The organism is Streptomyces sp. NPDC002835 (assembly GCF_053591995.1).
Map to the genome: position 1 here is coordinate 1 of NZ_JBSFUW010000005.1, position 56,626 is coordinate 56,626.

Annotated in this window: 48 protein-coding genes (1 of these 48 cut by a window edge); 28 read left to right on the forward strand and 20 right to left on the reverse strand. The window is 73.2% G+C overall.

Annotated elements, in window-relative coordinates; translation table 11 throughout:
• Positions 1–134: 134 nt before the first annotated feature.
• Positions 135–1,172, reverse strand: a complete 1,038-nt coding sequence (locus ACWD01_RS06935) for an NAD-dependent epimerase/dehydratase family protein (protein ID WP_451158882.1) — start codon at positions 1,170–1,172, stop codon at positions 135–137.
• Between the two features lie 160 nt (positions 1,173–1,332).
• Here ACWD01_RS06935 and ACWD01_RS06940 point away from each other — a divergent pair, with 160 nt between their 5' ends.
• From ACWD01_RS06940 to ACWD01_RS06960, 5 genes are all read left to right on the forward strand, one after another.
• Positions 1,333–2,016, forward strand: coding sequence for a HemK2/MTQ2 family protein methyltransferase (locus ACWD01_RS06940; protein ID WP_451158884.1), 684 nt, complete (start codon positions 1,333–1,335; stop codon positions 2,014–2,016).
• Between the two features lie 52 nt (positions 2,017–2,068).
• Complete coding sequence (locus tag ACWD01_RS06945) at positions 2,069–2,215, forward strand: CDGSH iron-sulfur domain-containing protein (RefSeq protein WP_451159379.1); 147 nt, start codon at positions 2,069–2,071, stop codon at positions 2,213–2,215.
• A gap of 3 nt (positions 2,216–2,218) precedes the next feature.
• Entirely contained in the window at positions 2,219–3,232 is a 1,014-nt protein-coding gene (locus tag ACWD01_RS06950) for an iron-containing redox enzyme family protein (protein ID WP_451158886.1), read from the forward strand.
• A 174-nt stretch (positions 3,233–3,406) separates the two neighbouring features.
• Positions 3,407–3,655 carry a DUF5133 domain-containing protein gene (locus ACWD01_RS06955; protein ID WP_356896143.1) on the forward strand — a complete coding sequence of 83 codons (249 nt, stop codon included), beginning with the start codon at positions 3,407–3,409 and terminating at the stop codon, positions 3,653–3,655.
• Between the two features lie 57 nt (positions 3,656–3,712).
• Entirely contained in the window at positions 3,713–4,948 is a 1,236-nt protein-coding gene (locus ACWD01_RS06960; protein WP_451158889.1) for an FUSC family protein, read from the forward strand.
• A 178-nt stretch (positions 4,949–5,126) separates the two neighbouring features.
• On the opposite strand, the gene ACWD01_RS06965 is transcribed toward ACWD01_RS06960, so the two are convergent.
• On the reverse strand, positions 5,127–6,377 hold the full coding sequence (locus ACWD01_RS06965) for a cytochrome P450 (RefSeq protein ID WP_451158891.1): 1,251 nt from the start codon (positions 6,375–6,377) through the stop codon (positions 5,127–5,129).
• A gap of 54 nt (positions 6,378–6,431) precedes the next feature.
• Entirely contained in the window at positions 6,432–7,124 is a 693-nt protein-coding gene (locus ACWD01_RS06970; RefSeq protein WP_451158893.1) for an ANTAR domain-containing response regulator, read from the reverse strand.
• Between the two features lie 98 nt (positions 7,125–7,222).
• Here ACWD01_RS06970 and ACWD01_RS06975 point away from each other — a divergent pair, with 98 nt between their 5' ends.
• Positions 7,223–8,428, forward strand: coding sequence for a PAS domain-containing protein (locus ACWD01_RS06975; protein WP_451158895.1), 1,206 nt, complete (start codon positions 7,223–7,225; stop codon positions 8,426–8,428).
• On the opposite strand, the gene ACWD01_RS06980 is transcribed toward ACWD01_RS06975, so the two are convergent.
• The 4 genes from ACWD01_RS06980 to ACWD01_RS06995 all read right to left on the reverse strand — a co-directional run bounded on the left by ACWD01_RS06980 (position 8,409) and on the right by ACWD01_RS06995 (position 11,121).
• Positions 8,409–9,230, reverse strand: a complete 822-nt coding sequence (locus tag ACWD01_RS06980) for a SigB/SigF/SigG family RNA polymerase sigma factor (RefSeq protein ID WP_451158897.1) — start codon at positions 9,228–9,230, stop codon at positions 8,409–8,411. The two genes, ACWD01_RS06975 and ACWD01_RS06980, sit on opposite strands and share 20 nt — an antisense overlap.
• A 160-nt stretch (positions 9,231–9,390) precedes the next feature.
• Positions 9,391–10,143, reverse strand: a complete 753-nt coding sequence (locus ACWD01_RS06985; RefSeq protein WP_451158899.1) for a metallophosphoesterase family protein — start codon at positions 10,141–10,143, stop codon at positions 9,391–9,393.
• On the reverse strand, positions 10,140–10,394 hold the full coding sequence (locus tag ACWD01_RS06990; protein WP_451158901.1) for a BON domain-containing protein: 255 nt from the start codon (positions 10,392–10,394) through the stop codon (positions 10,140–10,142). Before ACWD01_RS06990 ends, ACWD01_RS06985 begins: the two co-directional genes overlap by 4 nt.
• Positions 10,381–11,121 (reverse strand): nucleotidyltransferase family protein, encoded by a 741-nt coding sequence (locus ACWD01_RS06995; protein ID WP_451158903.1) that lies wholly within the window; start codon positions 11,119–11,121, stop codon positions 10,381–10,383. Before ACWD01_RS06995 ends, ACWD01_RS06990 begins: the two co-directional genes overlap by 14 nt.
• Positions 11,122–11,483: 362 nt before the next feature.
• On the opposite strand from ACWD01_RS06995, the gene ACWD01_RS07000 reads away from it, so the two are divergent.
• Both ACWD01_RS07000 and ACWD01_RS07005 read left to right on the forward strand, forming a co-directional pair.
• The gene (locus ACWD01_RS07000) at positions 11,484–11,882 is read left to right on the forward strand and encodes an STAS domain-containing protein (protein ID WP_451158905.1); all 399 of its coding nucleotides are present in this window, start codon (positions 11,484–11,486) and stop codon (positions 11,880–11,882) included.
• A gap of 14 nt (positions 11,883–11,896) precedes the next feature.
• Positions 11,897–12,340, forward strand: coding sequence for an ATP-binding protein (locus ACWD01_RS07005; RefSeq protein ID WP_451158907.1), 444 nt, complete (start codon positions 11,897–11,899; stop codon positions 12,338–12,340).
• Here the strand turns inward: ACWD01_RS07005 and ACWD01_RS07010 are convergent.
• The gene (locus ACWD01_RS07010; protein WP_451159381.1) at positions 12,303–13,280 is read right to left on the reverse strand and encodes a SigB/SigF/SigG family RNA polymerase sigma factor; all 978 of its coding nucleotides are present in this window, start codon (positions 13,278–13,280) and stop codon (positions 12,303–12,305) included. The genes ACWD01_RS07005 and ACWD01_RS07010 overlap by 38 nt on opposite strands.
• A gap of 151 nt (positions 13,281–13,431) precedes the next feature.
• Here ACWD01_RS07010 and ACWD01_RS07015 point away from each other — a divergent pair, with 151 nt between their 5' ends.
• Both ACWD01_RS07015 and ACWD01_RS07020 read left to right on the forward strand, forming a co-directional pair.
• On the forward strand, positions 13,432–13,920 hold the full coding sequence (locus ACWD01_RS07015; protein WP_451158909.1) for an ATP-binding protein: 489 nt from the start codon (positions 13,432–13,434) through the stop codon (positions 13,918–13,920).
• A 95-nt stretch (positions 13,921–14,015) separates the two neighbouring features.
• The gene (locus tag ACWD01_RS07020; protein WP_451158911.1) at positions 14,016–16,958 is read left to right on the forward strand and encodes a HAMP domain-containing protein; all 2,943 of its coding nucleotides are present in this window, start codon (positions 14,016–14,018) and stop codon (positions 16,956–16,958) included.
• Between the two features lie 24 nt (positions 16,959–16,982).
• Here ACWD01_RS07020 and ACWD01_RS07025 read toward each other — a convergent pair whose 3' ends face one another.
• The 3 genes from ACWD01_RS07025 to ACWD01_RS07035 all read right to left on the reverse strand — a co-directional run bounded on the left by ACWD01_RS07025 (position 16,983) and on the right by ACWD01_RS07035 (position 21,193).
• Positions 16,983–19,277 carry a SpoIIE family protein phosphatase gene (locus tag ACWD01_RS07025; protein WP_451158913.1) on the reverse strand — a complete coding sequence of 765 codons (2,295 nt, stop codon included), beginning with the start codon at positions 19,275–19,277 and terminating at the stop codon, positions 16,983–16,985.
• Between the two features lie 126 nt (positions 19,278–19,403).
• Entirely contained in the window at positions 19,404–20,075 is a 672-nt protein-coding gene (locus ACWD01_RS07030) for an endonuclease (RefSeq protein ID WP_451158915.1), read from the reverse strand.
• On the reverse strand, positions 20,072–21,193 hold the full coding sequence (locus ACWD01_RS07035) for a baeRF2 domain-containing protein (RefSeq protein WP_451158917.1): 1,122 nt from the start codon (positions 21,191–21,193) through the stop codon (positions 20,072–20,074). The genes ACWD01_RS07030 and ACWD01_RS07035 overlap by 4 nt, the downstream gene beginning before the upstream one ends.
• A gap of 68 nt (positions 21,194–21,261) precedes the next feature.
• On the opposite strand from ACWD01_RS07035, the gene ACWD01_RS07040 reads away from it, so the two are divergent.
• Positions 21,262–21,558 carry a DUF6158 family protein gene (locus ACWD01_RS07040; RefSeq protein ID WP_451158919.1) on the forward strand — a complete coding sequence of 99 codons (297 nt, stop codon included), beginning with the start codon at positions 21,262–21,264 and terminating at the stop codon, positions 21,556–21,558.
• 138 nt (positions 21,559–21,696) lie between these two features.
• Here ACWD01_RS07040 and ACWD01_RS07045 read toward each other — a convergent pair whose 3' ends face one another.
• The 5 genes from ACWD01_RS07045 to ACWD01_RS07065 all read right to left on the reverse strand — a co-directional run bounded on the left by ACWD01_RS07045 (position 21,697) and on the right by ACWD01_RS07065 (position 28,019).
• Complete coding sequence (locus ACWD01_RS07045; RefSeq protein WP_451158921.1) at positions 21,697–22,266, reverse strand: type 1 glutamine amidotransferase domain-containing protein; 570 nt, start codon at positions 22,264–22,266, stop codon at positions 21,697–21,699.
• Between the two features lie 2 nt (positions 22,267–22,268).
• Positions 22,269–22,697, reverse strand: a complete 429-nt coding sequence (locus ACWD01_RS07050; RefSeq protein WP_451158923.1) for a CBS domain-containing protein — start codon at positions 22,695–22,697, stop codon at positions 22,269–22,271.
• Positions 22,698–22,937: 240 nt separating this feature from the next.
• On the reverse strand, positions 22,938–23,924 hold the full coding sequence (gene meaB / locus ACWD01_RS07055; RefSeq protein WP_451158925.1) for a methylmalonyl Co-A mutase-associated GTPase MeaB: 987 nt from the start codon (positions 23,922–23,924) through the stop codon (positions 22,938–22,940).
• Between the two features lie 4 nt (positions 23,925–23,928).
• Positions 23,929–26,136: a methylmalonyl-CoA mutase gene (gene scpA / locus ACWD01_RS07060; RefSeq protein ID WP_451158927.1), complete on the reverse strand. Its 2,208-nt coding sequence runs from the start codon at positions 26,134–26,136 to the stop codon at positions 23,929–23,931.
• Positions 26,136–28,019 (reverse strand): methylmalonyl-CoA mutase family protein, encoded by a 1,884-nt coding sequence (locus ACWD01_RS07065; RefSeq protein WP_451158929.1) that lies wholly within the window; start codon positions 28,017–28,019, stop codon positions 26,136–26,138. The genes scpA and ACWD01_RS07065 overlap by 1 nt, the downstream gene beginning before the upstream one ends.
• A 205-nt stretch (positions 28,020–28,224) precedes the next feature.
• Between ACWD01_RS07065 and ACWD01_RS07070 the strand changes: the two genes are divergently transcribed.
• From ACWD01_RS07070 to ligD, 4 genes are all read left to right on the forward strand, one after another.
• Positions 28,225–28,449: a DUF6458 family protein gene (locus ACWD01_RS07070; RefSeq protein WP_356896187.1), complete on the forward strand. Its 225-nt coding sequence runs from the start codon at positions 28,225–28,227 to the stop codon at positions 28,447–28,449.
• Between the two features lie 110 nt (positions 28,450–28,559).
• The gene (locus ACWD01_RS07075; RefSeq protein ID WP_451158932.1) at positions 28,560–29,888 is read left to right on the forward strand and encodes an NAD(P)/FAD-dependent oxidoreductase; all 1,329 of its coding nucleotides are present in this window, start codon (positions 28,560–28,562) and stop codon (positions 29,886–29,888) included.
• Between the two features lies 1 nt (position 29,889).
• A complete protein-coding gene (locus ACWD01_RS07080) occupies positions 29,890–31,737 on the forward strand; it encodes a transketolase (RefSeq protein ID WP_451158934.1) in 1,848 nt (615 codons plus the stop codon).
• Positions 31,738–31,805: 68 nt separating this feature from the next.
• A complete protein-coding gene (gene ligD, locus ACWD01_RS07085; RefSeq protein WP_451158936.1) occupies positions 31,806–32,759 on the forward strand; it encodes a non-homologous end-joining DNA ligase in 954 nt (317 codons plus the stop codon).
• 21 nt (positions 32,760–32,780) lie between these two features.
• On the opposite strand, the gene ACWD01_RS07090 is transcribed toward ligD, so the two are convergent.
• Positions 32,781–32,951, reverse strand: a complete 171-nt coding sequence (locus ACWD01_RS07090; RefSeq protein ID WP_451158938.1) for a hydrophobic protein — start codon at positions 32,949–32,951, stop codon at positions 32,781–32,783.
• A 76-nt stretch (positions 32,952–33,027) separates the two neighbouring features.
• Between ACWD01_RS07090 and ACWD01_RS07095 the strand changes: the two genes are divergently transcribed.
• The 4 genes from ACWD01_RS07095 to ACWD01_RS07110 all read left to right on the forward strand — a co-directional run bounded on the left by ACWD01_RS07095 (position 33,028) and on the right by ACWD01_RS07110 (position 40,748).
• Positions 33,028–33,540: a DUF6328 family protein gene (locus tag ACWD01_RS07095; protein ID WP_451158940.1), complete on the forward strand. Its 513-nt coding sequence runs from the start codon at positions 33,028–33,030 to the stop codon at positions 33,538–33,540.
• A 116-nt stretch (positions 33,541–33,656) separates the two neighbouring features.
• Positions 33,657–34,289 carry an LAETG motif-containing sortase-dependent surface protein gene (locus tag ACWD01_RS07100; protein ID WP_451158942.1) on the forward strand — a complete coding sequence of 211 codons (633 nt, stop codon included), beginning with the start codon at positions 33,657–33,659 and terminating at the stop codon, positions 34,287–34,289.
• Between the two features lie 351 nt (positions 34,290–34,640).
• Positions 34,641–38,117, forward strand: coding sequence for a phosphodiester glycosidase family protein (locus ACWD01_RS07105; RefSeq protein WP_451158944.1), 3,477 nt, complete (start codon positions 34,641–34,643; stop codon positions 38,115–38,117).
• Between the two features lie 555 nt (positions 38,118–38,672).
• Positions 38,673–40,748, forward strand: a complete 2,076-nt coding sequence (locus tag ACWD01_RS07110) for a SpoIIE family protein phosphatase (protein ID WP_451159383.1) — start codon at positions 38,673–38,675, stop codon at positions 40,746–40,748.
• Between the two features lie 16 nt (positions 40,749–40,764).
• Here ACWD01_RS07110 and ACWD01_RS07115 read toward each other — a convergent pair whose 3' ends face one another.
• Entirely contained in the window at positions 40,765–41,835 is a 1,071-nt protein-coding gene (locus tag ACWD01_RS07115; protein ID WP_451158946.1) for an enoyl-CoA hydratase/isomerase family protein, read from the reverse strand.
• Positions 41,836–41,966: 131 nt separating this feature from the next.
• Between ACWD01_RS07115 and ACWD01_RS07120 the strand changes: the two genes are divergently transcribed.
• From ACWD01_RS07120 to ACWD01_RS07140, 5 genes are all read left to right on the forward strand, one after another.
• Complete coding sequence (locus tag ACWD01_RS07120; protein WP_451158948.1) at positions 41,967–43,133, forward strand: serine hydrolase domain-containing protein; 1,167 nt, start codon at positions 41,967–41,969, stop codon at positions 43,131–43,133.
• Positions 43,134–43,245: 112 nt separating this feature from the next.
• On the forward strand, positions 43,246–44,424 hold the full coding sequence (locus ACWD01_RS07125; RefSeq protein ID WP_451158950.1) for an acyl-CoA dehydrogenase family protein: 1,179 nt from the start codon (positions 43,246–43,248) through the stop codon (positions 44,422–44,424).
• Between the two features lies 1 nt (position 44,425).
• Positions 44,426–45,364, forward strand: coding sequence for an oxygenase MpaB family protein (locus ACWD01_RS07130; protein WP_451158952.1), 939 nt, complete (start codon positions 44,426–44,428; stop codon positions 45,362–45,364).
• On the forward strand, positions 45,346–47,592 hold the full coding sequence (locus ACWD01_RS07135; protein ID WP_451158954.1) for a tetratricopeptide repeat protein: 2,247 nt from the start codon (positions 45,346–45,348) through the stop codon (positions 47,590–47,592). Before ACWD01_RS07130 ends, ACWD01_RS07135 begins: the two co-directional genes overlap by 19 nt.
• A 171-nt stretch (positions 47,593–47,763) precedes the next feature.
• Positions 47,764–49,299 carry a phytoene desaturase family protein gene (locus ACWD01_RS07140; RefSeq protein ID WP_451158956.1) on the forward strand — a complete coding sequence of 512 codons (1,536 nt, stop codon included), beginning with the start codon at positions 47,764–47,766 and terminating at the stop codon, positions 49,297–49,299.
• 99 nt (positions 49,300–49,398) lie between these two features.
• Here the strand turns inward: ACWD01_RS07140 and ACWD01_RS07145 are convergent, their stop codons facing one another.
• Entirely contained in the window at positions 49,399–51,249 is a 1,851-nt protein-coding gene (locus ACWD01_RS07145; protein WP_451158958.1) for a serine hydrolase, read from the reverse strand.
• 160 nt (positions 51,250–51,409) lie between these two features.
• Between ACWD01_RS07145 and ACWD01_RS07150 the strand changes: the two genes are divergently transcribed.
• The 4 genes from ACWD01_RS07150 (at position 51,410) to ACWD01_RS07165 (ending at position 56,291) form a co-directional block, all read left to right on the forward strand.
• Positions 51,410–52,519, forward strand: a complete 1,110-nt coding sequence (locus ACWD01_RS07150; protein WP_451158960.1) for an NAD(P)H-dependent flavin oxidoreductase — start codon at positions 51,410–51,412, stop codon at positions 52,517–52,519.
• A complete protein-coding gene (locus ACWD01_RS07155; RefSeq protein WP_451158962.1) occupies positions 52,516–54,081 on the forward strand; it encodes an acyl-CoA synthetase in 1,566 nt (521 codons plus the stop codon). Before ACWD01_RS07150 ends, ACWD01_RS07155 begins: the two co-directional genes overlap by 4 nt.
• 96 nt (positions 54,082–54,177) lie before the next feature.
• Positions 54,178–55,035 carry a hypothetical protein gene (locus tag ACWD01_RS07160; protein ID WP_451158964.1) on the forward strand — a complete coding sequence of 286 codons (858 nt, stop codon included), beginning with the start codon at positions 54,178–54,180 and terminating at the stop codon, positions 55,033–55,035.
• 881 nt (positions 55,036–55,916) lie between these two features.
• A complete protein-coding gene (locus tag ACWD01_RS07165) occupies positions 55,917–56,291 on the forward strand; it encodes a zinc-binding dehydrogenase (protein ID WP_451159385.1) in 375 nt (124 codons plus the stop codon).
• Between the two features lie 145 nt (positions 56,292–56,436).
• Here the strand turns inward: ACWD01_RS07165 and ACWD01_RS07170 are convergent, their stop codons facing one another.
• Positions 56,437–56,626 carry the 3' portion of a MarR family winged helix-turn-helix transcriptional regulator gene (locus ACWD01_RS07170; protein WP_451158966.1) on the reverse strand. It continues 314 nt past the right edge of the window, so the window shows 190 of its 504 coding nt (coding positions 315–504); its start codon lies beyond the right edge, outside the window — the gene reads right to left on this strand; it ends in the stop codon at positions 56,437–56,439.

Below are 56,626 nucleotides of genomic sequence, written 5' to 3' on the forward strand. Positions count from 1 at the left end.
CCCACTCGGCATCACTCAGATCACCCCGCCCCATGTCCACATCAACGGCCCCGGCACGGAGTAGTCACGTGATCGACCGGACAAGTCCTAGCCGGACAGGCCGAAGTCACGGGGCATGGTTACGGCAGCACGGCTCAGTGCGCGCGGTGGCCCGCCAGCGGGGCCGTCCGTTCTCCGGCGCCCTTGCGGACCCCGCGCAGGAACTCCTCGATGGCCTCCGTCGAGCTGTGCCGCGGCTGCCACTCCAGCTCCTCCCTGGCCCGGGCGGTGCTCATCACCGGCATCCGGAGCATGGCGTCGAACAGATGCGGCGACGCCGGGACCGCACGCAGGTTCCAGGCGGCCGACAGCGCGGCGTGCACGGCCCGCTGCGGGACCCGGATCACCTTGGCCCCCAACAGCTCCCCGAGCGCCGACGCGTCGATCACCGGCTCGGCGGCCAGGTTGAACGCCCCGCGCGCGTCGAGGAGGACCGCCATGAGATACGCCTGGGCGGTGTCGTCGGTGTGCAGCACCTGGAAGCGCAGCCCTTCCAGGTCCGGGACGAACGGGAGCAGTGCCGGATTCAGCAGCGGGCCCGGCAGGAACCGGCCCGCGAAGATCCGGCGCTGTTCGCTAGCCGAGGTCTCCTTGAACATGAAGCCGGGGCGGATCCGTGCCACTCGTATCTCGGGGTGCCGCAGCTCATAGGTGTCGAGCACCCGCTCCACGTACGCCTTCTCCCGGCAGTAGGCCGCGTCCGGCCAGCCGTTCGTCGGCCACGACTCGTCGACGCCCGGACCGGTCTTGGGGCCCGGCGAGTAGGCGCCGACCGACGAGGCGTGCACCAGGACCGGTACCCGCGCCGCTGCGACGGCCTCGAAGAGCCGCATCGACCCCAGGACGTTCGTCTGCCAGGTGGTGACGGGGGAGTGCGTCGGCTGGAACTGCCAGGCGAGGTGGATCACGGCGTCCGCGCCGTCCAGTTGCCGTACGAGCGTCTCGCCGGCGTCCTCGCGCGACAGGTCCACGGACGCCCACTCCGTGCGCGAGATGTTCAGATCGGGGACCCGGCGCGCCAGACCGAGGACCGACGCGATCCGCGAGTCCGCGGCGAGCGCCCCGACCACACTGGTGCCGACGTTTCCGGTGGCTCCCGTGACCACCACTCGCAGTCCTGTGTTCGCGCTCATCTGCGACTCCGTGGGTTCCTGGGAAGCGGACCGGCCGCTTTCCGGGTCCCCGGGCGGGCCGGACCGAAACGGATGAAACCGGCGGCAGTGGGCACCCGGGGATCAAGAACCCGCCGGGCGGCGTCACAGGCCGCCCGCACGTCGGCCGAGGGAGCCGCGGATGACCAGTGTGCTGGGAGTCGACCGGAGCGCGGACGCGCTCGTGCTCGCGCCGGGGGTCTACGCCCCGCAGAGCGACACGTTTCTGCTGGCGGACGCGCTCGGACGCGAACCGCTGAAGCCCGGCGCCGAGGTGCTCGACGTCGGAACCGGCACTGGAGCCCTGGCGCTGGCGGCCGCCCGCCGCGGCGCCCGGGTCACCGCCGTCGACAGGTCCTGGCGTGCTGTCGCGGCCACCAGGCTCAACGCGGCGCTGGCCCGCCGGCAGGTGCGGGTGCTGCGCGGCGATCTGCTGGACCCGGCGGCGGACCGGCGCTTCGACCTGATCGTGTGCAACCCGCCGTACGTGCCCGCGCCGCGCCCCGGGGTGCCGCGCCGCGGCGCGGCGGTCGCCTGGGACGCGGGGCACGACGGCAGGGCGGTGCTGGACCGGATCTGCGACGGTGCGGCCGGCCTGCTGCATCCGTCGGGCGCCCTGCTGCTGGTGCACTCGGCGCTGAGCGGCGTGGAGGCCACCCTGGACCGGCTGCACGGCGCCGGACTCGACGCCGCCGTCGTGGAGCGCCATGTCGTCCCCTTCGGGCCCGTGCTGCGTTCCCGTGCCGACTGGCTGGAGCGCCGGGGGCTGGTCGCTCCCGGCGAGGACAAGGAAGAGCTGGTGATCATCCGTGCCGAGCGACCCTGAGGAAGGAACCGCCCCCGCGCCCTGCCGGGTGACCGTGACCCGGGAGGGGCCGATGCTCGTGGAGGGCCCGGTGGAGGTGGTGCTCGAGGACGGGAGCACCGTACGGTCCGACCGGTTCATGGTGGCGCTGTGCACCTGCCGGCGGAGCCGGACGTACCCCTGGTGCGACACCAGCCACCGCCGGCGCGGCAGGAGGTGACCGATGGCGGACCGCACCCCCGAACCGGGGACCGGCCCGGAGGGCGAACTGCCGGGTGCACGTGGCGAGCTGTCGCAGGGAGTCCTCACCGCCCTGCGCGGCCCCGCCGGCGACCCCGTACCGCATCCTCGCGGCGCCCGGGCCGCCGACCCCTTCGGCGACGACCTGCAGCTGGCCCTCTACCTCTGCTACGAGCTCCACTACCGGGGCTTTCGCGGGGTCGACCCGGCCTGGGAGTGGGAGCCCGGGCTGCTCGGCCTGCGCGCGGCGATGGAGGGCCGCTTCCTGGCGGCGCTCCGCGAACGGACCGCCGATCACCCCGACCTCGACGAGGCCCTGGACGAACTGCTCGTGGAGCCCGTCGACGGAGCCGGGGTGTCCCACTTCCTCATGGACAAGGGAGAGCTGTGGCAGCTGCGCGAGTACGCGGCCCAGCGCTCGCTCTACCACCTCAAGGAGGCCGATCCGCACGCCTGGGTGATCCCGCGGCTGCGCGGGCGGGCCAAGGCCGCCTTCGTGGCGGTGGAGTTCGACGAGTTCGGCGCCGGCCGCGCGGAGCGAGTGCACGCCCGGCTGTTCGCGGACCTGATGGCGGACCTCGGGCTCGACACCGCCTACGGCCGGTACCTCGGCGCCGCCCCGGCCGAGATGCTCGCGACGGTCAACCTGATGTCGCTCCTCGGACTGCACCGGGCCCACCGAGGCGCCCTGGTGGGGCACTTCGCCACCGTGGAGGTGACGTCCTCGCCGGGTTCGCGGCGGCTCGCGGAGGCGATGCGCCGCACCGGGGCCGGCCCGGCCGCCGAGCACTTCTACGCGGAACACGTGACGGCGGACGCCGTGCACGAGCAGATCGTGCGCCGCGACGTCATCGGCGGGCTGCTGGCCGACGAGCCGTCGCTCGCCCCCGACATGGCCTTCGGGATCGCGGCCACGACCTGGCTGGAGGACCGGCTCGCCGAGCGGCTCCTGACCGCCTGGCGGAACGGTTCCACCAGCCTGCGGGCCCCGCTGTGAACCCCGCGACACGCCCTGAGAGCGGGGATTGCGGCGCGCCGTGATACGTCCCCGTACCGACGACTACCTACAGTAGCCAGCTGTGTGGCGGACGGGACCGCTCCGGTTCACAATGAGGCACCGGACGGACCTCGCTCCGCCGTTTCAGGGGGCCGCATAAACCGGGAGACCACGATGCTGATGCCCGACACGAGTGTGATCACCAGGCTGATTGCCCGCTACCGGGCGCAGGAACATTACGTCCTCGCCGCTCCCCACGACGACTCCGCCCGGAGACGGTTCGAGGACACGGCCTACACGCTGTGCGTGCTCATGTGCGAGCGCACGGCCCGCGAGGCGCTGCTCGCGGCGGAGACGTATGTGGGCCGCATCCGGCAGGGCGCCCAGACCGTGGGTGAGGGCGCGGCATCCGGCGGGCGCTGAGGGGGGTCGGACACGACGGCGCACGGCGTCCGGGCGAGGGAGCGGGGAAGGACCGAGGTGTCTGAGGTTGGCTCGAGGCTACGCACACCGGTGGCCGGCATCGTCAGCCGGCGCAAGGAGCCGGCCGTCGTGCAGACGCTGCGGTCGGCCGCGGCGGCGACCATCTCCTATGTGGTCGCCCTGCAGGTGGTGGACAGTCAGGTCCCCCCGCTCACCGCGCCGCTGACCGCGCTCCTCGTCGTCCAGGTCACCCTCTACGCCACGCTCACCACCGGCGTGCGCCGGGTGAACTCCGTCGTCGTCGGCGTGCTCATCGCCATCGGCTTCAGCGCACTGGTCGGACTGTCGTGGTGGAGCCTCGGACTGATCATCCTGGCCTCCCTGATCGTCGGCAGATTCGTGCGCGTCGACGAGTTCGTCCCCGAGGTCGCGATCAGCGCCATGCTCGTGCTCGGCGTGACACAGGTGGGCGACGCCGCCTGGGACCGGGTGCTGGAGACCCTCGTCGGCGCCGTCGTGGGGCTTCTGTTCAACATCCTGCTGGTGCCCCCGGTCTGGGTCGAGGCCGCCGGGGGATCGATCGAGGACCTCGGGCGGCGCATGCGCCGGCTGCTGCTGCACATCGGCGAGGAACTGACCATCCACACCCCGGTCGAGCGGGCGGCCGCCCGGCTCCACGAGGCGCGCAGGCTCGACAACGACATCGCCGAGGTCGACGCGGCCCTGCGGCAGGCCGAGGACAGCCTCCGCTTCAACCCGCGCGTCAAAGAGGGCCTGTTGCACCGCATCGTGCTGCGCACCGGCCTCGACACGCTGGAGATCTGCGCCGTCGTGCTGCGGGTGCTCGCCCGCACCATCACCGACCTGGCCAAGGAACGCCGCGACGAGGACCTGTTCGGCCACGAGGTCGGCGTCGCCCTCGAGGAGCTCCTCTCCCATGTCGCCGACACGCTGGTGAGCTTCGCCGTCCTGGTCACCACCCAGACCAGCGAGAGCGCCGACGCGGCGGAGGAACGGCTCACCGGGGAGCTCGCCGCGGCCCGCAGCAGCCGCGACAACGCCGCGGAGTTGCTGCTCCAGGGGGTCCAGCAGCAGCCGCGCCAATGGCAGCTGCACGGGGCGCTGCTCACGGAGATCGACCGCATCCTCGACGAGCTGGACATGGACCACCGCTCCCGGCGCCTCATGGAGGAACTCGACCGCCACACCCGGGAACGCCGGGAGAAGCGCCCGCGGTTGTCGGCGCTGCGCGACTGGCTGTGGGGCCGGACGACGCTGACTCCGCGCCGCTGACGGGGGCTTACCGGGGGCGCTGCCCCCGGGCTCCTGCGCCTCGACCGCCGGCGGGGCTGGAGCTTGCCGGTCCCGTCGGGGCTCCGCCCCGAGCCCCGCGCCTCAAACGCCGGCGGGGCTGACAGAGTCAGCCCGGCCCGCCCACCCAGCGGCACCAGCCCTGGGCGGATCCGCCGCGTCAGCCGGCGGTCGGCGGTTGCGGGGCGAGCAGGAAGCCGTCCGCCGGGCGGGTCGGGATGCGGCTCAGCGGGATGGACAGGTCCTGGGGCGGGACCCCGTAGTCCAGACGGGCCAGCCGCACCGAGAGGACCTTCAGCAGGGCCACGGTGATGTCCTCCCCGGGACAGCGGTGCCCCGTCGCCGCGTCGCCGCCGCCCTGCGGGATCAGCAGCTCGCTCCCCGCCGGCCCGCCGTCCTCGAAGCGCGCGGGGTCGAAGACGTACGGATCGGGCCACAGATCCGGATCGTGGTGGTGGCCGTACACGTCCAGCAGGACGAGCGTGTCCTCGTCGATCCGCTCGTCCCGCCAGCGGAGATCCTTCGCCGCGAGCCCGCCGAGGAACGGCACGAACGGATAGAAGCGGCGCAGCTCGTGGGCGAACGCCTCCGCGTACCGCGGGCCGCCGGTGCGCAGCAGTTCGCGATGGTGCGGCCACCGGTGCAGCGCGTGGGCGGCGAACGTCACGTACCAGGCCACGGCCGCGGTCGGCCGGATGACGTTGAGCACCTCGACCGCCGTGGTGTGCGGGTCCAGGAGGCTGCCGTCCGCGTCGCGGTGCACCGCCACCGCGTGCAGCGCCGAGTCCGCCGGCACCGGCCCGTCCGAGCGGATGTGCTCGGCCAGGGCGCCCAGCCGTTCCTCCTGGCGGGCGCGGGCCCTGCGGGCGCACAGGTGCCGCGGGCCCGCCGTGGCGAACCCGTCGACCATCGCCACCAGATCGCGGGCCGTCGCCCGGCCGTCGTCCTCGTACTGCACGCCCGCCCAGTCGCAGACCGCGCGGGTGATCACCACGCCCGCCCCCGTGAACAGCTCGATCCGCGGCTCGTGCGCCCACTGCGCGGCGGCCTCGTCCCATCGGGCGCCGGCGCGTTCCGCGAGGTCGTCCACCGACGCCGGGTCCTTCAGGAGCGAGACGAAGAGCGCTTTGCGCGCCCGGTGCCGCTGCCCGTCGAGGGTGTGGACCGCACCCCGGCCGAAGAGGGTGTCCAGGACGGGCCCGGGCAGCGCGGAGCGGCGCCGGACGTGCTTCTCGTCGTAGAAGAAGCGGACCGCCTCCGGGCCGTGCAGGACGACGGCCGGACGTCCCATCAGACGGGTGCGGACGACCGGACCGTCGCCGCTGCGCCGCCGCAGGCCGGGCAGCCAGGCGTATCCCTGGGCGAGGGCGGGGAGGGTGGCGTCCGGGCGCAGCATCTCGCGTAGTTCCATGCCGGACAGCTTCCCCGTCACGGCTGCGGAATGCACCGATTCACGCCGGTATAGTCACTCTGTGTGCCGGGGCTCCCGCAGGCTGCGGCCCCTGCTGCGGACGACCTCCTCGGCCACGACGCTCAGCTTGCGGTTGCTCCGCTGCGAGAACCGCCGCAGGACGTCGAACGCGTCCGCGGGCCCGCAGCCGAGGGCGTGCATCAGGATGCCGCTGGCCTGGTCGATCACGGCACGCGAGTCGAGTGCCGTCTCGAGCTGGTTCACCTGGGCGAGCGCGGCCCGGTAGTGGTGGTCACGTACCAGTTGCTGGGCGAACTGCTCGCCCAGCACGACGACCGGCTGGAGCGCCAGGTGTTCGAACGCTCCCGGCCGGAAGCTGTAGAGACTCAGCGTCAGCTCCACCTCGCTGCGGCGGAACGGCATTGTGACACTGGACCGGATGCCCGAGTCCAGGGCCGCGGCGCGGTAGACGGGCCAGCGCTCCTCGTCGAGCAGGTCGGCGGCGGCGACGGGTTCGCCGGCGTCCAGGGCGCTCGACGTGGGCCCCTGGCCCGAGTCGAACTCGACCGAGAGCAGACTGGTCAGATCGGGGTGCGTGGCCGCGGCACGGCGTTCGGACGCGCCGTCGGCGACCGTGGTGGCGGCACCGCAGCAGGTGTCCACGCAGCGCATCGCCGCTTCACTGAAGTCCGAGAGGTCGCGTGCGGTGGCCGCGGGATCCACGACAGGGTCCGGCGGGGTCAGCATGTGCATTCTCCTTCCCGCCGGTGCGGCTGCCCGCCTCGATCCCGGACAAACCCCTGGCCGGGGCCGTGCGGAGGATCGGCGTCGGATAACTTGCTCCCATGGCGGAGATCGATGAGTTCGGTGACGACCTTGAGGACTTCGTCCGCCGGGTGGGTGAGCTCCGGGCCGCGCGCGGGCTCCCCCCGGAGGAGCAGCAGACGCTGCTGGACGCCACCCTCTTCGAGCTCCAGCATGTCGCCGAGACGCTGTGGCCCAAGTACGAGCAGCTCGCCGGCCAGGGCCCGGCGCGGGCGGCGGCGGACCGTACCGAGCTCCAGCTGCTGCGCGCGCTCTTCCAGCGGCTTCCGCTGCCCGTGGTCCTCATGGGCGGTGACACGGTCGTCAGGCGGATGAACCTCGCCGCCACCGACCTCACCGGAGTGCGCGCCGGGTTCGCCGCCGGCCGGCCGCTCTCCGGACTGCTCAGACCCGGTGACCGGGGCGCGCTCCGGTCGCAGGCGGCGGCCGTCGCCCGGGGCGAGGGACCGCGCAGCCTGCGGCTGCACCTGCAGCACCGGCCGGACGAGACGCTGCGCGCCACGCTCACCGCCCTGCGCCCGCCGAACGAGCCGCAGCCGGCCGTGCTGATGGTCCTTCAGTCGGTCCTTCAGTCCGACACGGCCGTCGCCCCGGCCGCCGCCGCCGCCGGCGCCGGCGCAGCCGCCCCGGCCCCCGGGACCCGGCTGCGCCGCGCCACCGCCCCCGACCTCGCGGAGGCGGCCGGCCACGCCGCCCAGATGGACCTGCTCGACGCGATGACCACCGCCCTGCTGCGGGCGCCGGCCGGTGATCCGGAGGCCGCCCTCGCCGCGGCGGCGGCCGTCCTCGCCGCCCATGGCGCAGACTGGGTCGTCGCCGATCTCGTGACCGGCGGCGCCCTGCGCCGTACGGCCGTGCTCGGGCCGGCCGGCGAGGAGGCGGCCGCCGTCGCGGCGCGGATCTCCGACCAGGACCCCGCCGGCTGCCCGATCGCCGTCGAGTGCGCCGCCGAGGGTTGGCCCGTACTCCAGGTCAGGCCGGACGACCTCGACTCGTTCGGACGGGACCGGGGCGGCGACTCGGTGCTCGTCCAGGCCGACGTCACCTCGCTGATGTGCGTGCCGCTCAGGGAGCCCGGCGGCGACGCGGACGGCGCGGCCGGGCCCGTGCTCGGCGTGCTGTCGCTGTTCCGCAGCGGCAGCACGCCGGCCTTCTCGATGGCGCAGGCACGGGCCTTCGACGTCGTCTCGCGGCATGTGGCGCTCGCTATGCGGCGCTCCGCATGACCTGTTCGGGCGGCGCGGTCTCGTCGCGCATGACCTCGTTCCGCAGCTGATCGCAACTCCGGCTGATCAGCCGGGAGACGTGCATCTGGGAGATCCCCAGTGTGTGGGCGATGCTGCTCTGGGTCATGTCGCGGAAGAAGCGCATGTAGAGGATGTTCTGCTCCCGCTCCGGGAGCTTGCGCAGACCGGGCTTGACCGCCTCCCGGTCGACGAGCACGTCGAGGGCGGGGTCGGCGGAGCCGAGGGTGTCGCTCAGCGAGTAGCCGTCGTCGGCGCCCGGCAGCTCTGCGTCGAGGGAGAGCGCGGTGAAGCTCTCCAGCGCCTCCAGGCCGACCAGTGCGTCCTCCTCGCAGACTCCGGCACGCTCGGCGATCTCCGCCACCGTCGGGGCGCGGCCCGAGATGGTCTGGACGAGGTCCTGGCGGGCGAACCGGACGCGGTTGCGCAGGTCCTGCACGCGGCGGGGCACGTGCAGGGCCCACATGTGGTCGCGGAAGTGCCGCTTGACCTCGCCGACGACGGTGGGCACCGCGAAACTCTCGAAGGCGCCGCGGGAGGGGTCGTACCGGTCGACGGCCTTCACGAGGCCCAGCGCGGCGACCTGCTGGAGGTCCTCGAGCGACTCGCCCCGGTTGCGGAACCGGCCGGCGATCCGCTGGGCCATCGGCAGCCAGGCGGACACGATCTCCTGGCGCAGTTCCTGCCGCTCCGGTCCGTCGTCGAGTTCGGCCAGCCTGCGGAAGGCCTCGGCGGTGTCGGGAGCGTCGGAATGAGAGTGCTTGGTGTGTGCGAACGTGGGCATGATGTCGCGACTCCCTGGGATCTGGGGGTAGCTGTGCCGGAATCACTCACCCGGGGAAACGGACAGGGGCCTGACGCACCCGGAGCATCCGCTCCCACGGGGCGTGCCTCCTGTCCGAAGCACAATCCGCACCTGCCCGGGCGGCTGGGGGCGAAACCTCTCACCCCACGGCAGGGACGTCGATCCGGGCCTCCACCGGCAGGTGGTAGACGGCGAACGCGTGGCCGATGACCGGCTGGGCGACGTTGCGCACCTTCACACCCCCGGCGGTCATCCCGTGCTCGGTCCCCAGATGGGCGTGGCCGTGCACGGCGAGGTCCGCCTCCGCCTCGTCGACCGCCTCCGCGAGCAGATAGCTCCCCAGGAACGGGTAGATCTCGGGCGGTTCCCCGGCGAGGGTGTCGGGCACCGGCGAGAAGTGCGTGAGCGCGATCCGCACGTCGCACCTCTGCTCCTGGAGCTCCAGCAGGGAACGGGCCAGATCGGCCGCGCAGCGGCGGCTGTAGCGGACGAACGCCTTCATCTCCGGCTCGCCGAACTCCCCGGCGCTGCGGCCCGCGAACCCGCCCCCGAACCCCTTCGTGCCGGCGATGCCGACCTTGGCGCCGTCGACGTCGAGCACCGTGCTCCCGCCTTCGAGGACGGTGACGCCGGCGCGCTCCAGCACGCCCGCCACCTCGTCCTGGAGGTCGCTCTGGTAGTCGTGGTTGCCCAGTACGGCGACGACCGGCACGGGCAGGTCCGCGACCTCGGCGGCCACCACCTCGGCCTCCTCGACGGTGCCGTGCCGGGTCAGGTCCCCGGCCAGCAGCAGCATGTCGGCGCGGTCGCCGAGCGTCTCCCACGCGGGGCGCAGCAGCCCCCGGCTGTCGGGCCCCAGATGGATGTCTCCCACGGCGGCTACACGGATCACTCGAGCTCCTCGGGCCGTTCGGGGGCCGTCGCGCAGGCGACCGTGAGGTCGGCCCGCACCGGCAGCCCGCCGAGTTCGGTCTCTGCGATGCGCAGGATCTCGGTCCTGCACGCGGCGGTGGAGACGGTGCCCCAGAGGTGCACGTAGCCGCCGCGCATGTCGATCTGGACCCCCAGTTCGGAGATCTCGTCGCCGGCGAGACGGTCGCGCAGCCGCTCGATCCGGTACTCGGATGCCTCAGGTTGTTTCATCGGGCGCCTCCTCGGACGTCCTGTGCTCCCGCGGTCCGTGCGCCGGCCCCGCCTCCCGCGGCGGGATGACGTCCAGCCGCTCCAGCAGATAGAGGAACGCGTCGGGCATCGGCGAGGCCGAGTGGTCGCGGCGCAGCCGGTCCCAGTCGACGCGTTCGCGCAGCGCCCTGGCGACGGGGAGCAGCGCGCCGAAGTCGCAGTGGTGCTCGGACAGTGCGGTGAGCCGGCTCTCCAGCAGGTCGGAGGGGGCGAGCACCGGCATGTGTACGGAGTCGACGGGGAGGATCTCGGCCCGGTCGAGCATCTCCTTGGTGACCGGACGGTGGGCCAGTTCGAAGATCAGGTCGATCTCCTCGCCGCCGGCCCTCGCCTTCACCAGCCAGTCCTCCGGCGGGGAGACGACCTGGATGCCGCCCTCGATGAGGGTCTTCACCACGCCTTCCGCGTCCTGCCTGCGCAGACAGAAGTCGGAGTCGTGCTGCAGCCGGGTCGGGACACCGTGTGCGTAGGCGGCCACGCTGCCCACCAGCGCGAACGGGTAGCCCGACGCCTTGAGCAGTGCGCCCACCTGTTTCGTCGCCTGCAGGATGGCCTGGGTGTGGTCCTGCGGCAGCTCTTCGGGGGCGCTCGCGGCCACCGGTTCGGTCACCGCCGCACCGAGGCCTTCGTACGACCCGGAGGCCGGGGGCAGAGTTTCCGGCCGGGCCGTGTCCTGGGTGTGGTTCATCGCCGGTGCTCCGTCCTCGTTCCGTCGGAGATACTCGTGAAGTCGCTGCCCCACGTATGTCGCTGCCCCGCATATGCCGTGGGGCAGGTCGTGAGGACACGACACGTACCCCGTTGACGGCGATTGATCCGTGTTCGGGGGCTTGCGCTCTGCCGGGCGGGACTCGCGGCGGGCCGTACGGTGCGGGGCGGTGTGGCGCCGCGTGTGGCGGGTACCCGCAGGGCCCCGGGCCGTCGCGGTCGCCGCCGCGCGGCAGCCGGGTCGTCATGCACCAGTCGTCATGCGTCGTCATGAGTCGGGTCAGCAGTCGTCCTGCCGGTGGTCGTGAACGCCGGCAACGAGCGTCGAGGAGGCGGAGGCCCATGGTCTCGGGAGCGACCAGGCAGTCGGGGGAGGAGTCGGCCTCCGGCGGTGAGCGGTTCGGCGTCGTCACGAGGCAGCGGGGCGGCACGGTCGTACTGTCCCTCAGCGGGGAGTTGGACCACGACACCGCGGAACCGCTGCGCAGAGCCCTCGCGCAGCAGGTGCGGCTGGGCGCCCGGCGGATTCTCGTCGACTGCGGCGGTCTGGAGTTCTGTGACTCCACGGGGCTGAACGTCCTGCTGCACGGGCGGCTGGACGCCCGGGAGGTGGACGGGCGCGTCGACCTGGCCGCGCTGAGACCACCCGTCGCCCGCATGTTCGAGATCACCGGGGCGCACGCGGTGTTCCAGGTGTACGCCGGCGTGGAGGAAGCGCTGGCCGACGAGCGGTCCCTCTGAGCAGGGGAGGCCTGATGAGCACGGGCCATGCCCAGACCCGCCGACTCGCGCTGTTCGGCACGCGGGGCGTGGTGAGCCGGTGCCGTGACTTCACCGAGCAGGCGCTGGCCGACTGGGGATGGCGTGCGACCGGCCCGGAGGAGCAGTACGACGTCGTCGAGGACGTCCTGCTGCTCGTCTCCGAGCTGGTCACCAACGCGTGCCTGCACGCGGGAGGGCCCGAGGAACTGACGCTCAGCCACGTCGGGGACCGGCTGCGCATCGAGGTGGCCGACGCCGACCCCCGCCCGCCCGCACCCAGGCCGCAGAGCGACCTCGCACAGCCGGGCGGCCACGGCCTGATCATCCTGGAGCGGCTCGCGCAGCGCTGGGGTTCACAGGCCCGTGGCACCGGCAAAGTGGTCTGGCTCGAGGTGTGGCTCAGTCCTGTGCCGGGAGGGCCGGGCCGTCGTCCATGATTCCGGCGCGCAGCCTCTGGAGGATGCGTGCGAGCAGGCGCGACACATGCATCTGCGAGATGCCCAGCCGCTCGCCGATCTCGGACTGCGTCAGCTCCTCGCGGAAGCGCAGCGAAAGGATCAGCCGGTCACGCTCGTCCAGGCCCGCGATCAGCGGCTTGAGCGCCTCCAGGGAGTCGACGATGTCGAAGGCCGGGTCCTCCATACCGAGGCGCCGGGTGACGGCGTTCGTCGCGTCCTCGTCGTTCACCGTGGCGTCGAGGGACTGGGCCGTGTAGCCGTTGGCCGCGCACTCGCCCTCGAGCACCTCCTCCTCGCTGACGTGCAGATACTCGGACAGCTCCGCGGTCGTCGGCCTGCGCCCCAACCGCTGTTCCAGCAGGTCGAGTGCCTTGGCGAGGTCGATCCGCAGCTCCTGGAGGCGGCGCGGGACCCGGACGGACCAGCTCGAGTCCCGGAAGAAGCGCTTGATCTCGCCGACCACGGTCGGCAGCGCGAACGAGGCGAACTCCACCTCGCGTCCGATCTCGAACCGGTTGATCGCCTTGATCAGCCCGATCGTGCCGACCTGGATGATGTCCTCCATCGGCTCCGCCCGGCCCCCGAACCGGAGCGCCGCGAACTTCACGAGGCTCAGATTCAGCTCGACGAGCGTGTTGCGGACGTAGGAGTACTCCGGAGTGCCCTCTTCGAGGACCGCCAGCCGTTCAAACAGCGCCGTCGACAGTGCGCGGGCGTCCATCGGGCTGACGGAGCGCGGGTCGGGGATCTCCGGGAGGCCGGCCGGCACGGCGCGCCCGGGCGGGCCGGGGCGGGGAGGCCCGGTGGTGGTGGCCGCCGGGACCGCTGTGGGGTCCGGGACGTCTGTGCGGCGCGGCGGCTCTGCCGTACCCGGGGCCGCCGCACGGACGGATGGCTGGGTTTGCGTCGAGCTGGACATCATCGAGGCTCCTTCGACGGGGGCGGAGGCCGGCGCTGTCGGCTGCAGCGGGACCGTCGGTCGAGCTCCTTTACGTACCGATGATTCCCCTTTGCGGTTGTTTGAAGCAATAGGTCTGCTTTGAAGCGGTTCAGTGGGGCACCGGTCCGGTATGGGGCAGGCACCGGAGCAGTCGCGGCTCTTCCGCACCCGCCGCTTCGCGCTGGACGGCGGACAGGGCGTGGTGGGCCGGTGCCGCGACCTGACCCGGCAGGTGCTGGACGAGTGGTTCGTCCCCGCCGGGCCCCAGGGGCGCGTCATGCTCGACGACGTACTGCTGCTCGTGTCCGAAGTGGTCACCAATTCGTGTACGCACGGTGGCGTTCCGTCCGAGCTGAGGATCGACCGGGGCCCCGGCCGGATCTGGGTCCAGGTCAGCGACACCAGCACCGCCCGCCCGCGCCCGCACGGCCCGCACCGCCCGGCCCGCGCCTCCGGGCACGGCCTCTACCTGCTGGAACGCCTCTCCGACGAGTGGGGATGGGCACGGCACGGGGACGGGAAGGCCGTCTGGTTCGCCGTCTCCGTCCCGCGTGACGTGGTCCCGCGCCGGGCGGCCCACCGCAGCCGCCGGACGGACGGGGCCGCCGGAGTGTCGTGACGGTGCCCGCGTGCCACAGTGGAGAAGGCCGCGGGCGACGCCGCTTCGGCGGCGGCGGCCGCGGCGCCGTACGTCACGACAGCGCGAGGTCTGCGATGGACGCGTCCAGCGGTACCCCCGAGCCTGCACGGGCCCGCCCTCCCGCTGAGCTGAGCGAGGAGGGGCTCAGGAAACTGCTGACCGGGCTCACGGCCGTGCGCGACGGGGATCTCTCCGTCCGGCTGCCCTACGAATCCGGGCTGCTCGGCGAGATCGCCGCGATCTACAACGGCATGGTCGACGAACTCTCCCTCGTCACGTCAGAGGTCACCCGGGTGGCCGGGGAGGTGGGCGGGCAGGGCCTGCTCGGCGGCAAGGCCAGGGACCCCCGGGCCGGCGGGGTGTGGCGGGAGCTCACCTCCGGCGTCAACACCATGGCGGACAACCTCACCTCCCAGGTCCGTGCCATCGCCCAGGTCGCGACCGCCGTGGCCCGCGGCGACCTCACCCAGAAGATCCGGGTCGACGCACGGGGCGAGATCCTGGAGCTGAAGGAGACCATCAACACGATGGTGGACCAGCTCTCGTCGTTCGCGGAGGAGGTCTCCCGCGTCGCCCGCGAGGTCGGCACCGACGGCAACCTCGGCGGCCAGGCCAACGTCCGCGGGGTCTCCGGGACCTGGAAGGACCTCACCGACAACGTCAACGGCATGGCGAACAACCTCACCAACCAGGTCCGCAACATCGCCCAGGTCACCACGGCGGTCGCCCGCGGCGACCTCACCCGCAGGATCGACGTCGACGCCCGCGGCGAGATCCTGGAGCTCAAGACCACCATCAACACCATGGTCGACCAGCTCTCCTCGTTCGCCGCCGAGGTCACCAGGGTGGCCCGGGAGGTCGGCAGCGAAGGGCGGCTCGGCGGCCAGGCCGAGGTGGAGGGCGTCTCCGGCACCTGGAAACGGCTCACCGAGAACGTGAACGAACTCGCCGGCAACCTCACCCGCCAGGTCCGTGCCATCGCCGAGGTGACCAGCGCCGTGGCGGAGGGCGACCTCACCCGCTCCATCACCGTCGAGGCCCCCGGCGAGGTCGGTGACCTCAAGGACAACATCAACGCCATGGTCGAGTCGCTGCGGGCGACCATCCGCGCCAACGAGGAGCAGGACTGGCTCAAGACCAATCTGGCCCGGGTCTCCGGCCTCATGCAGGGCACCAGGAACCTCACCACGGTCGCCGAGCTGATCATGGACGAGGTGCCGCCCCTGGTCCGCGCGCAGTACGGCGGCTTCTTCCTCGCCGAGGAGAGCGAACAGGGCACCGAACTCGTCATGATCGCCTCGTACGGCGCGCAGGACGAACGGAGCGGACAGGGCCGCCGGATCCGGCTCGGACAGTCCCTGGTGGGCCAGGCCGCCCGCAGCCGGCGCACCGTCGAGGTCCACGACCTGCCGCCCGGATACGCGACGGTCTTCTCCGGGACCGGCCGGACGGACCCCGGCCATCTGATCGTGCTGCCCGTCGTGGTCGAGGACCAGCTCCTCGGCGTCGTCGAACTCGCCGCCGTGCAGCCCCTCGCGGCCCTCCACCGCGACTTCCTCGACCAGCTCATCGAGTCGGTCGGCGTGAACGTCAGCTCGCTGATCGCCAACACCCGCACCGACGAACTGCTCGACCGGTCCCAGCGGCTGACCGCGGAACTCAGCGCCCGCTCCAGGGAACTCCAGGCCCGGCAGGAGGAGTTGCAGCGCTCGAACGCCGAACTGAAGGAGAAGGCGGCGCTGCTGGCCGACCGCAACCGCGACATCGAGCGCAAGAACCTCGAGATCGAACAGGCCCGGCAGGAACTGGAGGCCCGCGCCCAGCAGCTCTCCCGCACCTCGATGTACAAGTCCGAGTTCCTGGCCAACATGAGCCACGAGCTGCGCACCCCGCTCAACAGCCTGCTCATCCTGGCGCAGCTGCTCGCCCAGAACCTCGAGGGAAACCTCACCGAGAAGCAGGTCGACTACGCCGAGGTCATCCACTCCGCCGGCTCCGACCTGCTGCAACTGATCAACGACATCCTGGACCTGTCCAAGGTCGAGGCCGGCAAGATGCCCATCCACCCGGCGGCCTTCCCGCTCAGCGGGCTCATGGAGCACGTCGAGTCCACCTTCCGGCCCGTGGCGACCGAGCGGGAGCTCACCTTCGAGGTCGTCGCCGAACCGGACGCGCCGCAGTGGCTGACCACCGACGAGGCCCGGCTCCGGCAGGTGCTGCGCAATCTGCTCTCCAACGCGCTCAAGTTCACCGACCAGGGCCGGGTCGAGCTGCGGGTCGCCGTCGCGAGAGAGGAGGAACTGCCCGCGGCCGTACGGGACTCCGGGCCCGTCGTCGCCTTCCGCGTCTCCGACACCGGCATCGGCATCCCCGCCGACCGGCTGGAGAGCATGTTCGGCGCATTCCAGCAGGGCGACGGGACGCCGTCCCGCCACTACGGCGGCACCGGCCTCGGCCTGTCCATCAGCCGCGAGGTCGCCCTGCTGCTCGGCGGAGCGGTGGAGGCGCAGAGCACCCCCGGCCGCGGCAGCTGCTTCACCCTGTACCTGCCCGTCCACCGGCGCGGCTCCACCAAGGCGGAGCCCGACGTCATCGCCCACGGCGGGGACGACGCCGACAGGGCGACCGGCGCGCCGGTGAAGGACCGTACGGTCCTGGTGGTCGACGACGACACCCGGAACGTCTTCGCGCTCACCGAACTGCTGGAGAACGAGGGCGTGCGCGTCCTCCAGGCGGACAACGGCAGGACCGGGATCGACCTGGTGCGTTCCCACCACGAGATCGACCTCGTCGTGATGGACGTGATGATGGCCGGGATGGACGGCTACGCCGCCATGGAAGCGATCAGAAAGGTGCCGCACGCCGCCGGTGTGCCGATCATCGTGGTCACCGCGAAGGCGATGCCCGGGGACCGCGCCGAGGCCCTGGCCGCCGGAGCCGACGACTACGTGTCCAAGCCGGTGGACGCGGACCAGCTCGTCGCCAAGATCCGGCAGCGGCTCGACCAGGGCGGCTGACCACCGCCCCGCGACAGGGGAGAGTCAGTCGATACGGACCGCGATGAGACTCGTGTCGTCGTCGGTGTCCCCGGTGGCCGTGCTCAGCAGCCGGTCCACCTGCGCCTCCACCTCGCGGTCCGGGAGCTGCTCCGCCATCTGCCGCAGCGCCGCCAGCCCCTCGTCCAGGCCGTCGTGACGCCGCTCGATCAGACCGTCCGTGTAGAGCAGGAGCGTGTCACCCGGGGCCAGTTGCGTCGTCGCCTCCCCGTAGACCGGCGCGTGCACGGCGCCGAGCAGAATGTCCTGCGGCGGCTCCAGGAGCGTCGCCCTGCCACCGCGCAGCAGCAGGATCGGCAGATGGCCCGCGCTCGCCCAGCGCAGGACGCGGTCCTCGGGGTCGTACATCGCGCACAGCGCCGTGGCGGTGGGATGACCCGCCGTGTGCAGCGTCACCTCGTTCAGCAGCCCCATCAGACGCCCGGGGGACTGGCCGGTGAAGGCCAGCCCGCGCAGCGCATTGCGCAGGGCGATCATGCCGGTGACCGAGTCGATGCCGTGGCCGGCGATGTCGCCGACCGCCATCAGCACCCTGCCGTCGGGCAGCGGCAGGATGTCGTACCAGTCGCCGCCCACCCGGTACTCCTGCGCCGCCGGGCGGTAGCGGGCCGCCGCGCTCAGACCGGGCAGCCGGGCGGGCGACGGCATCTCCGGCACGATCGCCTGCTGGAGCTGGAGCACCAGCCGGTGCCGCAGCGTCGCCTGCGCCCTGACCGCCGTGAGCTGGTCGAACGTCGCCGTGAGCGCCACCTCGGTGTGGTACTCGGCCGAGATGTCCTGATAGACGCCGGTGATCCCGGACAGGGCCTCCCCGTGCAGCAGCGGCTCCGCGGCGATCCGCACATGACGCAGCCCGCCGTCCTCGCGGAGCACCCGTACGACGGCGGCGGCGCCCTTGCGCCGCTCCAGCAGGTCGGTGAGGAGCTCGGCCAGCTCACCCGAGTCGTCGGGGTGCACCCGCGGCCCCAGTTCGGTGAGCGGGAACGGCGCCGCACCGTGGCCCATCCCGAAGATCGCGTACGTCTGCTCCGTCCACGTCGAACGCCCGGTGCCCAGATAGTCCTCGAACAGCGCCAGGCCCTGCAGCCGCCCGACGGCGCGACCCACCGCCGTGCGGCGGTCGCTGTACGTGTGCCACAGCACGACCGTGCGGTCCGCGCCCGCCGGCAGCACCCGCAGATCCAGCAGCGGCCCGCCGGAGCCCGCCCCGTGCTCCGCGGGCAGCCGCGCCGCCCGCTGCGTGGAGGAGGCGTAGTGCGCCCGCCTGGCCATGGCGTCGAGGTCGGCGTGGATCAGCGGGAACGCGGCCTCGACCGGCCGTCCCACGGCCCGCCGGGAGCCGCCGAGCGCCTCGCCCGCCGACGCGTTGACATGTTCGACCAGCAGGGCCGAGGTGTGCGGGTCGCGCCTCAGGGTCATCGCGGGGTGGACCAGGGTATCGAGCAGGTCGTCCAGCGCGGGCTCCTCGGAGAGCGGCGACGCCTCGGCGCCCAGCACCCGGGCCGCGACCTCGACCAGGCCCGTGAGCGCGGCCCGGAGCCGTTCGTCCAGATCGGCGCTGTCCGGCCAGACGGCCAGCGCCAGCCCCATCGTCCGCCCCCGCAGCCGCAGCGGGAACAGCGCGCGGGCCGCCCGGTCGGACGGGCCGGGCAGCAGCTCCCCTGCCGACGGGCCCGTCGGCAGCCACACCGGAGCGCCGTCCGCGAAGGCCGCGCGGACCGGTGCGGGAGCGGCCGGGGGGATCCAGCGCCACTGCGACGCCTCCAGGGCGCTCACCCCGGCGTGCCCGGCGAGCCGCAGACAGCCGGACCCCGTCAGCCGCCACAGCCACAGGGACTCCACGCCCAGCGGCCCCAGCCCGCCTTCGAGCAGCGTGGCCGCGCCGGTGGACACGGAGTCGGCCGCCTCGGCTGCGGTGACCACCTGACGCAGCCGGCGCTCCTCGGCGTACGGCGGAAGTCCGTCACCGTGCGCCTCCTCCGCCGAGCCCGGCGGCGCGGCGGGCGCGGTGACGGTGACGGCCCCGGCGACACCGTTCACGAGGTCGGCGGCGATGTCCTCGAGACTCACGGCGCCCGACTCGGCGAGCCGGGCGAGATGCTCGCCGGCCTCCGACGGTGAGGTGCGCAGCTGCGCCGCGAGGATCCCGGTGGCCAGATCCGTCAGATGACGGCGGGAGAGCTCCTCGCGCAGTGCGGTGTTCTCCTCGCTGAGGCGGACGATCAGCGCTCTGGGCTCGCGCTGTCCGCCGTCCGCCGGGGCGGGGTCCTGGGAAGGCATGATCAGGACCACCCCCATCTCGAGCAGTCGGGCGAACGGACCGGTGGGTGATCGCGCCCGTCAGATTTTACGCGCGCGGCCGCCGCCCGGCAGAAGCGCGGAGAGCACGGGGCACGGCCGGCGGAATCAGGCCGCCGCGTGCTGTTTCGCCGACTCCACCACGTCCTTGTCGAGCGCGGCGCGCACCAGGCCGGCCGCCAGATGCGCCGCGTCGGAGTCGTCCGCGAGCTTCAGCAGCGTGCCGGGATCGTCGCCGACCCCCAGCCGGCGGGCGCCCTGGAGGGCCTTCTCGTCCAGCAGCGGCCCGGCCTCCGGCCACACCGACTGGGCCTCCCGCAGAAAGATGTCCGCCCCGGCGGGCCCGATCCCCGGGACCTCCCGCAACAGGCCGCGCAGCTCGTCCACGTCGCCGCCGGCCCGCTCCCGCATCCGGCGCAGATCGCCGCCGTACCGTTCGATCAGCAGCTCCGCCCCTTCGCCCAGCTGGGTGGCCGTGCGCTCGTCGTAACGGCGGTAGCCGCCGCGGCCAAGGGCGTCGACACGGTCCTGCCACGAGGCGTCCCGCATCGCCTGCGGGCTGCGCATCCCGGCATCGCTCAGCTCGCGGGCGGCGGCGACCGCCACCGACGCGCGGATACGGGCGCTCAGCAGGTGGGCGAGCACCAGCAGCCGGTACAGCGGCTGCGGGGTGTCGCGGAGATTGATCCCGGCCTCTTCCGCGTACGTGCGGCCGTGGTCGTCGAGGAGCGCGTGGAGCACCGCCCGCTGCTGCTCGTCCCCGGTCCTGCGGGGGTTCATGGCCGTTCCATCTCCCCGTACGGCCAGCGCAGCAGCGCGCCCAGACCGCCCGCCGGGGTGTCGTCGCCGGCCGGCGGCAGGCTCTGCGCCTCCGCGCCGGTCACCACGGCGGACCGCAGCAGCGCGTCGTCCGCGCGGGCCGCCGCCGGCTGCGTGTCGCCCAGGTACTGCGTCTCGGAACGGCGTAGGGCCAGCTGGTCGGGCTCGGCGCCGACCCAGACCTCGCGGTGCGTGTCCGGCCCGTCGGGCCGTACGAGCAGCTCGGCGATCCGGTGCTCGCGCGCCGCCTCCACCAGGGCGGGCACGCCCTCGGCCTTCGCGTCGTGGGCGGAGCGGAACCGGTCCAGCTCTTCCTCGGCCCTGCGGAGCATGTGCTCGTGCCGGGCGTTCTCCAGTTCCTCGTCGAGCAGCCGGGTCGTGGAGCCCTCGGCCCGGCCGCCGTGCTCGGACTCCACCGCGCGGCCGTGCAGGGGCTGGGGCAGCTTGCCGTGCACGGCCCGGCGCATCCGCGGATCGCCGACCAGCACGATCAGATCGGCGCGGACGTCCTCGTCGCAGGCGGCGATCGCGGCCGCGACCTCACCGGCGTTCTCCTCCCAGGTGTTCTCGACGCTCTGCTGGAAGTGCCGCTCCGACCAGTCGTCCCGCCCGGTCCGGTGCAGCGGCCAGTCCTTGCCGTGGGCCTCGCCGGCGTTCCTGCTGCCGAGCGGCGTACGGACCTCCAGATCGGCGCCCGTCCGGTCGATGTAGGCGACGAGACACACCGGTTCCTGGGCCGCGAGGTCGAGCAGCGGCGACACGTGCGGCAGCGCGGACCACTGCACGTCGACGGGGGCCGGCGGGTGGGTCGCCAGGGGCGGATCGAGGACCACCCGTCCGGCGGTGGCGAACACGGCCCGCCCCGCCCCGTGGGTGGGCCCGGGACGTGACATCAGCGCGTCGTACACAGCGCGCCCGGTCGCGTCGTCGGCTCCCTGGCGGGCGAGGGATTCGCACACGTCACGGGCCTGGAGCTCGCGCCGTGCGGTCGTGGACTCGTTCTCCCAGCCGGTGTCGAGATGAACACTGGCCCATGGGCCGGGACGCTCATAGAGAGGGGTGAGAAACGAGAGCTGCATGACTTCCTCCCTCGGAGGCCGGGTATCGCGCCACGAGCGGGTACCCGTCAGGCCGACCACCACACGCCATGACCAGCACGACTCGGAAGGGGACGGTCGCCGTGAACGAGAACGCGAACGACAGCGGGAGCGAGCACCGGCACAAGGGCGTCGACCCGGCGCAGCTCGGCGACCAGGACCTGCTGCGGGAACTGGAGACGATCCACCGCAGCCGGCACGACACGCTGCTCTACGGTTCGGCCGCCGCCCTGGCGGCGCACAACGTGCGGATGGCGGAGCTGGAGGGCGAGTATCTGCGGCGCCACCCGGTGCGGCCCGTCGCACCGGGCCGCACCCGGGCCGGGGCGCGGTCGCGGCAGCCGTGAGCGTGGGCCGGCGCGGGGTCGCGGCCGCGGGCGTGAGCCCTTGCGTGGTCGCGGTCGTGCGCCTGGGAACGCGGGCCGGGGCGGGCGCGTGCCGCGCCCGCCCCGGCGACCCGCCGTGACGTCCTCGTCAGGGACCGCTCAGCGGCTCGCGCCCGCGCCTGCTTCCGCGCCGGCGAACTTGGCGAACTCCGCGGTGAACGTCTCGCAGAACGCCTCGAGATCGCCCGGCTTGCGGCTGGTGATCAGCGTGCTGCGCGCGCCGTCGTCGACCCGGACCTTCTCGTCCACCCAGTCGGCGCCCGCGTTGCGCAGGTCCGTGCGCAGACTCGGCCAGGACGTCATGGTGCGGCCGCGCACCACGTCCGCCTCGATCAGCGTCCACGGCGCGTGGCAGATCGCCGCGACCGGCTTGCCCGCGTCGAAGAACGCCTTCACGAACGCGATGGCGTCCTTGTCCATCCGCAGCGCGTCGGGGTTGGCGACGCCGCCGGGCAGCACCAGGGCGCCGAACTCGTCCACCGAGGCGTCGGCGGCCACCTGGTCGACGGGGAAGGTGTCCGCCTTGTCGAGGTGGTTGAACGCCTGCACCCGGCCGGAACTCGTCGACACCAGCTGCGGTTCGTCACCGGAGTCCGTCACCGCCTGCCACGGCTCGGTGAGTTCGACCTGCTCGACCCCTTCCGGGGCCGTCAGAAACGCGACCTTCATGATCAGCTCCTTTCGTTGTTGCTCTCGGCCAGACTGATCTCCGCCAGTGCCGAGCCGGGATCCTGGGCGGCGGCCAGATCACCGATGCTCACCACCCCGAGCGGGCGGCCGTCCTCCACCACCGGCAGCCGGCGCACCGCATGGGTGCGCATCAGCCGCACGGCCGACGCCACCGAGTCCTCAGGGGTCACGCACACGGGATCGGGGGTGCACGCCGAGGCGGCGCTGACCCCGACGGGATCGGCTCCCTCGGCCACCGAGCGGAGGGTGATGTCCCGGTCCGTGAGCACGCCGACCACGCGGTCGCCGTCGGCGACCAGGACGTCTCCGATGTCCAGGTCCCGCATCAGCCGGGCCGCCTCGACCAGTGAGGCGTCCGGCCGGACCGCCGCCACACCGGCCGTCATGACTTCTCTCACGATCTCTGCCATCGCTGCTCGCCTTCCAGTGGTGGTGCCTGCCGGCCCGTTCCGGGCGGCTGCCGCGCCCCGGGTACCCGGTCGACCGGCCGTGACACGGGAGAACGGCCGCTTCGGACGGCGATTTCGCGAGGCGATGTTTGGGGCGGCGGGAGGCGGGGACCCGGAGATCGGCCGAGCGGCCATGGGATGGGAGAACGGGCCGGGCACAGAGGATCGGCGGACCTCCGTGCCCGGCCCGCCCCATGCCCCTCAGCGCATGCCGAAGGCGTCCAGGATGCGTTCGGCCGCGAGCGAGGCGGTCAACTCGCCGTCCCGCACTCGCTGTTCGAGACCGGGCGCCAGCTCCCGTACGCCGGGATGCCGGCGCAGCCGGTCCCGCAGGGTGTCGTGGACCATCGCCCACGTCCACTCGATCTGCTGCTCGCGGCGCTTGGCGTCGAGCGCGCCCGCCGCCGACAGCACCGCGCGGTGCTGCTCCAGCCGGTCCCACACCGTGTCGAGTCCGCTGCCCTCGCGGGCGCTGCACGACAGCACCGGCGGGGTCCACGCGGCGTCCGGCGGGTTCATCAGCCGCAGCGCACCGGCCAGTTCACGGGCCGCCGAGCGGGCGTCCCGCTCGTGCGGGCCGTCGGCCTTGTTGACCGCGACGACGTCGGCCAGCTCCAGCACGCCCTTCTTGATGCCCTGCAACTGGTCGCCGGTGCGGGCGAGGCTGAGCAGCAGGAACGAGTCGACCATGCCCGCGACGGCGGTCTCCGACTGGCCGACGCCGACCGTCTCGACGAGCACCACGTCATAGCCCGCGGCCTCCATCACGACCATCGTCTCCCGCGTGGCCCTGGCGACGCCGCCCAGCGTTCCGGAGCTGGGGGAGGGGCGTACGAACGCCGCCGGGTCCACCGCCAGGCGCTCCATGCGGGTCTTGTCGCCCAGGATCGAGCCGCCGGTGCGGCTGGACGACGGGTCGACGGCGAGGACCGCCACCCGGTGGCCGAGCCCGGTGAGCATCGAGCCGAGCGCGTCGATGAACGTCGACTTGCCGACCCCGGGCACACCGCTGATGCCGACCCGTCTCGCGTTCCCCGCGAACGGCAGCAGCTCCGTCAGCAACCGCTGGGCGAGCACCCGGTGGTCGGGCCTGGCCGACTCCACGAGCGTGACGGCGCGGGCGATGTACGCCCGCGAACCGTCACGCACGCCCCGCACGTACGCGTCGATGTCGATCTTCGGCGGCATGGGCCTACGACTCGTGGCCGAGGGAGGCGGCCAGCGTCCGCACCAGCTCCCCGGCGGCGTCCGGGATGACGGTGCCCGGCGGGAAGACGGCCGCCGCACCGGCCGCCCGCAGCGCGGGGACGTCCTGCGGCGGGATCACACCGCCCACGACGATCATGATGTCGTCGCGTCCCTCCGCCGCCAGCTGCTCGCGCAGCGCGGGCACCAGCGTCAGATGCCCGGCGGCGAGCGACGAGACGCCGACGATGTGCACGTCCGCCTCGACGGCCTGCCGCGCCACCTCGGTCGGCGTCTGGAACAGCGGGCCGACGTCCACGTCGAAGCCGAGGTCGGCGAACGCGGTCGCGATCACCTTCTGGCCGCGGTCGTGCCCGTCCTGCCCCATCTTGGCGACCAGGATGCGCGGCCGGCGGCCCTCGTCCTGCTCGAACGCGTCGACCAGGGCACGGGTCTCGTCCACCGCCGGCGACATGCCTGCCTCGTTCCTGTAGACGCCGGAGATCGTACGGATCTGGCCGGAGTGCCTGCCGTACACCTTCTCCAGGGCGTCGGAGATCTCACCGACGGTCGCCATGGCACGGGCCGCGTCCACGGCCAGCGCCAGCAGATTGCCCTCCAGACCGTCGCCCCCCGCGGGCCCGGCCTCGGCCGCCGCCGTCAGGGCGCGCAGCGCCTCCTGGCAGGCGGCCTCGTCGCGCTCCGCGCGCAGCCGCCGCAGCTTCTCGATCTGCTGGGCGCGCACCTGGGAGTTGTCGACGCCGCGCACCTCGATCTGCTCGTCGGTCTCCACCCGGTACTTGTTCACCCCGATCACCGGCTGCCGGCCGGAGTCGATACGGGCCTGGGTGCGGGCCGCGGCCTCCTCCACCCGCAGCTTGGGGATGCCGGCGTCGATGGCCTTCGCCATGCCGCCCGCGGCCTCGATCTCCTCGATGTGCTGCCAGGCGCGCCGGGCGAGGTCGTGCGTCAGCTTCTCGACGTACGCGCTGCCGCCCCACGGGTCGATGACCCGGCAGGTGCCCGACTCCTGCTGGAGCAGCAGCTGGGTGTTGCGGGCGATCCGGGCGGAGAAGTCGGTCGGCAGCGCCAGCGCCTCGTCGAGCGCGTTGGTGTGCAGCGACTGGGTGTGGCCCTGGGTCGCGGCCATCGCCTCCACACAGGTGCGGGTGACGTTGTTGAAGACGTCCTGCGCGGTGAGCGACCACCCGGAGGTCTGCGAATGGGTGCGCAGCGACAGCGACTTGGGGTTTTTCGGGTCGAAGCCCTTCACCAGCTTCGCCCACAGCAGCCGCGCCGCCCGCAGCTTGGCGATCTCCATGAAGAAGTTCATGCCGATCGCCCAGAAGAACGACAGCCGGGGCGCGAACGAGTCCACGTCCATCCCGGCCGCGACGCCCGCCCGCAGATACTCCATGCCGTCGGCCAGCGTGTACGCCAGCTCCAGGTCGGCCGTGGCCCCGGCCTCCTGGATGTGGTAGCCGGAGATGGAGATCGAGTTGTAGCGCGGCATCTTCCGCGAGGTGTACGCGAAGATGTCGGAGATGATCCGCATCGAGGGGCCGGGCGGATAGATGTAGGTGTTGCGGACCATGAACTCCTTGAGGATGTCGTTCTGGATGGTCCCCGCCAGCTTCTCGGGCGGTACGCCCTGCTCCTCCGCGGCCACGATGTACAACGCGAGGACGGGCAGCACCGCGCCGTTCATCGTCATCGACACGCTCATGCGGTCCAGGGGGATGCCGTCGAACAGCTGCCGCATGTCGTAGATCGAGTCGATGGCCACACCGGCCATGCCGACGTCGCCGGTCACCCGCGGGTGGTCGCTGTCGTAGCCGCGGTGCGTCGGCAGGTCGAAGGCGACCGACAGGCCCTTCTGACCGGCCGCGAGATTGCGCCGGTAGAAGGCGTTCGACTCCTCTGCCGTGGAGAACCCGGCGTACTGACGGATCGTCCAGGGCTGGTTGACGTACATCGTCGGGTACGGGCCGCGCAGATACGGGGCCACGCCCGGATACGTCCCGAGGAAGTCGACGTCCGCCAGATCCCCGTCCGTGTAGAGGGGTTTGACCGCGATGCCCTCCGGCGTCTCCCACACCAGCTCACCGGGGTCCTTGCCGGTGGCCGCCCCGACGGCCGCCTGCCACTGCTCCTGATCGGCCGTCCCCGCGGCGGCGGGCCCCAGCTCGATCCCCGTGAAGTCCGGGATGCCCATCACACCACTCCGATCCGGTCGAGGGCCCCGGCGAGCACGGCGACCGCGTCGCCGCCCGCGACGACGAACTCGTCGACACCGGCCCTCTCGTACGTCTCACGCTGTTCACCGGGCCGCCCGGCGAGATACACCCGCCGCGCGCCGGCCGCCTTCAGGGCCGCGGCCACCTCGGCGGCCTGCTCCGCGTAGAGCGCGTCGCTGGAGCAGAGGCACGCCACGGCGGCGCCGCTCGCCGTGAACGCCGCGGCGGCCGAGGCCGCGTCGACGCTCACCGGGTCCTGCACCGGTTCGATGCCGCCCGCCTGGAAGAGGTTGGCCGCGAAACCCGCCCGCGCGGTGTGCGCGGCGGCCGGGCCGAGCGCCGCGAGGAACACCCTGGGCCGGGCGCCCGTCGCCGCCAGATGCGCGTCGGAGCGGGCCCGCAGGGCCTCGAACGCCTCGTCGCGGCGGACCACGGGAAGGCCGCCGGCGGGCCGCCCGGGAGCCGGGTCGCGCTCCACCGGCGCCTGCTCCAGCAGCGGGAACTCGCTGACGCCGGTGACCGGTTCACGGCGGCTGGCCAGCCTGCGGCGGCGGGCCTCCCACGCGGCGCCGATCCGCTCCCCGATCAGGCCGTCGCGCAGCGCGGCGGCCTGGCCGCCGGCCCGCTCGATCTCCTGGAACCACGACCAGGCCGCCTGCGCGAGCTCCTCGGTGAGCTGTTCCACGTACCAGGAGCCGCCCGCCGGGTCCACGACCCGGCCCAGATGCGACTCCTCGACCAGGATCGTCGACGTGTTGCGGGCGATGCGGCGCGCGAACGCGTCCGGCAGGCCCAGCGCGTGGTCGAACGGCAGCACGGTCACCGCGTCGGCTCCGCCGACGCCCGCGGCCAGCGAGGCGACCGTCGTGCGCAGCATGTTCACCCAGGGGTCGCGCCGCGCCATCATCACCGTCGACGTCACCGCGTGCTGGCGCTGCGCCCCGGCCGGACCGGCCGCACCGCACACCTCGGCCACCCGCGACCACAGCCGCCGTGCCGCCCGCAGCTTGGCGATCGTCAGGAACTGGTCGGCGGTGGCCGCGTACCGGAACTCCAGCTGCCCGCAGGCCGCCTCCGCGTCCAGCCCCGCGCCGGTCAGCTCACGCAGCCACCGGACGCCGGTCGCCAGCGAGCAGCCCAGTTCCTGGGCCGCGCTCGCCCCGGCCTCGTGGTACGGGAGCGCGTCGACGCTGATCGCGCGCAGATTCGGGTACGACCGGTGGCACAGGGCGGCGAGTTCGGCCGCCGCGGCGATACCGCCCTCGATGTCCGTGTGGCGGCCGGTGCGCGCGGCATGGCCGAGCGGGTCCGCGCCGAGACGGCCGAGCGCCGCCTCCGGGGCCACGCCGCGCTTCTCGTACAGGCCGAGCAGTTCGCGCGCCGCCGCGTCGAAGGCGCCGCCCGCGTCGAGCACCACGGGAGCCAGGTCCAGATGGACGCCGTCCAGTGCCGTGTCCAGGTCCGCCACGGGTACGCCGGCGTCGCCGACGGCCAGCCACACCGAGGCTGCGCCGTTCTCCAGGTCGGCGAGCACCGCCTCGTTCGTCCGGGCCGCGTCGGGCCGCTCGTGGCGCTGGCGTACGTCCCAGCCCGCCACGGCGCCGCCGTGCGGGGTGCCGCCGCGGGTGAAGGGCGCGAAGCCCGGGAATCCGGCAGGGTGCGCGCCGTCGCCGGCCGTGTAGAGCGGGCGGGTGGTGATCCCGTCCTCCAGGGCCGTGGACAGCGCGTCCTCGGCCGCCGGCCCCGCCGCGTCCTTGCCTGCCTTGCGCAGCACGCCTTCGACCAGGCGCTGCCACTGCTCGTGGTCCGCATCCGGGAATTCGGCGGCCAGTGAGAACCCGTCATCGGGAAGGACCGTCATGCCACGGATCGTAGTCAGCCACCGAGAGTCACAGCAGGGCGGAGAGCTGTGACTTTGCCCTCGCCGGCTGCTCTTGATCCATTGGCCGCCGTGCCCTAACCGGAACCCGTCCCCGAGGGGCAGTGCCCGGTCCCCCCATGCATGGCCCTACCTCGGGCGGGTACCCGCAACCGGACCATCCGACCTACAGAGACAGGTGAGACACATGGGTCTTGGCGGATGCATCATCCTGATCGCCGCCGGAGCGATCCTCACGTTCGCGACCGACTGGGAGGTGCAGGGCGCCAACCTCGACGTCATCGGTCTGATCCTGATGGCCGTCGGCATCATCGGCGTCGCGACCTTCACCAGCATCGCCCGGCGCAGGCGCGTGGTCGTGCCGCCCTCCACGCCGGTCGTCGAGGACCCCCACCGCCGCACCTACGAGTGACGCGGCCGGGCCCGGCCCCTGGTTTGGCGACCGGGGGCCACGGGCACCCGGGACCCGCACTCGACGTGCATATTCCGTATCCATCCCCGAGTTCGCGGACGGAGCCGATCGTGAGCCGTTCCCGAGTCGTGGTCGTCGGAGCCGGGTTCGCCGGCTTCCAGGCGGCGCGCACGCTCAGCCGGACCCTGCGGGACAAGGCAGAGGTGGTCCTGCTCAACCCGACCGACTACTTCCTCTACCTGCCGCTGCTTCCGCAGGTGGCGGCCGGAATCCTCGAACCGCGCCGGGTCACGGTCTCCCTGCCCGGCGCACTGCCGCGGGTCCGCCTGGTGCTCGGCCAGGCCACCGGGATCGACCTGGCCGGCCGGCAGGTCCACTACGAAGGACCCGAGGGCGGTACGGGCCGGCTCACGTACGACCGGCTCGTCCTGGCCGTCGGCAGCGTGAACAAACTGCTGCCCGTGCCCGGCATCACCGAACACGCCCACGGCTTCCGCAGCCTGCCGGAAGCGCTCTACCTCAGGGACCACCTCACCCGCCAGATGGAACTCTCCGCCTCGGCGGACAGCGCCGCGGAACGCACCGCCCGGCGGACTTTCGTCGTCGTCGGAGCGGGCTACACCGGAACCGAAGTCGCCGCCCAGGGCGCGCTGTTCACCCGGGCGCTGGCGGACCGGCAGCGCGTCGGGCACATCGGCGTCCGGCCGCGCTGGATCCTGGTCGACATCGCCGACCGGGTACTGCCCGAACTGGACAGCAGGCTCTCCGACACCGCCGACCGGGTGCTGCGCGAACGGGGCGTCGAGATCCGCACCAACACCTCCGTCAAGGAGGCCACGGCGACCGGGGCCCTGCTCGACGACGGCGACGACATCGCCACCCACACCCTGGTCTGGTGCGTCGGCGTGCGCCCCGACCCCCTCGTCTCCGGCGTGGGGCTGCCGGTCGAGCGCGGCCGGCTGGTCGTCGACTCCCGGCTCACCGTCCCCGGCCACCCCGAAGTCTTCGCCTGCGGCGACGCCGCCGCGGTCCCCGACGTCACCCGGCCCGGCGAGTACACGCCGATGACGGCGCAGCACGCCTCGCGGCAGGGCAGGACGGCCGGCCACAACGTCGCCGCGTCGCTCGGCCGCGGCACCCCCCGCGCCTACTCGCACCACGACCGCGGCTTCGCCGTCGACCTCGGCGGCGTCAAGGCCGCCGCGAACCCCTTCGGCGTGGCGCTGTCCGGACCTCTCGCGGGTGCGGTCACCCGCGGCTACCACCTCGCGGCGATGCCCGGGAACAGGGTGCGCGTCGCCGCCGACTGGGTGCTGGACGCCGCACTGCCGCGGCAGGCGGTCCAACTGGGACTCGTGCGTTCGGGCTCGGTCCCGCTGGACACCGCCTCGCCCGAGCTGGCCCGGGTCCCGGGCGGCACCCCCTCCAAGGAGAGTTGAGATGCGCGACGAACAACTCGCCGAGCTGGCCCAGCAGTTGCGCGTCGACGCGGTACGCGCCGCCGACGCGGCAGGCTCCGGCCACCCCACCTCGTCCATGTCCGCGGCCGAACTCGCCGCCGTACTGCTGGCCCGCCATCTGCGCTACGACTTCGACCGGCCGGAACACGCCGGCAACGACCGCCTCGTGTTCTCCAAGGGCCACGCCTCACCGCTGCTGTACGCGATGTACCTCGCGGCGGGAGCCATCGACGACGAGGAGCTGCTCACCTTCCGCAAGAAGGGCAGCCGCCTCGAAGGCCACCCCACGCCGCGGCTGCCCTGGGTCGACGTCGCCACCGGATCGCTGGGACAGGGACTGCCCGTCGGCGTCGGCATGGCGCTCGCCGGCAAGCGGCTGGACGACATCCCCTACCGCGTGTGGGTGCTCTCCGGCGACAGCGAGATGGCGGAGGGCTCCGTCTGGGAGGCCGTCGAGCACGCCTCGTACGAAGGACTGGACAATCTGACCCTGCTCCTCGACGTGAACCGGCTCGGCCAGCGCGGCCCCACCCGCTTCGGCTGGGACCTCGACGCCTACGCCCGGCGGCTGCGGGCGCACGGCTGGCACACCGTCGAGACCGACGGACACGACGTCAGGGCCGTCGACGACGCACTCGCCGAGGCCACTGCCACCGTGGGCCTGCCCACCGCCGTGATCGCCCGCACGGAGAAGGGCCGCGGGGTGAGCGCCGTGCAGGACCAGGAGGGCAAGCACGGCAAGCCGCTGCCCGAGGCCGAGGAGGCGATCGCCGAACTCGGCGGGCGGCGCACCGCCCGCATCGAGGTCCAGACACCGCCCGCCGCCCGCGTGCAGCACGCCCGCCGCAGCGGCGGACTGACTCTGCCCACGTACGACAAGGGCGACGAGGTCGCCACCCGCACCGCGTACGGCGAGGCGCTGACCGCCCTTGGCGCGGCGCGCACGGACGTCGTGGCGCTCGACGCGGAGGTCGGCGACTCGACCCGGGCGGAGTTCTTCGCCAAGGAGCACCCCGACCGGTACTTCCAGTGCTACATCGCCGAACAGCAGATGGTCGCCGCGGCGGTGGGCATGCACGTCCGGGGCTACGTCCCCTTCGCGTCCACCTTCGCCGCGTTCCTGACCCGGGCCCACGACTTCGTGCGGATGGCGGCCGTCAGCCGCGCCTCCATCAACCTCGTCGGCTCCCACGCGGGCGTCGCCATCGGCCAGGACGGGCCGTCCCAGATGGGCCTGGAGGACCTGGCCATGTTCCGGTCCGTACCCGGCAGCACCGTCCTCTACCCGTGCGACGGCAACCAGACCGCCCGTCTCGTCGCCGCCATGTGCGACCTGCCGAACATCAGCTATCTGCGCACCAGCCGCTCCGACATGCCGGTCCTCTACGGCCCCGAAGAGGACTTCCCCGTCGGCGGCTCCAAGGTCCTGCGCTCCTCCCACCGCGACCGGGTCTGCGTCGTCGCCGCGGGCGTCACCGTCCACGAGGCGCTGGCCGCCGCCACCCTGCTGGACCGCGAGGGCATCCCGGTGCGGGTCCTCGACCTGTACTCGGTCAAGCCGGTCGACGGCGGCACCCTGCAACAGGCCGCCGACGACACCGGCTGCCTGCTGACCGTGGAGGACCACCGCACCGAGGGCGGCATCGGCGACGCGGTGGCCGAGGCGTTCTCCGACGGGCGTCCCATGCCACGGCTGGTACGGCTGGGGGTCAGCAACATCCCCGCCTCCGCCGCGCCCGAGGAGCAGCTGCACGCCTCCGGCATCGACGCCGAGTCGATCGCGGCGGCCGTACGCCTGCTCGTCGCGGAAGCCATGGTGCGCCCGTGACGGACCGCGAGAGCCGAAGCGGTGGTGCTCCGCCTGTGAAGGACCGCGGAAGCCGTGGTGGTGCGCCCGTGAAGGACCGCGAGACCCGTGGTGGTGCGCCCGGGAAGGAGGAGCGGACACACCCGGTCCGCGCGGGCGGACGCACCGTCCGCATCCAGCGGCCCGACAAGGTGCTCTTCCCCGACGACGGCATCACCAAGGCCGGCCTCGCCGACTACTACCGGGCGATCGCGCCCCACATGCTGCCCCATCTGCGCGACCGGCCGCTGATGCTCGAACGGCACCCCGACGGCATCGACGGGCCCCGCTTCATGCAGAAGAACACGCCGGACAGCTACCCCGACTGGGTGCGCAGGGTGGAGGTCGCGAAGGCGGACGGCGCCGTCTGCCACACGGTGTGCGACAACACGGCCACCCTGATGCACCTCGTCGACCAGGCGTGCATCACCTTCCACCGCTGGCAGTCACGCGTCCGCAGCCTGGAGAAGCCCGACCGGCTGGTGTTCGACCTGGACCCCTCGGGAGGCTCGGCGGAGGACTTCGGGAACGTACGCCGGGCCGCACGGCAGCTCGGGGAGCTCCTCGACGACCTGCGCCTCACGTCCGTGCTGATGACCACCGGCTCGCGGGGACTCCATGTGATCGTCCCGCTCGCCGGGGACATGGACTTCGACGCGACCCGTTCCTTCGCCCAGGAGGTCGCGGACACCCTCGCCGGGCGCGACCCCGACCGGCTGACCACTGCGGCGCGCAAACAGGCCAGGGGCGACCGCCTCTACCTGGACGTGCAGCGCAACGGGTACGCCCAGACGGCGGTGGTCCCCTATTCGGTGCGCGCCAGGCCCGGCGCACCGGTCGCCACGCCCATCAGCTGGGACCAGCTCGCCGACCCCGGCCTCGGGCCGCGCCGCTGGACCGTCGCCGACGCGCTCGACCAGGCCCGCACCGCGCCCTGGGGCGACGCGCTCGGCGGCCGGCGGGCACTGGGCCCGGCCGGCCGCCGACTGGCCGCCCTGCGTTAGGAGCGGCCCTTCGTTCGCCGTCTACCACCTGTACCAGCGGGAACGCCCGCCACCTGCCGCCGTCCCGCGCAGGACGAATCCCAGCAGCCAGATCACCAGCACGGCCAGAGCGATCCACCAAAGGACCTCGACCGCGAATCCGGCACCGAAAAGAAGGACGGCGAGAAGAAGAACGAGCAGGATAGGAACCATTGTCTGCACCTCCATTACGGCGGGTGCCCGCATTTTCCTGCCGCACACTGTCCGATGTGAATGGAGTCTCAGGGTGATGGACCGGATCAGGGAAAATGGTGACGGAAAGGGAAAAGGCGGTCCCGGCCGCGACGAGACGGAGGAGGAAAGGGCCGACCGGAAGTGGGCCGACCTCATCCAGGAATTGAGGGTGGCGCAGACCGGTGTGCAGATCCTCTTCGGATTCCTCTTGACCGTCGCGTTTCAGCCACGCTTCGAGCAGTTGTCCCAGACGGACCAGACGATCTACTCCGTGACCGTGATTCTGGGCGCGGCGACCACCGGGGTGCTCGTCGGACCGGTCGCCTTCCACCGGATGCTCACCGGCCGGCGGCTCAAGGCGGAGACGGTGGCCTGGGCGTCCCGCCTCACCATGCTGGGACTGGTGCTGCTGCTGTGCACCATGGCGTGCGCGCTGCTGCTGATCCTCCGCGTCGTCCTCGACGACACCATCGCGCTGTGGCTGGTCGCCGCCATGGTGGTGTGGTTCGTGGTGTGCTGGTTCGTTCTGCCCGCCTGGACCCGTGCCACCCGCCGTGGCCTGGACTGACGCTTTTTCAGCCCGCCAATCCGCGAAAGTCCCGGGGCGGTTGTGAAGCCGTGCCGCCCTGGCGGTACCGTGCGCGCACCGCCTGACCGAACGACGCGGTAATCGTGGAGGAATCAGTGACTCAGAACAGAAGAACGTGGCGGCGTGCCGGAGCGCTCATAGCCGTCGCGTCGGCCGGCGCACTCGGCGTCGGCCTTTCGGCCGCACCGGCATTCGCGCACACGCCGGTGTGGTCGGTGACCTGCGACCAGGTCAGCGTCGACCTCACGGCGTACAGCCCCACCGAGGACAACACCGTGACCATCACGGTGGACGGCAAGGACCTGCTGCCGGAGAAGACCTTCAAGAAGGAATTCCACGACGAACTGGAACTCCCGGCGCACGACAAGGAAGTCATCGTCCGCCTGATCGTCAAGGCGGGTGACGGGGACGAGTTCTCCCGCGACGAGACCAAGACCGCGCCGGTCTGCGAGGACGACACCCCGAGCCCGTCGCCGTCGACGACGCCCCCCTCGACGCCTCCCGCGCCGACCCCGAGCGTGTCCTCGCCCGCCCCCAGCGACACGCCGAGCACCACCGCGCCCGCGGCGCCGCCCGCCGCGCCGAGCACCACCGCCCCCGGCGGCGGCCTGGCCGAGACCGGAGGCTCCAGCGCCACGCCGCTGATCGCCGGTGCGGCGGCCGCCGTGATCCTGGCCGGCGGCGGCATCATGTGGGCCGCGCGCAAGCGCCGCGGCGCCCAGCACTGACGCTTACGCCGATGTGAGGTGAGGGGCGGGCGGGCCGTACGCGGCCCGCCCGCCCTTGAGCTGTTCCGCCCTGGTGCCGTCCCGGACCGGTGCCGCCCTTGTGCCGCCCGCTCGACCCGTCGAGCGGGCGGCTTCGCGTGTGACGTGACGCGGCCTTGGGCCGAACGGCGAGGCGCCGCCGGTGTCGGCGTGGTGACGTCGCATCAGCGGGCCCCGCCACGCGAAGACGCCAGGCGCCGCCCGTTCCCCTGTCCTTCACCCCGACCCTCTGGCGCGATCCTCCCGGCCCGGCGATGCTGTCCGCCGACAGCGCTTACCACGTGCTCAACCAGCCGACCTCCAGGAGTAGTTGTGGGCCTTGGCAGAGCAAGACGCACCGTCGTGCTGGCCGCGACGCTGTCCGCATTCGTGCTGGGGGCCGCCGCTCCCGCCGTCGCCGATCCCGTACCACCGCCGCCACGGGAGTCGGCCGAGATACTGCGGCCCGTCGCGCCGCCGCCCGCGAGCGACCCGGGCGGCAGCCAGGCCGCCGTCGCCGACCCCGACGGCATCGAGACCGCCCGTTCCTCGCGGCCCGTCGCGCCCGGCGTCGAACTCACCTCGTACGACCGGCTCGAGGCCGCCAAGTGGCTGCGGGTCGACACACTCTCCGTCGACCTCACCGGCGGCATACAGGCCGACTACCTGTCGTCCGGCAAGGTCACCGACCGGCACAGCGTCTCCGAACTCGCCGCCCGGCACGACCCCGGCGAGGGCCGGCGAACCGTCGCCGCCGTCAACGCCGACTTCTTCGACATCAATCAGACCGGCGCGCCGGAGGGCCCCGGCATCAAGGACGGCCGGTTCACCCACTCGCCCGCCCCCGGCGCCCACCGTGCCGTCGGCATCGGCCCGGAGGGCGCGGGACGGGTCCTGGAGCTGTACTTCGACGGCACGCTCACCGTGCCCGGCGGCGAGCACCGGCTCGGCGCGTACAACGCCGCCAACGTGCCCGCGGGCGGGATCGGCGCGTACACCTCCGCCTGGGGCGAGGCCGACCGGGCGCTCACCGTCGACGCCGCGACGCCCGTCGCCGAGGCGGTCGTCCGCGACGGCGAGGTCGTCACGGTCACCGACCGGCCGGGCACCGGGGGCGTCCCCGCCGGCGCCACCGTGCTCGTCGGGCGCGAGGCCGGGGCCGCCGTGCTCGCGGCGCTGAGGCCCGGCGATCCGGTGGGCATCGCGTACCGGCCGCGCACCGACAGCGGCCCCGTTCCGCGCACCGCCGTCGGCGGCCGCGAACTCCTCGTCGTCGACGGCGTGCCGCAGAGCCACGACGGCGCCGGCAACAACACCGCCGCGCCGCGCACCGCCGTCGGATTCTCCGCGGACGGCCGGACCATGCACATCATCACCGTCGACGGCCGGCAGGCCGACAGCGGCGGAGTCACCCTCACCGAACTCGGCCGGATGATGCGGAAGGCCGGCGCGCACAACGCGCTCAACCTCGACGGCGGCGGCTCCTCCACCCTCGTCGCCCGCGACGTGGGCAGCGACGCGTTCCGGGTGGAGAACAGCCCCTCCGACGGCAGCGAGCGCGAGGTCCCCAACGGCCTCGCCCTCACCGCCCCCGCCGGCAGCGGGCAGCTGCACGGCTACCGGGTCGAGACCGCCGTCCCCGCCCTGGCCGCGCCGACCGCGGACCCGGTCGTGGGCGGTCACCCGGAGCGGGTGTTCCCCGGACTCACCCGCAGGCTCACCGCCGCCGGCCACGACGAGACGTACGGCCCCGCCGCGGGCGACCCGCGCTGGCGGTCCCTGCGGCCCTCGGTCGGCCAGGTCGACGGCGACGGCGTCTTCCGGGCCCGGCACAGCGGCACCACCGCGGTCCGCGCCGAACGGGGCGCCGCCCACGGCAGCATCCGCCTCACCGTGCTCGACGACCTCGCCCGCATCGAACCGACCGGCCGCCGCGTCTCCCTCGCGGACTCCGGCGCCACCGGCACGTTCGGCATCCTCGGCCTGGACGCCCAGGGCAACAGCGCGCCCGTCGAACCCGGCGACGTACGGCTCGACTACGACCACGGCCTGTTCGACGTCCGCGACGACGGCCGCGGCGCCTTCACCGTGGCCGCGCGCGGCCACGCCGGCACCGCCGGGCTGATCACCGCCACCGTCGGCGACGCGCGCACCGTGCTCGCCGTCAGCGTCGGCCTCGCCCAGCAGGGTGTCACCGGCTTCGACGACGCCGGGTCCTGGACCTTCAGCCAGGCCCGGGCGAGCGGCTCCGTCGCGGCCGTGCCCGACGGACTGGACGGCACCGGCCTCGAACTCTCCTACGACTTCACCAGGTCGACCGCGACCAGGGCCGCCTACGCCAACCCGCCGCGGCGGATCGCGGTCGCCGGCCAGCCGCAGTCCTTCACCCTCTGGATCAAGGGCGACGGCAACGGCGCCTGGCCCACCCTCCACCTCAAGGACGCCGCCGGTTCCGACCAACTGCTGCGGGGCCCCTACATCACCTGGACCGGCTGGCAGCAGGTGCGGTTCGCCGTCCCGCAGGGCGCGGCGATGCCGCTGTCCGTCCACCGCTTCTACCTCGCGGAGACCGCCGCCGCCCGCCAGTACACCGGGCGGATCGTCATCGACCGGCTCGAGGCGCAGGTGCCGCCGCCGGTCTACCTGCCCGAACCTCCGACGGTCGTCGACCCGCTGATCGACCCGGCGGCCGTCACGGAGCGGCGCGACTGGCGGTTCGCCGTCATGTCCGACGCGCAGTTCGTCGCCCGCGCCCCCGACAGCCCGATTGTCGCCCAGGCCCGCCGTACGCTCCGCGAGATCAAGGCGGCCCGCCCCGACTTCCTGGTCGTCAACGGCGACCTCGTGGACGAGGGCTCGCCCGCCGACCTTGCTTTCGCCCGCCGGGTGCTCACGGAGGAACTGGGGAACGAGGTGCCCTGGTACTACGTGCCCGGCAACCACGAGGTGATGGGCGGACGGATCGACAACTTCACCGACGAGTTCGGCCCGGCGCAGCGCACCTTCGACCACCGGGGCACCCGGTTCATCACCCTCGACACCTCCAGCCTGACCCTGCGCGGCGGCGGCCTGGCCCAGATCAAGGAGCTCCGCGCCCAGCTCGACGCCGCCGCGGCCGACCGGGGCATCGGCTCCGTGATGGTCGTCGAGCACGTCCCGCCGCGCGACCCGACCGTCCAGCAGGCGAGCCGGCTCGGCGACCGCAAGGAAGCCGCGCTGATCGAGGACTGGCTCGCGGAGTTCCGCCGTACGACCGGCAAGGGCGCGGGGCTGATCGGCAGCCACGTCGGCGTCTTCCACGCCGCGCACGTCGACGGCGTGCCGTACCTCGTCAACGGCAACTCCGGCAAGGCCCCGGCCGGGCCCGCGGACGAGGGCGGCTTCACCGGCTGGTCGCTCGTCGGCGTCGACCACGTCTCGCCCGCCGAACAGGCAGCCGCGCGCCGGGCCCCGTGGAAGGCCCGGCCCGACTGGGTCTCCGTCCAGACCCGCGCCCACGTCGACGTGCTGGAGCTCGAGGCGCCCGACGTCCTGCGCCCCGGCGACACCGGCGACGCGAGGGCGACGGTCGTCCAGGGCGCACGCCGGGTCCCGGTGACGTTCCCCGTCAGCGCGGACTGGTCGGGCTCGCCGAACCTCCACATCGGCACCCCTGACGACGCCCGTGGCCACCACGTGGCGTCCTTCAACCCGACCACGGGCCACCTCACGGCCCTCCGCCCGGGGGCGTTCACCCTGGCGGTGACGGTGAACGGCACGACGAGGGAGTCGTACGCGAACGTGGTGACACCGGGGGAGGGGGTGGGGTAACGGGGGCCGGGCCCGGGCCGTTCCGGCCGGACCCAGGCCGGGCGCGTGGGCCCCGGTCAGGGGGCGTCGTGGACCCGGACCGCCCGGTCAGGGGGCGTCGAGCGCTCGTGTTGCATGGCCCGGCCGCGGCCCCCGCCCGGGCCGAGGGGTGTTGCGGGCCCGGGCCCGGCCCCTCCGGCCGGTCCCGGGAGCGTCGGGGACCCGAGCGAGAGGTAGATGAGCCCGGGCCTGGGGCTCCCTCCCACGGCCGCCGGGCCGTAGGGGGCGTTTGAGGCCGCCGCGCGCCGGGGACCGGGGGCAGCCGCCCCCGCCCCCCGGGGGCCGGGGCGGAGCCCCGGTTCCGGGAAGGGGCGGGGTGGGGGACATCCCCCTCCCCCGCCCCACCCCCGGCGTGCGGGATACCGCCCCAGCGGGCAGCCTTGGTCAGGGGCTGTCCAGCTGGGAGGTGGTCCCGTGTCCGACCGGCCCACCCCCCAGCCCGCGCCCACGCCCGTGCCGCCAACCGGCGGCCCCGGCACCGGCTCCCACCCCCTCCTCTCCCTCGCTCTCGCCGGGATGATGGACGACGTCCAGGCCCACTCCGGCGCCGTCTATCTGCTCTCCGAGGCCGAGCCGATCCTCGAGATGGCCGTCATGGCCGGCCTCCCACGCGCCTTCGCCGCCCCCTGGGAGCGGATCGCGCTGACTTCCCCGATCCCCGTCGCCGACGCCGCCCGCGGGCGGCGGCTCGTGTGGGTGCCGGACGAGGAGGACATGGCCAGGCGGTATCCCCGTATCTCCGTCGTCCTGCCGTACCCGTTCGCGCTCGCCGCGCTGCCCGTCGCCACCGCGGACGCGGTGTACGGGGCCGTCTTCGTCACCTGGCCGGGATCGCATCCGTCCGAGCTGTCGCCGTCCGAGCGCACCCTCCTGACCACCGCCTGCGACCGGCTCGCGCTGCGCCTGGAGCGCGCCGCGCAGAAGGGCCGCCGGGTCGTGCCGGAGGTCGACTTCCTCGGCACGGCGCCGATGGCGGGCACCAGCAGCGCCGTCGAGGCCGTGCAGATGGTGGCCCGGGTCCCTGACGGCATGTGCGCGCTCGACGTCAACGGCCGCGTCACCTTCGCCAACGCCGCCATGCTCGAACTCGTCGGCAGCACGTCGGACGAGCTGCTCGGCAGCCCGCTGTGGGCCACCCTGCCCTGGCTGAACGATCCGGTCTACGAGGACCACTACCGCGCGGCCCTGTTCAGCCAGCACAGCACGTCGTTCGTGGCGCTGCGCCCGCCGCAGGACTGGCTGATGTTCAGGTTCCATCCCAGCAGGAGCGGGATCAGCGTCCAGGTCACCCCGGCGGGAGCCACGGCCGGGCCGCCTGCGTCCGGGGAGCGGACCGGGCACCGGCCACCGCGTCTGGTGACCATCTCGCATCTGCTGAATCTGGCGAGTGCCCTGACGGAGGCCGTCGGCGTTTCCGACGTGGTCGAACTCGTGGCCGACGAGATCATGCCGGCCGTCGGGAGCTGCGCCCTGGTGATCCTGGCCCCCGACGGGGGACGGCTGCGCGTGCTGGGACACCGCGGATACGACGATCCGGGGATCGTCGACCGTTTCGACGGCATGCTGCTGACCGCCGCCACGCCCGGCGCCCACGCGCTGGCGACCGGGGTGCCGTCGTTCTTCGAGACGCGCGCGGAGCTCGAACGCCTGTATCCGGACCGCGGTGCCATGCCGGACCCCATGACCGCCTGGGCGTATCTGCCGCTGATCGCCTCCGGACGTCCGGTCGGCACGTGTGTCCTCGCGTACGCGCAGCCGCACCCGTTCCCGCCCGACGAGCGCGCCGTGCTCACCAGCCTCGGCGGTCTGATCGCGCAGGCCCTGGAGCGGGCCCGGCTGTACGACACCAAGCACCGCCTGGCGCACGGTCTGCAGTCCGCGCTGCTGCCGCACTCACTGCCCGCGCTGCCCGGTCTGGAGGTGGCCGCCCGCTATGTGCCCGGCACCCAGGGCATGGACATCGGCGGCGACTTCTACGACCTGATGCGGCGGAGCGGGGAGAGCGAGGTCTTCCGGGGGTCGGTGCACCCGGAGGCCGCCGCGGTCATCGGCGACGTACAGGGCCACAACGTCGCCGCCGCCGGCCTGATGGGGCAGGTGCGCACAGCGGTGCGGGCGTACACCGCGGTCGGGCAGCCGCCCGGCCGGGTCATGGCGAGCACGAACCGGCTGCTCATCGACCTGGACGCGGATCTGCTGGCGAGCTGTGTGTATCTGCATCTGGACCTGGAGCACCACCGGGTGCTGCTGGCCCGTGCGGGCCATCCGCAGCCGCTGCTGCGGGACCCGGACGGCCGGGTCCACGTCCTCGGCCTCGCCGGCGGCCCGCTGCTGGGCATCGACCCCTCGGCGGCGTATCCCACCACCGCGGTGCCGCTGCCGGCCGGGTCCGTGCTGGTGCTCTACACGGACGGGCTGATCGAGACCCCGGGCGTCGACCTCGACGACGCGCTCGCCGAGGTGGCGGGGCGGCTCGAACGGGGAGTCGGGCAGCCGCTGGAGACGCTGGTGGACACGCTGATCGGCGACCGGACGACGGTACCGAACCGCGGCGACGACATGGCCGTGCTGCTGCTGCGTCCACGGCGTTGACGTGCGCGGGGGCCGGTCACCCGGTGAGGCCGAGCCCCGGTTCGTCCGCCGGCAGCGGGGCGAAGTGCGCCGCGACCGCCGTGTCGGTGACCGCGTCGAGCCGCGCCGGTGACCACCGCGGGCTGCGGTCCTTGTCGACGACCTGCGCCCGGATGCCCTCGACCAGGTCCGGCGAGGCCAGCGCGGCGCACGAGACCCGGAACTCCTGCTCGAGGACCGGCTCCAGAGAGCCCAGCGCCCGTGCCCGGCGGATCGCGGCGAGCGTCACCTTCACGGACGTGGGGGACCTGGTCAGGATGGTCTCCGCGGCCTCCTTGGCCGCGGGCTCGCCGCACGACGACAGGCGTTCGACGATCTCCTCCGCGGAGTCCGCGGCGTAGCAGTGGTCGATCCACTCGCGGTGGGCGGCCAGCGCGGCGCCGGGCGCGGGGGCCTCGTGGCGCCGTACGGCTTCGGCGGGGGTCACGGAGGCGAGTGACGCCGAGAGGCCGGCGAGCCGCTCCGAGGGCACGAAGTGGTCGGCGAGGTCGAGGAGCAGCGCGTCGCCCGCGCCGACCGCCTCGCCGGTGAGCGCCAGGTGGGTACCCAGTTCGCCCGGTGCCCGCGCCAGCAGATGGGTGCCGCCGACGTCCGGCACGAAGCCGATTCCGGTCTCGGGCATGGCGATCCGGGAGCGTTCGGTGACGATCCGGACGCTGCCGTGGGCGGACACGCCGACGCCGCCGCCCATCACGATGCCGTCCATGAGGGCGACGTACGGCTTCGGGTAGCGGGCGATGCGGGCGTTGAGCCGGTACTCGTCGCGCCAGAAGTCCACCGACGCCCGTCCGCCGGCGCGCGCGTCGTCGTGGATGGCGCGGATGTCGCCGCCGGCGCACAGCCCGCGCTCGCCGGCCCCGGTGATCACCACGGACTGGACGGCGTCGTCGTGCTCCCAGGCGTCGAGCGCCGCGTGGACGGCGCGCACCATCGGGTGGGTGAGCGCGTTGATGGCGCGGGGGCGGTTGAGCGTGAGGTACCCGGCGCGGCCTTCGGTGCGCAGCAGTACGGCGTCGTCGTTCGGTGGTACGGAGCCGTCGGGGGCCATCGCTTCGTCCTTCCGGATGCGGATCTTGCGGTTCCATCCTGGCGCACGGGTGGCCGGTCGCCGTCCGCCCCCTTCCCCTTCAGTCCGACCGGTCGGTATGTTCCGCGGAGGACGAGGCGACGGAGGCCGGTATGAGGGAACGACCCGTGGACATCGAAGGTCATTGCGACGAGCGCTTCTCGGCGGTGCGTGCCGCCTTCGAGGCGAATTTCCGGGAGCGGGGCGAGCTCGGCGCCGCCGTGACCGTGCTCGCCGGCGGCGAGAAGGTCGTGGACCTCTGGGGCGGCTGGGCGGACGCAACCCGCACCCGGCCGTGGCAGCGCGACACGACGGTGAACGTCTGGTCCACGACGAAGGGCCCGACCGCACTCTGCGCCCATGTGCTCGCCGACCGCGGGCTGCTCGACCTGGACGCGCCGGTCGCCGACTACTGGCCCGAGTTCGCCGCGGAGGGCAAGAAGGCCGTCCTGGTGCGCCATCTGCTCTCCCACCGGGCCGGGCTCGCGGGACTGCGCGAGCCCCACTCGCTGGACGAGCTCTACGACTGGGAGCTGACCTGCGCGCGGCTCGCGGCCACCGAGCCGTGGTGGGAGCCCGGCACCCGCTCCGGATACCACGCGATCACCTACGGCCACCTCGTCGGCGAGGTCGTGCGCCGGGTGAGCGGGCTGCCGCCCGGCGAGTTCCTGCGGCAGGAGATCACCGGACCGCTCGGGATCGACTTCACGATCGGCCTGCCCGAGAGCGAGGCCGGGCGGGTCGCCGAGCTGGTGCATCCGGCGCCCGCGCAGAGCAGCGAACAGGCCGCGGCCTTCGCCCAGTTGGCGCCCGTCGCGCTCGCCGCGCTGGTCAACCCGGTCACCGGCGCGGACGCCGCCAACTCGGCCGGGTGGCGCGCCGCCGAGATCCCCGCCGCGAACGGCCACGGCACCGCCCGCGCGGTCGCCTCGCTGTACGGCGTCCTCGCCGGCCGGGGGCGGCTCGACGGACACCAGGTGCTGAGCGAGCGGGCGGCGGAGCGCGTACGCGAGGGGCAGGGCGCCTGCCGCGACCTGATCCTCGGCGCCGGCTTCGCGCACGACACGGAGATCGGTCTCGGCCTCTGGCTCAGCGGCGCCAACGGCTCGTACGGCCCCAACCCGAGGGCGGTCGGCCACGACGGCTTCGGTGGCTCCTGCGGGCTCGCCGACCCCGAGGGCGCCATCGCCCTCGGATACGTGATGAACCGCATGGGCCCGCACATCGCCGACGACCCGCGCAAGATGGCCCTCGTCGAGGCGGTGTACGCCTCGCGGTAGCGAACCCGCACGGCCCTTCCGGATTACTGCAACACGTTCTACTGTGTGCGCCGCCGCGCAAGGGGAACGGACCGCGAGAGCCCGGAACGGACCGCGAAAGCCTGGAGGGGCCGTGCACCTTCGATACACGCCGCAGCAGGAGCAGTTGCGCACCGAACTGCGCACCTACTTCGCGAAACTCGTCCCCGACAACGCCTACGCGCGGTTCGCCGAGCCGGCCGCCCGTAAACACTTCTACCGCGAGACGATCCGCCGGCTCGGCTCCGACGGCTGGCTCGGGGTCGGCTGGCCCGAGCGGTACGGCGGCCGCGGGCTCAGCCCGATGGAACAGTTCATCTTCTTCGACGAGGCCGCCCAGGCGGGCGTCCCCCTGCCGCTGATGGCCCTCAACACGGTCGGCCCGACGATCATGCAGTTCGGCACCGACGAGCAGAAGGCGTACTTCCTGCCGAAGATCCTCTCCGGCGAGATCGACTTCGCCATCGGCTACAGCGAACCCGGCGCCGGCACCGACCTCGCCGCCCTGCGCACCCGGGCCGTGCGCGACGGGGACACGTACGTCGTCGACGGGCAGAAGATCTGGACCACCAACGGCGACACCGCCGACTGGGTCTGGCTCGCCGTCCGCACCGACCCCGAGGCGCCGCCCCACAAGGGCATCACCATGCTCCTCGTACCGACCTCCGACCCCGGCTACTCGTGCACCCTCATCAACACGCTCGCCTCGCACGACACCACCGCCGGCTACTACGAGAACGTCCGCGTCCCCGTCGCCCACCGGGTCGGGGAGGAGAACAAGGGCTGGCGGCTGATCACCAACCAGCTCAACCACGAGCGGGTCACCCTCGCCGCCCACGGCACCATGGCGATCCGCGCCCTGCGCGACGTCCAGCACTGGGCCGCACGGACCGGACTCCCCGACGGCCGCCGGGTGATCGACCTCGGCTGGGTCCGCGGCCGGCTCGCCCGCACCCACGCCCGGCTCGACGCCATGAAACTCCTCAACTGGCAGATGGTGAACGCCGTCCAGGACGGCACGCTCACCCCACAGGACGCCTCCGCGGTCAAGGTCTACGGCTCCGAGGCGCGACGCGACGCCTACGCCTGGCTGATGGAGATCGTCGGCGCGGCGGGCCCCCTGAAGGAGGGCTCCGCCGGGGCCGTCCTCGGCGGCGAACTGGAACGCGGCTACCGCACCGCCGTGATCTTCACCTTCGGCGGCGGCAACAACGAGATCCAGCGCGAGATCATCTCCTGGATCGGACTGGGGATGCCGCGGGTACGACGCTGACATGACCCCTGCGAACGACGACGCCGACCCCGGACTGTTCGGACCCGGCTCCGTGACCTGGCACGTCCACGGCGACCCCGTCATGTGGATCGCGGGCGTACGCGCCCTCTACCTCCAGGCGCTCCACCCGCGGGCCGTCCGCGGCGTCATGCAGAACTCGGACTTCCGCCAGGACGCCCGGGGCCGGCTGCTGCGCACCGCCGACTTCGTCGGCACCATCACGTACGGCACCACCGCGTCCGCCGAGAAGGCGGGCGCCCGGGTGCGCCGCATCCACTCCCGGCTGAAGGCCACCGACCCGGCCACCGGCGAACGGTACGGCGTCGACGAGCCCGGACTGCTGCTGTGGGTGCACTGCGCCGAGGTCGCCTCCTACCTCGACGTGGCCCGCCGCTCCGGACTCCCGCTCGACGACGCACTCGCCGACCGCTACCTGGACGAACAGCGCGAGGCCGCCCGCCTGGTCGGCCTCGACCCGGCCACCGTGCCCGCCACCACCGGGCAACTGGCCGCCTACTTCGAGCGGGTCCGGCCCGAACTCGCCGCCGGCCCGGAAGCCCGCGACGTCGACGACTTCCTGCGCCGGCCGCCCGTCCGCCCGCTGCTGCTCCCCGCCCGCGCCCTGCTCTGGGGTCCGATTGCCGCACTCGCCTACGACAGCCTGCCGCCGTACGCCCAGGCGCTGTACGGCAGAACCGCACCGCCCCCGGACCGGGTGACACGCCGGCTGACCGCCGCGGGAAGGCAGCTGCGCCGCGTACCCTCCCGTATACGCTGGCGGATGCCGCCCGGTCACATCCGGCGAGCGATCGCCCGGCTCGGGCCCGGATCACGCCCGGCCCCGTACAAACTGCGCAGGCGGGCCGCCATACTGGACCGGCCGGGGAGGGCGCAGCACAGCGACGGGGGCGACAGCACGCGATGGCGGAAACCAGGCTGATCCAGGGCCGGTACCGACTGCTCGATCTCATCGGGCGCGGCGGTATGGGCGAGGTGTGGCGGGCCCGCGACGAATCCCTCGGCCGGCATGTGGCCGTCAAGTGCCTCAAGCCCATCGGATCGCAGCCCGACCGGTCCTTCACCCGGGTCCTGCGGGAACGCTTCCGCCGCGAGGCCCGCGTCGCCGCCGGGCTCCAGCACCGGGGCGTGACCGTCGTCCACGACTTCGGCGAGCACGAGGGCGTTCTCTACCTCGTGATGGAGCTGCTCGAAGGCCGCAACCTCTGCCAGCTGCTCGAGGACAACAAGCAGCAGCCGCTGCCCGTCGCCGATGTCGTGGACATCGCCGACCAGATCGCCGACGCCCTCGACTACACCCACGAACAGGGCATCGTGCACCGCGATCTGAAGCCGGCGAACATCATGCGGCTCACCGGCGGCGGGGTGAAGATCTGCGACTTCGGCATAGCGCGCCTCGGCGAGGACATCGGCTTCACGTCCAAGCTCACCGGCACCGGCATCGCCATGGGCACCCCGCACTACATGTCGCCCGAACAGATCGGCGGCGGCGAGGTCGATCACCGCAGCGACCTGTACTCCCTGGGGTGCGTGCTCTACGAACTCGCCACCGGCGCACCGCCCTTCGACGTCGGCGACACCTGGTCCATCCTCGTCGGGCACCGGGACACGGCGCCCCGGCCGCTGCGCGAGCACCGTGACGAGATCCCCGAGTTCCTCGACCTGATGGTGCTCGACCTGCTCGCGAAGACGCCCGAGGAGAGACCCGGCGCGGCGGGCGACCTGAGGGACCGCATCCACGCCGCGGGTCATGTGCGCCACGAGCCCTCCGTGGTCCCCCTCCAGCGCGCGCCCGACCAGGACCCGGCGCGCGGGAGCGCGCTGCCGTACTGGACCCGCGGCATGACCGTCGGCCACCAGGCGACCGGCACCCTCGCCGGGCGGGTGCTGCCCGCCCCCGACCACACGGCGGCTCTGACCGGCCAGTGGACCACCCACCCCGCGGCGACTCCGGCGGTTCCGGCGCCCGGCCAGGGGCCCGAGCGGACCACCCCGTCGCCCGAACTGCTCGCCGTCCTCGCCACCCGGCACAACGCCGGCCTGAGCCTCGGGCGCCTGGGCCGCTGGGAGGAGGCGGGCGAGGTGCACCGCGCGGTCGCCGCGGAACGCGGCACGCTGCTCGGCCCCGACCACCCCGACACGCTCTCCAGCCGCTACGAGGTCGCGTTCAGCCTCAGCCGCACCGGCCGCGCCACCCAGGCGCTCGAGGAGTTCGGACAGGTCGCGGCCGGTCGGGAGCGCGCCCTCGGCCCCGACCACCCCGACACCCTCGCCGCCCGCCAGGAGACCGCCTACGTGCTGGGCGGCCTGGGCCGGTACGCGGAGGCCGGCCGGGTGTACGCGGCCGTCCTCGCCTCGCGCGAGCGGACCATGGGCGCGGACCACCCCGACACTCTGCGCTGCCGCCACAACCTCGCCTTCAACCTGGGCCGGATGGGACGCGCGGAGGAGGCGCACCGGATCGCCGAGGACGTCGCACAGGCCCGGGCCCGGGTCCTCGGCCCGGACCACCCCGACACCCTCGTCACCCGCTACGAGGCGGCCCACGCGCTCGGCCTGATGGGCCACTGGGCGCAGGCTCTGACCGCCTATCAGGACGTGGCGGCGGCACGGGCGCGGACGCTGGGCCCCGACCACCCGGACACCCTCGCCGCCCGCTACGAGACCGGCATCTGCCTCGGCAGGCTCGGCCGCGGCGCGGAGGCCCTCGACGTCTACCGCGGCCTCGTCGCCGACCGCACCCGGGCGTTCGGCCGGGACGACCCGGAGACCCTGCGCGCCCGCCACGGCCTGGGCGTCAACCTCGGCCGGCTCGGCCGCTGGGACGAGGCGCTCGCGGAGGCGCGCGACGTGAGCGCGCTGCGCGAGCGGGTACTCGGCCCCGACCATCCCGACACCCTGATGAGCCGGCGGGAGGTGGCCGTGGCGCTCGGCTGGCTGGCCCGCTGGTCCGACGCCCAGGGCGTCTACGAGGAGGTGGCGCGGGCCCGCGAGCGGATCCTCGGCCCGGAACACCCCGACACCCTGGCCAGCCGCAACGACGAGGCGCACTGCCTGGAACAGCTCGGGCGCCACGCGGAGGCCGTCGAGCTGTACCGGCAGGTCGCCGCGCTGCGCCGCACCGTGGCGGAGCAGGGGGCCGGCGGTTAGGGTCTGTCGTTTGGATCAGGCCGGATCAGTGAGCGGGGTCTGGTGCCGTACATCGCAAGGCGGAGGATGGAGTCCACGCGGAGCGTGGGCGACTGACGACAACGCAGCGAGGTGCGGTGCCAGGGCACGCGAGCCCGGCAAGATCCGAACGAGAGGCGCTAGGGTCCGGCCATGCCCGCACATGCCTCGTACGACGCCGTGATCGTGGGTGGCGGCCACAACGGTCTGGTCGCCGCCGCCTACCTGGCCCGAGCCGGCCGCTCCGTCCTGCTGCTGGAACGCCGGCCGGACACCGGGGGAGCGGCCGTCTCCTCGCGCCCGTTCCCCGGGGTCGACGCCCGGCTGTCCCGGTTCTCGTACCTCGTCTCCCTGCTGCCGGACAAGATCGTGCGCGACCTGGAGCTGGACTTCGCCGTACGCAAACGGACCGTCTCCTCCTACACCCCGAGGGGCGGTGGCGGCCTCCTGGTGGGTGCCGGCCGCACCCGCGAGTCGTTCGTGGCGCTCACCGGCGGCGACCGGGAGTACGCGGCGTGGCAGGAGTTCTACGGGATGACCGGCGAGGTCGCCCGTCGGGTCTTCCCGACGCTGACCGAGCCGCTGCCCACCCGCGAAGGGCTGCGGGCACTGGTCGGCGACGAGCAGGCGTGGCGGACGCTCTTCGAGGAGCCGATCGGCGCCGCGATCGAGCAGCGCTTCGCCCACGACCTGGTGCGCGGCGTGGTGCTCACCGACGCGCTGATCGGCACGTTCGCCGACGCCCACGATCCGTCGCTGGTCCAGAACCGGTGCTTCCTCTACCACGTCATCGGCGGCGGCACCGGCGACTGGGACGTGCCCGTCGGCGGGATGGGCGCGCTCACCGGCGCGCTGGCCGCCGCGGCCCGCAAGGCCGGGGCGGAGATCGCCGTCGAGCACGAGGTCACCGCCGTCGCCACCGACGGCGAGCGGGCCGAGGTCGCCTTCCGCACTCCCGCGGGCGAGGGCGTCGTCGCCGCCCGCCGGGTCCTGGTGAACGCGTCACCGGAGGAACTGGCCGCGCTTCTCGGCGAACCGGCGCCCGAGGCCGCGGAGGGCGCGCAGCTCAAGGTGAACATGCTGCTGAGCCGGCTGCCCCGACTGCGGGACCCCTCCGTCGCCCCGAAGGACGCGTTCGCGGGTACCTTCCATGTCTCGGAGGGGTACGAGCAACTGGCGACCGCCTACCGGGAGGCCGCCTCGGGCCGGCTGCCGAGCGCCCCGCCGTCCGAGATCTACTGCCACTCGCTGACCGACCCCTCCATCCTGTCGCCGGAACTCGCCGCCCAGGGCTGCCACACCCTGACGCTCTTCGGACTGCACACCCCGGTCCGGCTCTTCGCCGCCGACAACGACCGGACGCGCGCCGAACTGCTGACGGCGACGCTCGCCGAACTCGACGCGTACCTGGAGGAGCCGATCGCCGAGTGCCTCGCGCTCGACGTGAACGGCGACCCGTGCATCGAGGCCAAGACGCCGCTCGACCTGGAGCGTGAACTGCGGCTGCCCGGCGGCCACATCTTCCACCGCGACCTGTCCTGGCCGTACGCCCCGGAGGCCGGCGGCGGCCGCTGGGGCGTGGAGACCGCGCACGCCAATGTGCTGCTGTGCGGGGCGGGCGCGGTGCGCGGTGGCGGGGTGAGCGGGGTGCCCGGCCACAACGCCGCGATGGCGGCGCTGGGGCGGTGACGTACAGCCGGGCCCGGGCGGGGCGGGGGCGCGTGCGGTGACGCCCGCGCCGAGCCCGGTTCGGTGACGCCCGCGCCGAGCCCGGGCCGTGACGGTGCGTCAGTCCCTGGACGCGCTCCAGCCCAGCGCCTCGATCCGGGCGGCGTCCGCGGGCACCGACTCGTCGAAGGCCGGCCGGCCGTGACCGTCCTCGACGCGGATCGCGTCGACGTAGACGCCGCGGCCCACGTAGAGCCGGTCGGTCGCGTACCGCCAGCGCAGCCGTACCGGTGCGCCGCGCCAGGCGGTCAGGTCCGCGGTGAGGCGGTGCCAGACACGGCCGGACCAGCCGGTGGCCGAACCGGCCGGGTGGGTCTGCTCGGGGCCGGCCTCCCGTGTCGTGGTGAAGGGGACGGGCCGCCAGGTGGCTCCGTCGCCCTGCGCGTCCTGCGTCGCCTCGAGGAACAGTGCGTCGGAGCCGGGCTCGGTGTCCCACCACAGGGAGCAGCGCAGCCGCGGCGCGCCGGAGGCGAGGGTGAGCGCGGGCAGCGTGAGCGTCGCCTCGGTGGAGCCCGCCATGCCGGAGAACCAGGCGGTGCGGCCGTGGTCGGGGCGGACCGCGACGGCCCTCGCCATGTTGTTCGCGGCCGCCACCCGCGGCGCGCTGCCGGACCGCCAACTGCGCACCGGGTGCACGGAGTTGCCCAGCAGGATCAGGAACGAGTCGGTGGTCGGGTCGAGCACCATGCTGGTGCCGGTGAATCCGGTGTGGCCGGCGGTCCGCGGCGTGGCCATCGCGCCCATGTACCAGTGCTGGTACAGCTCGAAGCCGAGGCCGTGCTCGTCGCCGGGGAAGCCGGTGTTGAAGTCGGTGAACATCAGGTCGACGGAGGCCGGGGCCAGGATGCGGGAGCCGCCGTAGGCGCCGCCGTCGAGGAGCGTACGGGCGAGGATCGCGAGGTCCCAGGCGCAGGAGAACACCCCGGCGTGGCCGGCCACACCGCCGAAGCTGTACGCGTTCTCGTCGTGGACCTCGCCCCACACCAGCCCGCGGTCGAGACCGGACCAGGGGAGCCGGGCGTCCTCGGTGGCCGCGATCTTCGGCTTCCAGGAGGCCGGCGGATTGAACCGCGTGCGGTGCATCCCGAGCGGAGCAGTGATCTCGTCGTGGAGCAGTTGGTCCAGTGAGCGGCCGGTGATCTTCTCCAGGACGAGTTGCAGGGAGATCAGATTCAGGTCGGAGTAGCGGTACGCGGCACCCGGCGGGCTCGCCAGGGTCTCGTTCCACAGCCGCTCCAGCCGGGCCTCCCGGGTCGGCTCCCGGAACAGCGGGATCCAGGCGCGGAAACCCGAGGTGTGCGTCAGCAGCTGACGCACCGTGACGTCCTGCTTCCCGGCCCGCCCGAACTCGGGCAGATGGGAGGCGACCGGCGCCTCCAGCGCGAGCGCGCCCCGCTCGATCTGCTGCACGGCGAGGATCGACGTGAACAGCTTGGAGACCGAGGCCAGGTCGAAGACGGTGTCCTCGGCCATGGGGATCTGCTCCTCCGCCGGCAGCTCCACGGCGGTGTCGGTCTTCTCGTCGTACGCCGAGTAGCGCAGCGCCTTGCCGATCGCCCGGTGCAGCGCGACCGTGCCGCCCCGCCCGGCGAGCAGCACCGCACCCGCATACCAGGGGTGCTTGGGGGAGGGGGCGAGGAACTTCTCGGCGTCCACGACCAGTTGGTCGAGATGTGTGGCGAGCAGCCCGGCCCTCCCCGGGGTGCCGCGCCGCAGCGTCGGCCGGTGCCCGGCGCCGCCACCCGTACCCGTCCCCGCCCCCGAGCCGCCGGTGCCCGTGCCGGTGCCGTCCGGCATCCCCGCGGCCGCCGCGAAGGAGACCGGCGCGAGGGCGACCGCTCCGCCCAGCGCCAGCATCCCGCCGCCCAGCCTCCGTCTGCTGATCCCTCTGTCCGCCGAGCCGTCGGTCATACGGAACCCTCTCTGCGCGTCTGTGAAAGTATCTTTCGGATCTTCCGCGACACGTGAAACTTTCTTGCGGACCCGGTGGTCTGTCAACCACTCCAAACAATCTGACGCAGCATCAGAAAATGTCTTCCCTCGTCCGGCGCCCTGCGGCATCCTGCCGCCCATGGAGACGGAGCTGAGCAGACAACTGGGCCTCGAGCACGCCATCTTCGGCTTCACCCCGTTCCCCGCGGTGGCCGCGGCGATCAGTCGCGCCGGCGGTCTCGGCGTACTCGGCGCCGTCCGCTACACCGCGCCCGACGACCTGAAACGCGACCTCGACTGGATGCAGGACCACACCGACGGCAGACCCTACGGACTCGACGTCGTCATGCCCGCCAGGAAGGTCGAGGGCGTCACAGAGGCCGACGTCGAGGCGATGATCCCCGAGGAACACCGCAGGTTCGTGACCGACACCCTCGCCGCCCACGGCGTCCCCGAACTCGCCGACGGCGAGCCATCCGGATGGCGCATCACCGGCTGGATGGAACAGGTCGCCCGCAACCAGCTCGACGTCGCCTTCGACTACCCCGTCGCACTCCTCGCAGGCGCCCTCGGCTCCCCGCCCCCCGACGTCGTCGCCCGCGCCCACGACCACGGCGTCCTGGTCGCCGCCCTCGCAGGCAGCGCCAAGCATGCCCGCCGCCACGCCGAGGCCGGCATCGACGTCGTCGTCGCCCAGGGATACGAGGCCGGCGGACACACCGGCGAGATCGCCTCCATGGTGCTCACACCGGAAGTCGTCGACGCGGTCGCCCCCGTACCCGTCCTCGCCGCCGGCGGCATCGGCAGCGGCGAACAGATCGCGGCCGGCCTCGCCCTCGGCGCCCAGGGCGTCTGGCTCGGCTCCCTGTGGCTCACCACCACGGAGGCGTCCCTCGGGTCCCGCGCCCTCACCCGGAAGCTGCTCGCCGCGGGCTCCGGCGACACCGTCCGCTCCCGCGCCCTCACCGGCAAACCCGCCCGCCAGCTCCGCACCGCGTGGACCGACGCCTGGGACGACCCGGCGGGCCCCGGCACCCTGCCCATGCCGCTGCAGGGACTCCTCGTCGCGGAGGCCGTCTCCCGCATCCAGCGGTACGAGGTCGGCCCGCTGCTCGGCACCCCGGTCGGCCAGATCGTCGGCCGGATGAACGCGGAGCGCGGCGTGCGCGAGGTGTTCGACGACCTGACGCGCGGCTTCGAACGCGCCGTGGACCGCATCGACCGCATCGCCGGAAGGAGCGCGTCATGACCGCTGCCCCCGCACCCCCGAACGGCTTCTGGTCCCAGGCCGCCGCCGACCCCGGCCGCACCGTGCTGACCGGCCCGGCGGGCGTACGGTGGACCGCCGCGGAGCTCCACGGCGCCGCGAACCGGCTGGTCCACGGGCTGCGGGCCGCGGGCCTCGAACGCGGGGACTCGTTCGCCGCCGTCCTGCCCAACGGCGCCGAACTGGTCACCGCCTATCTCGCCGCCGCCCAGGCCGGGTTCTATCTCGTGCCCGTCAACCACCACCTCGTCGGCTCCGAGATCGCGTGGATCGTGTCCGACTCCGGCGCCAAGGTGCTCATCGCGCACGAGCGGTTCGCCGGCCCGGCGGGCGACGCGGCCGACGCGGCGCGACTGCCCCGCACCCACCGGTACGCGGTCGGCACACGTGGCGTGGCCGGTTTTCGCCCGTACGACGCGCTCCTCGACGGGCAGCCGGAGACCCCGCCCGAAGGGCGCACGCTCGGCTGGGTCATGAACTACACCTCCGGCACCACCGGTCGGCCGCGCGGCATCCGCCGGCCCCTGCCCGGCAGGCCGCCCGAGGAGACCCACCTCGGCGGCTTCCTCGGCATCTTCGGCATCCGGCCCCACGACGGCAACGTCCACCTCGTCTGCTCGCCGCTCTACCACACCGCCGTGCTGCAATTCGCGGCCGCCGCCCTGCACATCGGCCACCCGCTCGTCCTGATGGACAAGTGGTCGCCCGAGGAGATGCTCCGCCTCGTCGACACCCACCGGTGCACGCACACCCATATGGTGCCCACCCAGTTCCACCGCCTGCTCGCCCTGCCCGACGAGGTGAAGAAGCGTTACGACGTGACCTCGATGCGGCACGCCATCCACGGCGCGGCCCCGTGCCCGGAGCATGTGAAACGCGCCATGATCGACTGGTGGGGGAGCTGCGTGGAGGAGTACTACGCGGCCAGCGAGGGCGGCGGCGCCTTCGCGACCGCCGGCGAATGGCTGAAGAAACCCGGCACGGTCGGCAGGGCCTGGCCCATCAGCGAGCTCGCCGTCTTCGACGACGACGGCAACCGGCTCCCGCCGGGCGAGCTCGGCACCGTCTACATGAGGATGACGACCGGCGGATTCAGCTACCACAAGGACCAGACCAAGACCCGGAACAACCGCATCGGCGACTTCTTCACCGTCGGCGACCTCGGACACCTCGACGAGGACGGCTACCTCTTCCTCCGCGACCGCAAGATCGACATGATCATCTCGGGCGGGGTCAACATCTACCCGGCCGAGATCGAGGCCGCGCTGCTCACCCACCCGGCCGTCGCCGACGCCGCGGCCTTCGGCATCCCCCACGCCGACTGGGGCGAAGAGGTCAAGGCGGTCGTGGAACCGGTAGACGGCCGCACGGCCGGCGACGCCCTCGCCGCCGAGATCCTCGCCCACTGCGAACGGCGCCTGGCCGCCTACAAGCGCCCCAAGTCGGTGGACTTCGTCGCCGCCATGCCGCGCGACCCCAACGGCAAGCTCTACAAGCGGCGGCTGCGCGAGCCTTACTGGGAGGGCCACGACCGGGCCGTGTGACCGCGCCGCCGCGCCGACGGCGGCGACAGCCGGAACGATGCTCCCGGCGCCCGGCTCGTCGCGCGGCAGCCGCCCGGCGCCGGCAGCCTGACACGCATGAGCGCGGTGCACCTCACGTCCCTCCTGAGCCGGTGGACCGTCTGGGCCCCGCTCGTCGCGATGGCCGCCCTGGTCCTCAGCTGGGGCCGCGACCTGCCGCTCTTCGCGGTCGTCCTCGTCGCCCTCTGCCTGGCCGGCGCCGTGCTCGCCGCGGTGCACCACGCGGAGGTGGTCGCGCACCGGGTGGGGGAGCCGTTCGGGTCACTGGAACTCGCCGTCGCCGTCACCGTCATCGAGGTGGCGCTCATCGTCACCATCATGATCGACGGCGGCCCCGAGTCCGCCTCCCTCGCCCGGGACATCGTCTTCGCCGCGGTGATGATCACCTGCAACGGGATCGTCGGGCTGTCCCTGCTGGTGGCCGCCCTGCGCAACCATGTCGCCGTGTTCAACGCCGAGGGGTCCGGCGCCGCCCTCGCCACCGTGGCGACGCTCGCCACCCTCAGCCTCTCGGCGACGGCCGGCGAGCCGGTGTTCAGCGTGTTCGGCGTGGCGACCGGGTCGGCCGCGGAGAACGGCACCTTCCACAGCTGCGCCGCCGGCACGGTCGACGTCAGCCGCCGCCAGAACCGGTCGAACAGCAGCGCGCCGCGGCTGCCGGTGTCCACGGACCGGTCCCAGCGCTCCAGCACGCCGCACGCCTCGGCCAGGCCGTCCCCGCCGGCCCACTGCGCGCACGCGCGGACCGTGTCGGCGACGGCGAGATCCGCCGCGGGCACCCGGTTCGCGAACTGCTGCCGCTGCAGGTCGCCGACGCTCAGCCGCCCCCGGTCCGCCATCGCCGCGACGTCCTCGATCGCGCCGCGCGTCCGCAGCGAACGCGGCGTACCGACCGTGCCGAAGACCCGCTCGTAACCGGTCAGCGGTGCGTCGGCGTTGGCCAGCCACGCGCTGTCGTTGGAGTTCTCGGGCGAAGCTCGTTCCCTCGTCCTCGGACCATGATCTCCAGGCAAGCTCCTTGGCTGTGCCGATGGACGTGGCGACCACGCCCGCGAGGTACCCGTCTCCGATGCGTTGCGCGAGCGCCTGGGCGATGTACTCCGCTTCCTGAATGTCCGCGGCGTCCATCTCGGCGCGGAGCGCGGGGATTTCGAGAACCAGACGACGCTGCTTCCTGAGCACGTCCGGGTTCGCGTCGACTGCTGCGGCGAAAACGGCCAGGGCGCGCCGGGCGAGCGCCCACGCGGTGTCCCCAAGGTGGGAGGCGGCCTCGCGTACGGAAGTCGAGATGGCGTGCGGACGTTTGCGGCCGACGGTCTGAACGCCACGGGCCAGCCTTGTGAAAGCCGCTGCCCATGATCACGCAAAGCTGTTCGCGGAACCTGGTGACCTGAGAAGTGCTCACTCGGACGCCGAGCGGGACAACCTCTGCACCCGGGGCGCGTCCCGGGACGGCGGGCTGCTCAGCACGACCTCCTACGAGGGAATCCCGGACCTCCCGTCGACGTGGTCCTGGACCTCGCGGAGCGAAATCGTGAGCAGCTCGCCGCCGACGAGGCCGCCTATGGGCCGCGACGCGGGCGGCCGAGGCGGCCCGGCGGCGCGCGGTCAAGTCGCACTGGTCCGCCCGTACCACCCGGATCTACCTGCCGCCGCGAAGCGGATCGGCGACTACTGGGCCCCTGGTCGTACCGCGGGCGATTTCTCCGGCCGGGACGAAGTATGTGTGCAGTCGCCTGCAGCACCCTGCGGGGCACCCCCAGTGACCTGTGCTGGGCGCGGGTGGTCTGGGCGCGGTGGGCCGGGCGGCTGTGGCCCTGGCCAAGCGCGGTGGGGCCCGTGTGATCGTCACAGTCACACGCACGGAGCAGGTTCCCCAGGCGCTGGAGGCGGGAGCTGATCACGCGTTGCGCACCGGGCCCGACCTCCCCGCCTCCGTGGCCGAGATCGCCGGACAGGGGGTCGAGCGCATCGTCGAGGTCGCGTTCGGCGCCAACGCGGTCCTGGATGCGGAGATCCTTGCTCCAGGCGGGGTGATCGCTGCGTTCTCCACCGGTGGGCCCGAGCCGGTACTGCCGTTTTGGCCGCTGGCTTCAAGAACGCGACGCTGCGGTTGCTGGGCTACGACGACTTTCCCGCTGAGGCTGTGCGGACCGCGCTGGCCGAGGTGACGGCGGCGACTACTACGGGGGACCTGCGCTATCCCATCGCTCACGTCTTCGGCTTGGAGGACACCGCCCAAGTGCCGAGGCCGTGGAGGCATCTGCCGGCCGGGTCCTGGTCGCTGCGTCGGGCTGACGTTCCTGGACTGCCAGGTCAGTCGGCTGGGCGCGCTGTCCGCTTGCGCGGCGAGGGGTGCGGGACGGCGCTGCGGAGGTGGCTGCGGGTGGTGTCCATGATGGCGGCGAGCTGGGTGACCTGTTCTGCGGTGAGCAGGTCGATCAGGCCGTCGCGGACCGTCTGCAGGTGTCCGGGGGCCGTCGCCGTCAGCGCCTGGTGCCCTTCG

Excerpts from the sequence above, each read along its gene's own strand:
- ACWD01_RS06935 (WP_451158882.1), bottom strand. The coding sequence starts at position 1,172 with ATGAGCGCGAACACAGGACTGCGAGTGGTGGTCACGGGAGCCACCGGA.
- ACWD01_RS06940 (WP_451158884.1), top strand. The coding sequence starts at position 1,333 with ATGACCAGTGTGCTGGGAGTCGACCGGAGCGCGGACGCGCTCGTGCTC.
- ACWD01_RS06945 (WP_451159379.1), top strand. The coding sequence starts at position 2,069 with ATGCTCGTGGAGGGCCCGGTGGAGGTGGTGCTCGAGGACGGGAGCACC.
- ACWD01_RS06950 (WP_451158886.1), top strand. The coding sequence starts at position 2,219 with ATGGCGGACCGCACCCCCGAACCGGGGACCGGCCCGGAGGGCGAACTG.
- ACWD01_RS06955 (WP_356896143.1), top strand. The coding sequence starts at position 3,407 with ATGCTGATGCCCGACACGAGTGTGATCACCAGGCTGATTGCCCGCTAC.
- ACWD01_RS06965 (WP_451158891.1), bottom strand. The coding sequence starts at position 6,377 with ATGGAACTACGCGAGATGCTGCGCCCGGACGCCACCCTCCCCGCCCTC.
- ACWD01_RS06970 (WP_451158893.1), bottom strand. The coding sequence starts at position 7,124 with ATGCTGACCCCGCCGGACCCTGTCGTGGATCCCGCGGCCACCGCACGC.
- ACWD01_RS06975 (WP_451158895.1), top strand. The coding sequence starts at position 7,223 with ATGGCGGAGATCGATGAGTTCGGTGACGACCTTGAGGACTTCGTCCGC.
- ACWD01_RS06980 (WP_451158897.1), bottom strand. The coding sequence starts at position 9,230 with ATGCCCACGTTCGCACACACCAAGCACTCTCATTCCGACGCTCCCGAC.
- ACWD01_RS06990 (WP_451158901.1), bottom strand. The coding sequence starts at position 10,394 with ATGAAACAACCTGAGGCATCCGAGTACCGGATCGAGCGGCTGCGCGAC.
- ACWD01_RS06995 (WP_451158903.1), bottom strand. The coding sequence starts at position 11,121 with ATGAACCACACCCAGGACACGGCCCGGCCGGAAACTCTGCCCCCGGCC.
- ACWD01_RS07000 (WP_451158905.1), top strand. The coding sequence starts at position 11,484 with ATGGTCTCGGGAGCGACCAGGCAGTCGGGGGAGGAGTCGGCCTCCGGC.
- ACWD01_RS07005 (WP_451158907.1), top strand. The coding sequence starts at position 11,897 with ATGAGCACGGGCCATGCCCAGACCCGCCGACTCGCGCTGTTCGGCACG.
- ACWD01_RS07010 (WP_451159381.1), bottom strand. The coding sequence starts at position 13,280 with ATGTCCAGCTCGACGCAAACCCAGCCATCCGTCCGTGCGGCGGCCCCG.
- ACWD01_RS07015 (WP_451158909.1), top strand. The coding sequence starts at position 13,432 with ATGGGGCAGGCACCGGAGCAGTCGCGGCTCTTCCGCACCCGCCGCTTC.
- ACWD01_RS07020 (WP_451158911.1), top strand. The coding sequence starts at position 14,016 with ATGGACGCGTCCAGCGGTACCCCCGAGCCTGCACGGGCCCGCCCTCCC.
- ACWD01_RS07025 (WP_451158913.1), bottom strand. The coding sequence starts at position 19,277 with ATGCCTTCCCAGGACCCCGCCCCGGCGGACGGCGGACAGCGCGAGCCC.
- ACWD01_RS07030 (WP_451158915.1), bottom strand. The coding sequence starts at position 20,075 with ATGAACCCCCGCAGGACCGGGGACGAGCAGCAGCGGGCGGTGCTCCAC.
- ACWD01_RS07035 (WP_451158917.1), bottom strand. The coding sequence starts at position 21,193 with ATGCAGCTCTCGTTTCTCACCCCTCTCTATGAGCGTCCCGGCCCATGG.
- ACWD01_RS07040 (WP_451158919.1), top strand. The coding sequence starts at position 21,262 with ATGACCAGCACGACTCGGAAGGGGACGGTCGCCGTGAACGAGAACGCG.
- ACWD01_RS07045 (WP_451158921.1), bottom strand. The coding sequence starts at position 22,266 with ATGAAGGTCGCGTTTCTGACGGCCCCGGAAGGGGTCGAGCAGGTCGAA.
- ACWD01_RS07050 (WP_451158923.1), bottom strand. The coding sequence starts at position 22,697 with ATGGCAGAGATCGTGAGAGAAGTCATGACGGCCGGTGTGGCGGCGGTC.
- meaB (WP_451158925.1), bottom strand. The coding sequence starts at position 23,924 with ATGCCGCCGAAGATCGACATCGACGCGTACGTGCGGGGCGTGCGTGAC.
- scpA (WP_451158927.1), bottom strand. The coding sequence starts at position 26,136 with ATGGGCATCCCGGACTTCACGGGGATCGAGCTGGGGCCCGCCGCCGCG.
- ACWD01_RS07065 (WP_451158929.1), bottom strand. The coding sequence starts at position 28,019 with ATGACGGTCCTTCCCGATGACGGGTTCTCACTGGCCGCCGAATTCCCG.
- ACWD01_RS07070 (WP_356896187.1), top strand. The coding sequence starts at position 28,225 with ATGGGTCTTGGCGGATGCATCATCCTGATCGCCGCCGGAGCGATCCTC.
- ACWD01_RS07080 (WP_451158934.1), top strand. The coding sequence starts at position 29,890 with ATGCGCGACGAACAACTCGCCGAGCTGGCCCAGCAGTTGCGCGTCGAC.
- ACWD01_RS07090 (WP_451158938.1), bottom strand. The coding sequence starts at position 32,951 with ATGGTTCCTATCCTGCTCGTTCTTCTTCTCGCCGTCCTTCTTTTCGGT.
- ACWD01_RS07095 (WP_451158940.1), top strand. The coding sequence starts at position 33,028 with ATGGACCGGATCAGGGAAAATGGTGACGGAAAGGGAAAAGGCGGTCCC.
- ACWD01_RS07110 (WP_451159383.1), top strand. The coding sequence starts at position 38,673 with ATGATGGACGACGTCCAGGCCCACTCCGGCGCCGTCTATCTGCTCTCC.
- ACWD01_RS07115 (WP_451158946.1), bottom strand. The coding sequence starts at position 41,835 with ATGGCCCCCGACGGCTCCGTACCACCGAACGACGACGCCGTACTGCTG.
- ACWD01_RS07120 (WP_451158948.1), top strand. The coding sequence starts at position 41,967 with ATGAGGGAACGACCCGTGGACATCGAAGGTCATTGCGACGAGCGCTTC.
- ACWD01_RS07130 (WP_451158952.1), top strand. The coding sequence starts at position 44,426 with ATGACCCCTGCGAACGACGACGCCGACCCCGGACTGTTCGGACCCGGC.
- ACWD01_RS07135 (WP_451158954.1), top strand. The coding sequence starts at position 45,346 with ATGGCGGAAACCAGGCTGATCCAGGGCCGGTACCGACTGCTCGATCTC.
- ACWD01_RS07140 (WP_451158956.1), top strand. The coding sequence starts at position 47,764 with ATGCCCGCACATGCCTCGTACGACGCCGTGATCGTGGGTGGCGGCCAC.
- ACWD01_RS07145 (WP_451158958.1), bottom strand. The coding sequence starts at position 51,249 with ATGACCGACGGCTCGGCGGACAGAGGGATCAGCAGACGGAGGCTGGGC.
- ACWD01_RS07150 (WP_451158960.1), top strand. The coding sequence starts at position 51,410 with ATGGAGACGGAGCTGAGCAGACAACTGGGCCTCGAGCACGCCATCTTC.
- ACWD01_RS07155 (WP_451158962.1), top strand. The coding sequence starts at position 52,516 with ATGACCGCTGCCCCCGCACCCCCGAACGGCTTCTGGTCCCAGGCCGCC.
- ACWD01_RS07160 (WP_451158964.1), top strand. The coding sequence starts at position 54,178 with ATGAGCGCGGTGCACCTCACGTCCCTCCTGAGCCGGTGGACCGTCTGG.